The sequence below is a fragment of the Actinoplanes sp. GCM10030250 genome (assembly GCF_042666575.1).
Lineage (GTDB): Bacteria > Actinomycetota > Actinomycetes > Mycobacteriales > Micromonosporaceae > Actinoplanes.
Genome location: NZ_JBHTDO010000015.1, coordinates 55984 through 113654, shown reverse-complemented (window position 1 = coordinate 113654; position 57671 = coordinate 55984). Strand labels below are relative to the sequence as shown.

Here is a 57671-nt window from a genome sequence, read left to right as displayed (position 1 = left end):
GCGCTGGGGCGGTGCCGGGTGGTGCCGGGTGGTGCCGGGTGGTGCCGGGTGGTGCCGGGTGGTGCCGGGCAGGGTCGGGCGGGTCGGGCGGGTCGGGCAGCGCTGGGCAGGGTCGGGCAGGGTCGGGCGGCGTCGTGCCGGTGCTCGTCGATGGGCGAGACCAGGCCGTGGTGCGCCTCGGGGACCACGGCAGGCATGCCCGATCGCCGTCTCGACAACGTGGCCTGACGACGGCTCACACTGCCGGGCCGTCACCCAACCGCGCTTCGGTAGCGGGGCGGCTGGCGGCGGTGGACGTAACCGGGCCGCTATTCGGTCCACCACTGCCAGCCGACGGCCCGCTGCTGGCGGTGGTGGACGTAACCGGGCCGCTATTCGGTCCACCACTGCCAGCCGACGGCCCGCTGCTGGCGGTGGTGGACGTAACCGGGCCGCTATTCGGTCCACCACTGCCAGCCGACGGCCCGCTGCTGGCGGTGGTGGACGTAATGCGGGCGCTGTTCGGTCCATGAGTGCCAGCTGGCGCTGTTCGGTCCACGAGTGCCAGCGGGCGCTGTTCGGTCCATGAGTGCCGACCAGCGCTGTTGTTCCGCCTACCTGCCGCGCTGCACGGAGCTTGAGTTGCAAGGTTTTGGGCGGGGATGGCCCACGCGGGATATCAAGCCTGACGGTCCTGCGTGGGCCATCCCCGCCCAAAACCGTCCCAGCTCGCGCAAATCCACGGCGCTGCGGAGGGCTGCGGCGCTCGCGCAAACCCACGGCGCTGCGGAGGGCTGCGGCGCTTACGCAAATCCACGGCGCTGCGGAGGGCTGCGGCGCTTACGCAAACCCACGGCGCCGCGGAGGGCTACGGCTCGTGGAGGGCCACGGAGCGGGCGGGGCCGGGGCCGCGGGCGGGGCCGGGGCCGCGGCGTCCGGGAGGGCGCGGGTGGGCGGGGCGGGTTAGGAGGCCAGTTGGCGGGTGGTTAGGCGGGCGGCTATGGGGGGTTCGTGGGCTTCGGGGCCGGGGCGGACCTGGGACCAGAGGTCGAGGGCGGCCTTCTTGGCGGGGCCCAGTTTGTCCTTGGCCAGGTATTTGGCGTCGGCGGCGATGCGGGTGCCACGGGGGACCGGGATGGAGGGTTCGTAGCCGAAGCGGGGGAGGCGGTCGCCGAAGGCTGTTTCGCACTGGCGGATCTCGTCGTCGGTGAGGCGGCTGCGCCAGCTCTGGACTCGCTCGGTGGTGGGTGCCTTGTGGGTGAGCGTGTGCCAGGTCTTGTACTCGGGCACGGCGACGGAGGCGAGCTTGTTGGGGGCGGTCATCGCCGGGTCGAAGTCTTCGTCGAGGAAGGCGCAGATGGCGCGCAGGTGCGGTTCCGGGTCGGCGACCAGGTCCTCGTAGCGGACCTGGTGGTAGACGTCGTCGGGGTAGTAGCGGGCGGCGGCCAGGGAGGCGTCGGCGGACCTCGTCCAGTATTCGATGAGGGTGTCGAACTCGTCGGGCTTCCAGGGTGTCTCTTTGAGCGACGCGACGCAGTCCCGGCCGTCGCGCATGATGTTGATGATCTGGGCGTCGGGGAAGAGTTTCAGGATCGTGCTCAGGTGCCGCAGGTAGACCGGGCGTTTGTCGCCCCAGCGGGGCTTGCCGAAGCGCTCGGAGTACATCCGGAAGACGATGCCGAAGGCGGAGCCCAGGGTGGGCGGGCCGGCGACGATCGCGTCGATCACCTGTTGCCGGTCGAGCCCGAGGTCGTCGAACTGTGAACTCTTGACGATGTACTCGGCGAGGGAGCGCCGGTTGCCCGGCTCGTTCAGGTCGCCGAAGTCGGCCCGCTGCTGGTGGGCGGTGAGCAGGAAGCGCGTCTCGGGTGGCAGCGCGATCCGGGGGTGTGCGTGCAGCATGAGCTGGAGCATCGTCGTGCCGGAGCGAGGGCAGCCGACGACGAAGATCGGGCGATCACTGGGCATGGCGATCACCGTAAACAAGATCCACTGGGTTTGTCCGCCCCAGCATCGTCATGTCGCTCCTCTCGCTGGTCTTCAGGGCTTTTCCGAAGACCTTGAAAAGATTTCGCAATAACGCTGTGCAGCCAAGACGTTTCGGCTGTCGAGAGGCTGTGAGTTTTCTGGCAATCTTGACCAACCAGGTGCAAAAGGTCGTCACCGTGATCGAAGAGTTACGGTCAGGCGGCGACCGGCTCCGGGGTGCGGGCCCGTGAGGGGCGGGTGGAGAGCCAGCAGCCGACGATGATGAGGGCGAAGCCGGCGATCGTGGCGGGGCCGATCGACTCGTTCAGCAGGACGACACCGAGCAGGACCGCGACGAGCGGGTTGAAGTAGGTGACCAGACCGGCGCGGTTCGACCCGGCCAGCGCGATCAGCTTGTAGAAGGCCAGCAGGGCGGCGGCGGTGCAGAGCAGGCCGAGAGCCACCAGCGCGAGCCACGAGTCGGTGCTGACCGGGCCGTCCGGCAGTGCGGTCAGGGCAAAAGGCAGGAGTACGACGGTGGTGATCGCGGTCGTACCGAGGGTCAGCGTCTCCGGCGGGATGTCGGCCGCCTTGCGCTGGACCAGCACTGTCGCCACCGCGTAGCTGACCGTGGCGAGCAGGACCATGCCGGCGCCGAGCAGGCCGTACCGGTCTCCGGAGACGTCCAGGCCGACGAGCACCACGACTCCGGCGAAACCGGTCACCAGTCCGGCGATCCGGATCGGGGTGAGCGGCTCGGTACGCACGAGCAGCAGCGCGATCACGGCCGGCTCGACGGCGATCAGGATCCCGGTCAGCGAGGAGGAGATGTGCTGCTCGCCGTACGTGATGAGCAGGAACGGGCCGATGATGTGGACGACAGCGATCAGGGCCACCACCGGCATCCGCCCGCGCAGCGCCCCGAACGTGCCCCGCATCAGCGCGACCGGGATCAGCACGGCGGCCGCGATGGCGGTCCGGCCGGCGACGACGAGGACCGGCGACAGGTCGTCGATCGCGATCTTGATGAGGAAGTAGGGGATGCCCCAGAGCACGGAGACGGCGAGGAAGAGGAGCCAGGCGAGACGATTCACAGGTTCAGCTTTCCGCCGTACGGTGGTAAGCGGTAGTGGTGACCTGCTGATGTGGTGTTAAGGAAAACTGATGATCGACGCTCGCCGGCTCCAGGTGCTGACCGAGGTGGCCCGCCAGGGCAGCTTCAACCGGGCCGCCGCTCAGCTGCGGCTCACCCCGTCCGCGGTGTCCCAGCAGATCAGCGCCCTCGAGCGCACCGTCGGCACCCCGGTGGTGCGGCGCAGCACCCGCGGCGTCGAGCTGACCGACGCCGGGCGGGTCCTGGTCGAGACCGCCGAGGCGATCGCCGCCGAGCTGCTCTGCGCCGAACGGGAGATCGCCGAGCTCGGCACCGCGCGCACCGAGCGGCTCACCGTCACGACGTTCACCAGCGGCGGGCAGCGACTGCTGCCGCCGGCCCTGACCCGGTTCAGCGCGGAGCATCCCGGCGTCGAGCTCACCGTGATCGAGAGCGAGCCGGAGGAGAGCCTGCCGCTGGTCCGCTCCGGCGCGTCCGATCTGGCCCTGGCCTACCACTTCGACGGTCCGCCGCCGGTCCGGCCCGGTGACCGCTCCGGCCTGGTCTGGACGCCGCTGCTGGAGGACCCGATGTGGATCGTGCTGCCGTCCGGGCACCGGCTCGTCGGCAGCACCTCGGTGACCGTCGCCGAGCTGGCGGGGGAGCGCTGGGTGCACGGGTGCCTGTCGATCGGTGAGATGCTCGACCACTACGCGGCGATGGCCGGATATCAGGTGCGCACGGCGTGCCGCGGCACCGATTACCAGTTCGCGCAGTCGCTGGTCCGGGCCGGTATCGGAATCAGCATGATTCCGGAGATCGCGCTGACCGCCGATCACAGCGGGCTGAGTGCCGCGCGGCTCGCACCGCCCGGTCCGTGCCGGTTCGTCGGGGTGGCGACTCCGCGGAGGCGCCGGCCGAATCCGCTCGTCGACGACCTGATGCGGATCCTGCGGGAGACGGTGGGCGCGCTGCCGGCAACGCCGCTGACCACCGGCCGGCAGTGAGCCGAAGTCGGTAGCGCCGGCTATTCGATCGAGCCCGGAGGCGGGGTCTCGGGTTGCGGCTCGGCCACCGATCTCAGCCCGGCGGGCGCGCTGCGGCCTGGCGTGGCAGCCAGGCCGCGGTGTAGCCCGGTGACTCTTCGTGTCTCGTACCAAATAGATCTTGATTCAACCGGCGGAAGCGACCGCGAGCAGGCGCTGGATCTGTTGCTGCCGCGCCGCGGCCATCTGGTCGGCCAGGCTGCGGGCTGGAGGGTACGCGCCACCCGCACTCTCCATCCGCATGGTCTCGACGCTGTTGTGCAGGTTTCCCAGCAGAAGTGCCACAGCCGTACGGTCGAAATCCGCGCCTTTCGCCTGGTCGAGCGCCGCCACGTCCTCCTCGCGGAGCGAGTGGAGATCACCGTGCCCGGCGTGCAGGCCCGCGGAGGGGTCGGCCTGCATCGGGCGCTCCCAGCCGAGCAGCCAGCGTTGCATGGTGCCGCTCTCGGTCTGCCACTGCTCGCGCAGCTCCGCGGCGACGGCCCGGACCTCCGCGCCCGCCGCGCGTTGCTCCGCCCGCTGGGCGACCTGCTCACCCTCGGTGATCTGCGCCAGTCCCATCTGGAGGAACATCACGTCGGTCTCGTTGAAGGCGGGCGGTGGCGCCTGCTTCTCGGCCGGCGCGCCGGAGCACGCGGCGGTGCACACGGCGGTCAGCAGGGCGATGAGGGCCAGGGCGGCCCGGCGAACCGGACCGCCCGCACCTCTGGTGATTACAGGGCCGTCCACAGCGCGGCTACGTAGGGCGGTTCCCAGCCGGCGAGCGCGGTGTGCGCCTGCCGGCACGAGTACGACCGGCCGTTGAACGTCACCCGGTCACCCACCTTGTACGAGACGCCGGCCGCCCACGAGGTGGCGCCGGACGTCGGGGTCGGCGTCGGGTTCGTGGTGGTCGTCGGCCGGGGGGTCGGCGTCGGGCTGGACGTGGGGGTCGGCGTCGGCGTCGGGTTGGTGGTGCCGCCGCTGATGTTCACGTCCACACAGGAGTAGAACGCGTTGACTGTGTCCGAGATGTTCCACCGGGCGAGCACGGTCTGCCGGCCGCTGAAGCCCTTCATGTTGACCGAGTGCGACTTGGTCGCCCCCGGCTGCGCGCCACCGTCGTTGAAGGAGGCCAGCTGGGTGTCGCCGATGAAGTATTCCCACGTCGAGGTGGAGTGGCGGGCGGTCAGCACCCAGTTGAAGGTGACGTTCTGCCCGACCGACGCGGCCGGCCAGTTCTTGCTGGTGTCGTTGAGCACAGTGAAACGGCTGCCGCCTCCGTTGCACTGCTTGGAGCCCTTGGGCATCTCGACGCTCTGGGGCTCGTAGACGATGTCACCGCAGCCGGAGACCGCGCCGCTGGCACAGTTGGCCTGACGGCTGGGCGGGGACGAGATGTAGCCGTGCGCGGACGCCGGGGAGACGGCCACGAAGAGGGATCCGGTGACCGCCGCGACGGTCAGCGTGGGGAGGGTGAATCTACGCCTCATGCACTCGCTCCTTGATGGAGTTGGGGGACGACGTGTTCACCAACGTAAATTAAAGAGCCCTAACAGTAAACAGTGTTAAGGGTTCTTTAGGGTTGCTCCGAAATGCCGCCGTGCTCAGCTGACGAGGCGGCGTTCCCAGGCCCAGGCGGCGATCTCGACCCGGTTGCGGGTGTCGAGCTTGGCGTGGATGCTGCTCAGGTGGGTCTTCACGGTGCCGACCGAGATGAACAGCTTCTCGGCGATCTCGGCGTTGGTCAGGCCGCGGGCGGTCAGCAGGACCACGTCCAGCTCCCGGGGTGAGAGCCCGCCGTCGTCACCGGCCGGTGCCGGCTGAGCCAGGTGCTCCAGCAGCCGTACGGTGATCGACGGGCTGATCAGCGCGTCCCCCGAGGCCGCCGCCCGGACCGCCTCGATGAGCAGGGCCGGCCCGGAGTCCTTGAGCAGGAAACCCACCGCGCCGTTGCGCAGGGCCTGATGCACGTACTCATCGAGGTCGAAGGTCGTCACGACGACCACCTTGACCGGGTCGGTGACGCCCGGACCGGCGAGCAGCCGCAGCGCCTGGAGCCCGTCCATCTTCGGCATCCGGATGTCCATCAGCGCCACGTCCGGCCGCAGCCGCCGGGCCGCGGCCACCGCCTCCACGCCGTCGGCCGCCTCGCCGACCACCTCCATGTCCGGCTGCGCGCCGAGGATCATGCCGAAGCCGGTGCGGACCATCGCCTGGTCGTCCGCGACGAGTACCCGGATCACCTGAAACTCCCTACTCGGAGAGGGGCAGCGCGGCGTCGACGACCCAGCCGCCGTCCACGCCGGGACCGGCCGAGATCTGCCCGCCGACCGCGCGGACCCGTTCGGTGAGGCCCGCCAGACCGTAACCCGGGCGGTCCCGGGGCGCGGGCGGACGGGGTGGCGGGCCGTCGTTGGATACCCGGACCAGCAGCAGTTTCGGGGTGCGCCGCAGCCACACGTGCACCGCCGACGCGGCCGGCGCGTGCTGGCGGGTGTTGGTCAGCGCCTCCATCACCACCCGGTACGCCGACGTGGAGATCTCCACCGGCATCCCGTCCGGATCGCCCTCCAGATGCAGCCGGGCCGGTGGTCCACCGGCCGCGGTGAACTGCTCGACGAGCGCCGGCAGCTCCGGCACCCCGGCGATCGGGGCGAGCGGCGCGTCCGGCCGTGACTCCGGGTCACGCAGCACCCCGACCATCCGCCGCATCGACGCCATCGTCTCGGCGCCGGCCTGCTCGATCTGCTCGAGGGCCAGCAGCACCCGCTTCGGGTCCTGCTCGGCGATGAACCGGGCACCCTGCGCCTGCACCACGATCCCGGTGACGTGGTGGGCGATGAAGTCGTGCAGGTCCCTGGCGAACTCGGTGCGCTGCTCGGTGCGTACCGCGTCGAGGGCGCGCCGCCGGTTGCCCTCCATCGTCCGCAGGGTGAACCCGACGCCGATCGCGGCGGCCGCACCCAGCGCCTGCACCAGGCAGAACGTGATGTAGACGGTCTCGCTGCCGGTCCGCAGCGGCATCAGGCTGACCGCCGCGGCGGTGATCGCGACGGCGGCGACCGCCCAGCGCGGTGTGGCGTTGCGGGTGACCACCACGAGCATGCCCAGCATCCCGGCCGACTCGGCCAGACCCCACAGTCCGCTGTACGGGTGCCGGTAGACCAGCAGCCCGGCGGTGACCGCCAGCGAGACGAGCGAGACCGCGATCGCACCGAGCGGCAGGGCGGTGCTGCCGACGGGGTGGACCGGCAGCCACGCCGCGGCGACCGCCATGGCGAGGGCGACCTGAATGATCAGCACCGGACTGCTGATCATGCCGCCGGTGAGGTCGAGGAGGCCGATCAGCGCCAGGGCGGCCAGGACGCCGATCTGAGCGGTACGCAGCACGACACGATTAACCATCGTGACCCAGCGTAGGCGGCGTTCCGCCCACTTCTATCGGCCGAAAGTAAGAGCCGCCGGACCCGGGGCCCTGCCGCCGGGCCGATGTGGCAGTGGCGCCGATCGATCAGGATTCGCCTGTCCGGTTCACAGCTCCCTTTCAAACTTCCTGCAGAGGTGCTCGCATGCATACACAGTCCTCATCCGCGCCCGACCACACCGCCCTGGCCGCGGTCGCGGCCGTGGACCTGGTCAAGGTGTACGGCAGCGGCCACACCGCGGTCCGCGCGCTCGACGGCGTGACGGTCGGGTTCGACCGCGGCCGCTTCACCGCCATCATGGGCCCGTCCGGCTCCGGCAAGTCCACGCTGATGCACTGCCTGGCCGGCCTGGACACCGCCACGTCGGGTCAGGTGCTGCTCGGCGGCACCGACCTGACCAAGCAGAGCGACCGAGTCCTGACCAAGGCCCGCCGGGAGCGTGTCGGCTTCGTGTTCCAGTCGTTCAACCTGCTACCGCAGCTCACCGCGGCCGCCAACATCACGCTGCCGCTGGATCTGGCCGGCCGCAAGCCGGACGCCGAGCTCTTCGACCGCCTGATCACCACGCTCGGCCTGGCCGGGCGGCTCAACCACCTGCCGAGCGAGCTCTCCGGCGGCCAGCAGCAGCGGGTCGCGCTGGCCCGGGCGCTGGTCTCCCGGCCCGAGGTGATCTTCGCCGACGAGCCGACCGGCAACCTCGACTCCCGCTCCGGCGCGGAGGTGCTCGGCCTGCTGCGGGACTCGGCCCGGAACCTGGGTCAGACGATCGTCATGGTCACCCACGACCCGGGTGCGGCCGCGTACGCCGACCGGGTCGTCATGCTCGCCGACGGCCGCCTGGCGGGGGAGATACACCAGCCGGACATCGCCGCCGTGACCGACGCTCTGCAGAGCCTGGCGGCGGGCCGGTGAACCCCGTCTTCCGTACGCAGATGGCCGGTGTGACCCGGCGCCCGGCTCGACTGCTGCTCACCGGGCTGGCGGTGCTCGTCGCGTCGTTCGTGGTCTACGCGACAGTGCTGGCGCAGCAGATCACCGAGCGCAGCGTCCTCGACGGGCTGAGCGGGACACCGGAGCAGGCCGGTCTGGTGGTCCGCAACGGGGTGATCACCACGAAGCAGCTCGCGGAGATCGGCAAGCTGCCCGGTGTCGCCGAGACCGCGGCCCGTACCGAGGCGGGCGGGCAGATCGGCACCGAGTACCTGGCCGTGAGCTCGGACCCGGGCTCCGGGCCGCTGAGCCTGCTGACGATGCGCGAGGGCCGCTACGCCACCGGCCCGGGGGAGATCGTGGTGACGCCGCGGACGGTCGAGCGCCTGGGCCTGACCGTGAACTCGGCGGTCGAGCTGGATCCCGGTGACGGCAAGCCGGTGTCGCTGAAGGTGGTCGGGGTGGCCGATACCCGCGACGACTGGGGCTTCCTCGCGTACGCGCCGATCACCACGGTGACCGGGCTGTCCGGTGCGGACGTGGTGAACCAGATCGACGTACGCCTGGACGCCGGCGCTGACGTGCCCGCCCTGCGGGAGCGGATGGCCGCGCTGACCCGGGGAACGGGTGCCGAGGGTGAACAGCCGGAGGTGGCGGCGGGCGCCGATGTCCGGCTCGCCGAGGCGCGCGCGGCGGCCGCCGAGGTCGACCAGGTCTTCGCCGTGGTCGGCATGTTCGTGGCGGTGGCCGTGGTGGCCGCCGGCCTGATCGCCGCGTCCACGTTCCGGATCGTCTTCGCGCAGCGGATGCGGCAGCTCGCCCTGCTGCGGGCGGTCGGTGCCGGGCGCGGCCCGCTGGCCCGGGCGCTGGCCGCCGAGGGGATGCTGACCGGCCTGGTCGCCGGCGTCACCGGGATGCTCGCCGCACTGGCCACCGGCCATCTCGTCCCGCTGCTGGCCGGCGCGTTCGGCGCGAAGGTGTCGTCACCCGGGTTCCCGCTCGCCGCGGCCGCCGGAACCGTCGTGCTGGCCGTGCTGATCACGGTCTTCGCGGTCCTCGCCCCGGCGCTGTCCGCGTCGCGGGTCGCGCCGCTGGAGGCGCTGCGGTCCGCCGCGTCCACCGGTGCGAAACGCGGCATCGGCGGCCTGCGCTGGGCCACCGGGCTCCTCCTCGCCGCGCTGGCGGCGGGTGCGGCCACGTTCGTGGCGGTCAACCTGCCGGGCCCGGACCCGGAGAACTACGACCCGATGCCGATGCTGCTGGGTGTCGTCGTCTCCGGCGGGTTCGCGTACATCGCCCTGATCGCCCTGGGCCCGGCCCTGGTCCGGCCGGTGCTCGCGGTGACCGGCTGGCCGCTGCGCCGGCTCGGGCCGGTCGGGAAGCTGGCCGTCGGTGGGGTCGGCGGCAGCACCCGCCGCGCCGCCGCCGTCTCGGTGGTGGTCGCGCTCGGTGTCACGCTGATCGCCGGTGTCCTGGTGGGCGGCGCCTCGATCCGGGTCCTCGCCGACCGGGAGCTGGCCGCGTCGGCACCGGCGGACTTCGAGCTGACCTCGTCGGAGAGCACGCCGCTGCCCGCCGGGTTCGCCGAGAAGGCCGGTGCGAGCAGCGACGTCACCCGGGTCACGCCGTACCGGCGGGCGATGAGCGTGACAGTGGGCGGCCTGGAGGACGTCGCGGCGACCGACCTGGCGATGAATGCGCTGCCGCGGCTCGCCGACCTGGACTTCGCGTCCGGTTCCGCCGACGACCTGGGACCCGGTAAGGCCGTCCTGGCCCGGTTCGCCGCCGACCTGGGCCACCTCGCCGTCGGCGACAGCTTCGAGGCGGTGGCCGGCAAGAGGACGACCCGGCTCACCGTGGTGGGTGTGCTCTCGGACATCGGGCCGCTGCACACCGGCCTGCTGGTGGACCCGGCCGACCTGACCGCGCTGGGTGCCGGCCCGGCACCGACCGGCCTGCTGGCCGACGCGGCCCGGGACGGCGAACAGGGCCGTACCGACGCGCTGCGGGCGCTGCGGGCCGCGATCGGCGGGCAGCCGGGCTTCGGGGTGACGGTCCTCGCCGACCAGCGGGATCAGATGAACACCGCGCTGACCGTGCTGCTCGGCGTCGCCCTCGGGCTGATCGGCCTGACGGTCCTGATCGCCGTGGTCGGTGTCGGCGCCACCACGGCGCTCTCGGTCGTCGAACGGGTCCGCGAGTCCGGCCTGCTCCGCGCGATCGGGATGTCCCGCGGCGGGCTGCGGGCGATGCTCACCACCGAGTCGGCCCTGTACGGCGTGATCGGCGCGGTGCTGGGACTGGTGCTCGGTGTCCCGTACGCCTGGCTCGCTCTCCAGGCCACCGGCGTGAACGCCCCGCTCACCGTGCCGGTCTGGCAGCTGGCCGGGGTCTTCGCCGCCCTCGTCGCGCTGACGGCGCTGGCCGGTGTCCTGCCCGCCCGCCGTGCCGCGAGGGTCAGTCCGGTGACCGCCCTGGGAACCGAGTGAGAGGGGGGCAACACATCGACCGGACGGTCCGGTAGCGTTCACGCCCGCAAGATCTTCGATCACAACGGGGGAGTGGAATGCAGAGGCGCCTGGCGATCGGTATAGGCACGGCGGTGGCGGTCCTGGCGGCCGGCGGCGGGGTCGCGGTGCTGACCTGGCCGTCCGGACCGGCCGGGAACACGGCACAGGACGAGGTCACCGTCCTGCCGCCGGAGCCGAACGCCGAGCCGCCCCGGATCGAGACCGCCCTGCGTACCGTCGACCTCGCCGGATCCGGCGGTGCCGCCGATCTGCCGCAGCGTGACACCGACAGGTTCAGCCTGCTCGGTGTCACCTGGGCGGACCCGCGGGACGTGCCGAAGGGCACCATCGAGGTCCGTACCCGCAGCGTCGCCTCCGGCAAGTGGTCCGCCTGGCAGCCGCTGGAGAAATCGGACATCGGCCCGGACGGCGCCGAGGCCGCGGCCGCCGAGCGGCGCGGTGGCACCGAGCCGATCTGGGTCGGCCCGTCGGACGGCGTGGCGGCCCGGGTGGCCGGCTCCGGCTCCGGTCTGCCCTCCGGACTGCGTCTCGATCTGATCGATCCCGGTCAGGAGGACGGCGAGCCGGTCGAGGAGACCGCGGGCGGCGAGACCGGCGGTACCGGCGGCGGCGAACCGGACCCGAGCGCCTCCGTCCCCGCTGAGGAACCGGCGACGACCGAGCCCACCCCGGCGGAGACCCTCTCGCCCACCGAGGCGACGCCGACCACGACGGCGCCTGGCACCACGGCCCCGACGACCGCACCCACGACGACCGCCCCCGCGACGACAGCGCCGACCACCGCTGCACCCACGACGACGACGGCGCCGACCACCGCGCCGACCACGTCAGTCCCGGCGCCCACCTCGACGGTGCCGGTCAAGGCGCAGTTCCCCACCTACTACACCCGGTACTCGTGGGGTGCCGACGAGCGCATCGTCGGCTCGGTCTCGATCGCCAAGGAGGTCAAGCTCCTCTGGGTGCACCACACCGCCACCACCAACGACTACGACTGCTCGGAGTCGGCGGCGATCGTGCGCAGCATCCAGACGTACCACGTGAAGAGCAACAAGTGGTCGGACATCGGCTACAACTACCTGCTGGACAAGTGCGGGCGGCTCTTCGAGGGCCGTAAGGGCGGCGTGGAGAACCCGGTCGTCGGCGCGCACACGCAGGGCTTCAACACCAATTTCGCGGCCATCTCGGTGATCGGCAACTTCGAGTCGGCGCAGTCGAACACGGCGGTCGAGACGATCATCGCCCAGGTTGCGGCGGCACGGCTGGGTAAGTACGACTACAACCCGACGAGCAGCGTGAAGGTCACGGCCGGCTCCAGCAACGACAAGTTCAAGGAGGGCGCGTCGATCACCCTGCCGCGGGTGGCCGGCCACCGCGACGCGGACGCCACCGCCTGCCCCGGCGCCAACCTCTACTCCCGGCTCGCCGCGATCCGCGCGGTCTCCCAGGAGATGGTCACCGGGATGACGCTGAAGTCGGTGACCGGCGGCGGCTACGCGGCCGGCGCCTGGTACGTGAAGAACCGTGCCCAGCTCACCTGGTCGATGAGCACAGCCTCGGAGAAGGTGACCACGTTCGAGGTGCAGGTCGACGGCAAGACGGTGACCACGCTGCCCGGCACCGCCCGGACCGCCGCCGTGACCCTGGCAGCGGGACGGCACACCGTCGCCGTCCGTGCGGTGCACACCTCCGGCAGCACGGCCCGGGTGGCCGCCACCGTCTGGGGTGACGTGACGGCTCCGACGTTCCGGTCCGCTCTGACCGTCGGGCTGCGCACCGGAACCGTCAACAAGACGGCGGTGCCGGTGACCCTCGGCTTCTCCGCGGCCGACAACGCCAAGCTGGCCGGTTACACGTTCAGCAGGCCGCGTGCGGGCTCGGCGGCGGCGACCGCCAGGAGCTGGGCGACGACCGTACGGCCGGGTGCCTCCACCTACACGGTCACGGCCAAGGACGTCGCCGGCAACGCCCGGGCCGCCTCCGTGGCGCGGTCGGTGGCGGTCTCCGCCGAGACCGCGGCCAAGAAGACCGGTACCTGGACCAAGAAGAGCAGCAGCGCGCACCTGGGCGGCAAGGCGCTCTCCGCTTCGGCCAAGAACCGCAAGCTGACCTGGAAGTTCACCGGGCGCTCGGCCGCGCTGCTGTTCAGCCGGACCAGCAAGTCCGGCAAGGTGGCGATCTACCTCGACGGCAAGAAGGTCAGCACGCTCGACCTGCGGTCGTCCAAGAACGCCTACCGGCAGGCGATGTGGACGCGCAACCTCGCGTACGGCAAGCACACCGTCGCGATCGTGGTGCTCGGCACGTCCGGCCGCCCGGCGGTCATCTCGGACGGCCTCGCCTACGTCAAGTAGCCGGCGTCACCCGGAACGGCGCGGTACTCCGCGCCGTTCCGGCCCGCTGAACTCCTCGGCGGGCGGCAGCGTGAACCAGAAGGTCGCACCACGGCCCTCGCTGCTCTCCGCCTTGATCTCCCCGCCGTGCCGCTCGACCGCCCGGTGCACAGTGGTCAAGCCGATTCCGGTGCCCGGGAAGTCACGGGCGTCGTGCAGCCGCGCGAACGGCCGGAACAGCTGGCCGGCCTGGTCGGCGGGGAAACCGGCGCCGTTGTCGCGGACGTAGAACCGCTCGCCCTCCACGCCGACCTCGATCGCCGGCTGGTCGACCTTGCAGCTGAACTTCACCGCGTTGTTGATCAGGTTCTCCAGGATCACCCGGACCAGGCCCTCGTCCGCGTCGGCGATCATGTTCTCCCGTACGGTGAAAGTGACCTGCCGGTCCGGATCCCGGGCCGAGACCTCGGCGATCACCTGGCGTGCCGTCGCCGACATGTCGAAATGCGCCCTGCGCAGCTCGCCGCGGCTGGCCCGGGCGAGGATCAGGAGCGACTCCACCAGATCGGCCATCCGCATCGCGGCGGCGTGCACCCGGCTGAGCCGGTGCTTGGTCATCTCACCGATCGGCTCGCCGTCCTCCTCGTCGAGCATGTGCTCGCAGAAGCTGCTGATCACCTGGAGCGGGCCGCGCAGGTCGTGCGAGACCGAGCCGGAGAACGCCTCCAGCTCCCGGTTGCGCCACTCCAGCTCCTCCACCAGGGCGGCCCGGGTCTCGGCGAGCCGGCGGGCGGCGCGTTCCTCGGTCGCGTCGAGCTCGCGCCGCATCAGCTCCTCGCGGATCCGGCGCGCCTCGTCGTGCGACTGCTTGCGGCGGATCTGGGCCCGGACGTGCACCTTGAGGCCCTCGGGCACGTCCGCCTGCCGCACGTAGTCGTCGGCGCCGGCCGCCATGCAGTCGAGCATCCGTTCCTCGTCGCCGGTCATCACCACGGGCAGGTCGCCGACCTGCGGCACCTCGCGGAACCGGCGGCACGACTCGCGCGCCCGGTCGAGGTCGCCGTCGGTGCCCAGCACTATGCAGTCGACCGGCTGGGCCGAGAGCAGCTCCAGGGCGTCGTCGATGCCGGAGGCGCGGACCAGGTCGTAGCCGTCCGGCAGCAGGGCCTCGGCCCACATCTCGAGCTCGTCGCGGCTCGGGCTGACGGTGAGCACCTTGCCCGGCCCGTGCAGGCTTCCGGTAACCTCGATCGGCAGGTGCTCGGCGCTCTGCCGCAGCACCGCGGCCAGCTTGGCCAGCACCACGGCGAGGTCCTGCTGTTTGCGGACGAACGCGTCGGCGCCGGCTTCCAGCATCTGCATCTCGGTGGCGTAGTCGTCGGCGGCGGTCATCAGGATGCACGGTGTGTCCCGCAGCGCCGGGTCGAGGCGGACCCGGCGGATCACCGTGGCGCCGTCGATGCCGGGCATCACGCCGTCCACGATCACCGCGCTGGGCCGCTTGTCCGCCGCGGTCCGCAGGCCCTCCTCGCCGCTGGCCGCGGTCAGCACCGCGTACCCCTCCGGTTCGAGCAGGTCCCGCAGCTTCTCCCGGAAGGTCAGGCTGTCGTCGATGACCAGCACTGTCGACCGGTCCGAGGGGGAGTCCGACGGCTCCTTCAGCAGCTGCCGGGTGCGGGAGACCACGTAGCCGGTGTCGTAGGGCTTGCCCACGTACTCGTCGGCACCGATGCGCAGCCCGGCCAGGCGGTCGCTCACCTCGCTCTCGCTGGACAGCAACAGCGTGATGACCTCGCCGTGCCCCGGTGTGCGGCGCAGCTCGGTGAGCAGTTCCAGGCCGTCCGCGTCGGGCAGCAGCACGTCCAGCACTGCCGCGTCGAACACCGAGCCGGCGAACGCCGTCCGGGCCTCCGCCCCGGTCGCGCAGAGGATGGTGGCGAAGCCCCCGTCGGAGAACGCCTCGTGCAGGTCCATCCGCACGGTCAGGCTGTCGTCCACGATCAGCACGGTCGGGGTCATCGCCGGTCACCCGCGAGCTTCATCCCGGCCAGCCGCGCGGCCATCCGGGCGGGCGGCATGACGTGGGCAGCCGCACCCAGCAGCGCCGCCTCCCGGGGCATGCCGTAGACGGTGCAGCTCGTCTCGTCCTGGGCGAAGGTGATCGCGCCCCGGCTGCGCATCTGGAGCAGGCCGGACGCGCCGTCGCGGCCCATCCCGGTGAGCAGGCACCCGGCCGCGGCGGGGCCGTACGCGGTCGCCACCGACTCGAACAGCACGTCCACCGCGGGGCGGCAGGAGTGCCGGGGCGGTCCGTCGCTGAGCCGCAGCAGGTGATCCTGGACGAAGAGGTGCCGGTCCGGTGGAGCCAGCAGGACCTGGCCGGTGGCCCGGCTGACCGGGGTGCCGTCCACGGCGTACCGCACGTTGCGGCCGGTCTGCCCGGCCAGCCAGTCGGAGAAGGCGACAGCGAACTGCTCGCTCGCCGCGATGTGCTGGACGCACAGCACCGGCGTGCGGAAGCTGGCCGGCAGCTCCCGCAGCAGCTCGGTGATGGCGGCCGGCCCGCCGGTCGAGGCACCGACGGCGACCACGCTGAGCACGTCGCTGACCGGTGCCGGCGCGGGCGGGTGCGGCCGTGCCGTGCCGGAACGCCCGTCCAGCCTGGCCCGCGGATGGGTGATCACCCGGATCCGGGCCACCATCCGCAGCGCCGCCCGCAGCCGCTGCGACCAGTCCACGTCCGAGTCGTCGCCGCGCGGCTTCTCCATCACGTCCACCGCTCCCGCCGCGAGAGCGTTGTACGTGCTGAACAGCTCCTGCCGGTCCGCCGACGAGACCACCAGGATCGGGGTCGGATGCTCCGCCATGATCTGCTCGGTGGCGGCCAGCCCGCTGATCCCGGGCAGCATCATGTCCATCGTGATGACGTCGGGCCGCAGCCGGGCGGTCATCTCCACCGCACGCTCGCCGTCCACGGCCTCGCCGATCACCGTCAACTGCGGGTCCGGGGCGAGCGCCTCGCGCAGGTGGCCGCGCATGGTGGGTGAGTCCTCGACGATGAGTACCCGGGTCATGAGCGCACCACCAGCCGCCGGATGTGTCCCAGCAGTTCCTCCTGGTCGAACTCGCCCTTGACCACGTAGGCGGAGGCGCCGGCCGCCCGGCCCCGGTCCCGGTCCGCCGCGCTGCCCCGGGAACTGACCAGGATCGCGGGGACCGCGGCGAGTGCCGGGTCGGCGCGGGTGCGCTCGACGAGCGTGAACCCGTCGATGCCGGGCATGTCGATGTCGCTGAGGATCAGGCCGTACCCGCGGGTGCCGGCCATCTCCAGGGCCTGTTCGCCGGAGGCGGCCAGGTCGACCTCGTACCCCGCCGACTCGAGGATGCTGCGCTCGAGCATCCGGGTGGTCAGCGAGTCGTCGACGACCAGGATCGGCAGCGGGGTGGCCGTCGGCCCGCTGCCCGGGCGCGCGCCGGCCAGGTGGCCCCGCAGCACCTCGGCGACCAGGCCCTCCGGGTCCAGCACCAGCCGGGGGTTGCCGTCGGCGTCCACCGCGACGCTGCCGATCACCGCGCTGGCCGGGGCCAGGTCCGGCAGCGGGCGGGCGACCAGCGCGGACGTCCCGGTGAGGCGGTCCACCCCGATCGCCACCATGCCGTTGTCGCCGTTCACCATGACGGCGGCGCCGGGGCCGGGGGAGTCGGTGACCGTGCCACCGGTGTGCAGGATCTCGGTCAGCGGCAGGAACGGTGCGGCGACACCCTCGTACACCAGCCGGCCGGTGCCGGCCGCGGTGGCCGCCTCCTCCGGGCTCAGCCGCAGGCAGCCGCGGACCGAGTCCAGCGGTACGGTGGCGACGGTGCCGCCCGCCTCGACCGACAGGCCGGTCATGCTGAGCAGCGCGAGCGGGATGGTCAGTTCGACGGTGGCGCCCGCGCCGGGTGAACTGCGCACCGTCACCTGACCGTGCAGCTGCGCGGCGACCTCGCGGACCGCGTCCATGCCGATGCCGCGCCCGGCCACCTCGGTCACCTGCGGTGACGTGCTGATACCGCCGTGCAGCACCAGATCGAGCATCTCCCGCGCGTCGGCCGGCCCGGAGCCGCGCTTGACGAGACCCCGCGCCTCAGCGGTGCTGCGCAGGGCCTCCAGGTCGAAGCCGCGCCCGTCGTCGGCGCACCGGAAGACCGCGAACCGGCCGTGCCGCTCCACCTCGACCGCGATCGTCCCCTCGGCCGGTTTGCGGGCCGCCAGCCGCTCCGCCTCCGGCTCGATGCCGTGCACCACCGCGTTGCGCACCACGTGCAGGAACGCGCCGCTGACCGGGCCGAGCAGGTGGGCGCCCATCCGGACGTCACCGCCGTACGACTCGAACCGCACCCGCTTGCCCTCGGCGTCGGCGGCGTCGCGCACCCCGCGCCGCAGTGCGGTGAAGATGTTCCCGGCCGGTACCAGCCGCAGCCCCTCCGCCTTGGCCCGGACGTCGTCGAGCTCCCGCTCGATCTGGTCCACCGCGTCGGTGAAGTGGCGCCCGGCCGATCCCAGCTCGCCGGCCAGCCGTTCGGCGGTGGCCCGGGTCGCCAGGGCGGGCGCGGCCCGGCCCACCCGCAGCTGGTCGGCGAGGTTCTCGGCCCGGCGGCGCAGAGCTTCGATGGTCTCGCAGCCGGAGCGCAGCGGCGCCATCCGGGCGTTCGCCACGCCGATCGCGTCCAGCAGGTCGTCCAGGTCGGCGCTGGCCGCCCGGGGCGCCACCCCGGCCTCCGGCGGCAGGCCCGGCGGCGGCTCGCCCGGCGCTTCGGCGGGGGCCTCGGGTGGTGCGGGCCCGGGAGCCGCTTCGAGAGCGGGCGGCTGCTCCAGGACGGTGACCTGCGCCTCGATCTCGTCGTTGAGCCGCAGCAGTTCGCGCATCTGCTCGGCGGCCAGGCCCGACGTGTCCGTGCGGTGCGGTACCAGGATCTCCTCGAACGCGTGGGCCCGGTCGGCGATGTCCTTCTGCTTCACCACCCGGGCAGCGCCCTTGAGGGTGTGCGCGATGCGCAGCAGCCGCGCCACCGGCTCCGGCCCGGGCCGCTGGTCCAGGTCGAGCACCCCGGAACTGATCTGGTCCACCAGCTCCCGCGCCTCCAGCCGGAAATAGCGGAGGGGATCGCGGCCCTCTGCCATCAGCGCCGTCCGGTGCCGACCAGCTCCAGCAGGTCGCCGGAGAGCGTGGAGAGGTGCGCCGCGGTCTGCTTGGTCTGCACCGCGCTCGCCTCGGTCTCGCGCGACACCCGCGCGGTGTCCGAGGCCGCCACGTTCACCTGCTCGACCGCGGTGGTCTGCTGCTTGGTGGAGAGCTCGATCTCGCGGGTGGCGTCGTTGGTGGTGGCGACCAGCTGGACGATCGCCCGGAACGAGTTGGTGGCGTCGTCGAACTGCCGGGCACCGGCGTCCACCGCCTTCGCCCCGATCTCGGTGGCCATCACCGTGGTGTTCACCGCACCCCGGACGTCGTCGATCAGCGCCCGGATCTCCTTGGCCGACGCCGCCGTACGGTCGGCCAGCTTGCGGATCTCCTCCGCCACCACGGCGAACCGCCGTCCCCACTCCCCGGCACCGCTCGCCTCGATGGTGGCGTTGATGGCCAGGATGTTCGTCTGCTCGGCCAGCTCCGACACCAGGTCGACGACCAGGCCGATCTGCTGGGACTTCTCTCCGAGGGCGAGCATGTGCTGCACGATCTGGTCGACCTGGGAGCGGATCGCCGTCATCGAGGCGCGGGTCTGGTCGATCGTCGAGTCGCCGTTGCGGGCCGCCGACTCGGTCTCCTCGGCGATCTGCGACACCCGCTGCGCCGAGTCCGCGATCTGCCGGGAGGTGATCAGCAGCTCGCTGATCGTCGTGGTGATCTCGCTCATCGCGCTCGCCTGGTCCCGGCCGCCGTTCACCTGCTGCGCGGCGGCGGCCTCGAGCTGGGCCGAGGAGCTCTGGATGTGCCCGACCGCGGCGCCCACCTCGCGGCGCAGGTCCCGGCTCAGCCGCCAGGCCACCGCGATCGCGCTGACCGCGGTGAGCGCACCCAGGCTGATGATCGCCGTGATGGCCAGCACGGTTCGCTCCGACGAGTTCTTGCGTCCCCCCTCGACGTCGGCCTGCACCCGGGCGACCAGCGTGGCCAGGTTCGCCTCGAGCTGCTCCCGCAACGGCCTCGCCAGCTCATCGTTGAGCCGGATCGCGGCCTCGATGGAGTTCACCTGCGAGCGCCGGGTCATCACCGTGGTCACCGCTTCGGCGTGCTTCACCTCGATCGCCTCCACCTGGGTGAGCAGCTCGGCCGCCGGGCCGGTCAGGCTGGCCCGGAGCAGGCCGAGCTCGTCGCGGAACCGGTTGCGGTCCTCCTCCGTCTTGTCCGCGAAGTCCTTGGTCCCGTACAGCAGGTAGGCGCGGAAGTCGGCGAGCCGGGTCTCCAGGATCCTGCCGACCCGTTCGGCCCTCGTCAGGTCCTCGGCGGCCGCGGTGATCGCCTGGTCCTTCGCGTTCACCACGACGGCCAGGCCGATCACCGAGGTGGCGATCGAGAGCAGCGTCAGGGCGACGGTCAGGGTCACACCGATCGCCAGTTTGCTGCCGTAGGTTCGTCCGGCCATCATGCAGGCTCCTCACGTCCGAGCGGGTGCCCCGCCAGCTGATGGACCAGTGCGCGGGTGGCGGGGACGTCGATGATCGGCCGGTTGCCGTCCGGCAGCCGCACCATGCCGCGCAGGTACCCCCCGGACCCGGCACCGTCGACCAGGTCGGTCACCGGCACCCGCAGGTGATGGTCGAGCTCGTGGAAGGCGAGCGCCAGCGCCGGAGTCCCGCTGGTCAGCACCAGCCAGCGGGGCCGCTGCGCGATAGGGTGGCCGAGCAGGGCGGCCAGGTCGTAGACGGGCACCACGACGCCGGCGAAACCGGCGACGCCGAGCAGGGCCTTCAGGGTGGTGGGCAGGGCGGTCACCGGCCGGTCCGGGTGGACACCGGAGGCCTGGTCGAGGCGGAGTGCGTACGGCCTGCCGCCGGCACCCACGGCCAGCAGTTCGACGGTCTCGCCGTCCAGGAGCCGGGCCGGTTCGGCGAACGAGGCGTCGAAGTCGGTGCGCAGCCGGGCGACCCGCTCGGCCACCGTCCGCCCGGTCACCGCCGAACCCCGCAGCACACGTCGAGCTCGGTACGGCACAACGTGGTCAGGGCCAGTCTGCCGAACCCACCGCCGAACAGCGTGATCCGCTCCTCGTCCTCACGGGTCAGCAGGTCGAGGGCGGGTTCCAGGTGGGCCGCCGCACCCCGGTCGTCGCCGCGGCGGCGGGCGATCAGGCCCATCCGCAGGCGGGGCATCGCGAAGTCCGGGTCCAGGTACGCGGCCAGCCGGTACTGCCCGGCCGCCTGCTCCGCGCAGTCCAGCTCGTGGCAGACACCGAGCAGGTGGTGCGCGTCCGGGTGCGGCCCGCCGGAGTCGATCAGCCGGTGCGCGGCGTCGCGGGCCTCGGCGAGGCGGCCGACCTGTGCCAGCAGCACGCCGCGCAGCAGCAGCTCCCGGCTGCCCGAGACACCGCCCATGACCAGCAGGTTCAGGGCGTCGGCGAAGCGGTCGTCGCGCATCAGCCCGATCGCCCGCTGATGGATCTCGCCGCCGCCGGGTTCGGCCGGGGCCACGTGCCGGATCGCCGTCGTGCGCCGGGGTGACGGCCGGGGCGGCGGCGCGGGCCGGGAATCCCGCCGCCGGTAGTAGACCGTCCCGGAGTCGTACTGCGGCTCCAGCCCCTCAGGCTTGCTGCCCAGCGAGTCGGTGTGCCCGAGGAACAGGTAGCCGCCGGGGCACAGGGCCCGGGTCATCCGGCCGATCAGACCGGCAGCGGTGTCCGGTGTCAGATACATCAGCAGGTTCCGGCAGAAGATCACGTCGTACCGGCCGGTCTGCCACAGCTGCGGGTCGTCGAGGGCGACGTTGTTCTCGGCGAACCGGACGTTGTCCGCGACCTCGCCGGCCACCCGGAAGAGGTCGCCCTCGGGCCGGAACCAGCGGCGCACCGTGGTGGCGGGCGTCTCCCGCAGCGACCACCGCGAGTAGGTGGCGGCGGCGGCCCGCTCCAGCATCCGGTGGTTCGCGTCGACGCCGACCACGGACACGATCCAGTCGGTGGCCGGCCGCGCCTGGTACGCCTCGATCGCCAGCGAGTACGCCTCCTCACCCGACGAGCAGCCCACCGACAGCAACCGCAGCACCCGCTGCCCGCCCCGCGCGGTGACCCGCTCCGGCAGCACCCGGTCGCGGAGCACCCGGAACTGCTCCGCGTGCCGGAAGAAGTACGTCTCGGTGATGCTCAGCGCCTCGGCCAGCGCCGCCGTCTCCGCCGTCCAGCGCCGGCCGTCCAGCCGGTCGAGATAGCCGCGCACGCTGAGCCCGTGCGCCTGCGCCCGCTCGGTGAGCACCGCCGTCGTCTGCACGCCGTCGCCCTCGGCGAACGTCCAGCCCAGCCGCCGCTGCAGCGACTCGCGGAACCGGGTCAGGTCCGCGCCGCTGATCACGCCGCCACCTCGGTGGCGGCACCGGCAGCCGCCCACACCTCGTCGGGCACCGTCCCGATGCTGTGCAACAGCAGCAGCGGGTCGGTACCGAACGTGCCGACCGCGGCGATCAGGGCCTTCGACACCCCGGTGAACAGCGCGGCCGGCCCGTCCGGCGGCTCCACGTGGATCTGCTGAACGCCCAGCACCGGCCCGGTGCCGCAGGCCACCAGGCCGCGCCCGGCCCGCACCGCGACGTACCTGTCGATCTCACCGTCCCGCCCGGTCAGCAGCCGGGTCACGTCGATCACCGGAGCCGGCGCGCCGCGCAGGATGGTCAGACCGCGGACGTAGGGCGGCGTTCCCGCCAGGAGCCGCGTCTCCAGCGGCCGCATCGTCTCCACGACCTCGTCGAGGGGCAGCGCGCAGAACAGCGGCCCGGCCCGGAAGACCAGCGCGAGGACTCCGGCCTCACCCGCCGGAGCCACCAGCTCGCCGTGCTGCCCACTCACGCGCTCAGGCTAGCCAGGATCGGTCCGTCTTATATGAGCTTCGCTCAACTCCGTGAGCAGGGCTTTCACCCCACAGACCGGGATCGGGTACGGCCGAAGCGCACCGCCGTCACCGGCACCTGCGGGAGCTGTCGGCCTGTCCCGGCGCGCGGCCGCCCTCCGCGCGCCGGGACCGGCCTGCCTAGGTGCGGTCGTCGTGACCGTTGCTGAAGCGGATCGGCTCCGGGGTGTCCGGGTGGCGGCTGGGCCGATGCTGCCCGGGCGGGCGCCCGGCCACCGGCATGTCCGCCGTGTCCATGAAGCCCGGCACCACTTCTCCGGCGTGCCGGTGCGCTTCTTCGGCGGCGTGCCCGCGTGCTTTTTCGGCGGCCGGGCCGTGGGTGACGGCGACCGGGTTGACCGGGGTGCCGTCGCGGGCGACCTCCGGCCACCCGGCCGGAACCGGCCCGGCGGGTTCGGCGGGTTCCGCGGCAGGCACCGGACCGTCGCTCGTGGGCCAGAGTCGCGGCCGGCGCCGGGCGGCCAGGTCCTCCGCCCAGCCGAAGAGCAGCACGGCGACCCCGGTCAGGAGGAAGGCGGCGGCGAGCGAGACCGGCCCCTCCAAGCGGCCCACGTCGTCGAGGGCGACGTAGGTGAGCACCGGCCACAGCGCCACGATGGCCAGGTTGTGCCAGAGGTAGATGGTGACGGCGCGGGCGTTGACGAGCGTGACGAAGCGGTCCAGCGGCCGGATCCGGGACAGCCAGGTCATGTCCGGCTGCCAGCGCAGCACCAAAAGCACGAAGGCCAGCGACCAGAGCGACTGCGACTCGGAGACGTCGTTCAGGTCCCAGGCGTCCTCACCCTGGTGGCCGCTCTGCCAGTACAGGGCCGCGGCGCCGAGCACGGCGACGATGCCGAGGACCGCACCGGAGCTGAGCCGGGCGAGCCGTCCGTCACGGTGGGTGAAGCCGACGATCCAGCAGGCACCGTACGTGACGAGGTCCCACATCACCGCGTCCGCGTCCTCCGGCAGTCCGAGCCCGGTCTTGTCCAGAAAGGCGATGGCCGCGATCGGTGCGAGCGCCAGCAGCCAGCCGGCGCCGCCCATCTTCTTGTAGACGAACCACATCAGGGGCGAGAGCAGGATGAACCACACGTACGCCCGGATGTACCAGAGCGGCTCCCACACGTCGATGCCCAGCTCGCTGCCGGGCGGGTCGCCGAGCGGCAGCACCCAGAACACGAGCTTCCAGGGCGTGAAGGGGTGTGCGCCGTCCTCCTCCTGTGCCCAGCCGAGCCCGATCATCGCCGGTACGGCGAGGACGCCGAGCAGCCACAGCGGCGGGAGCAGCCGGCGCAGCCGGGACGTGACCACGCTGCCCGCCGGCCGTCTGGTCAGCGACGCGGCGGTCAGCGACCCGGCTAGCGCGAACATCACGCCCATGGCCGGGAACACGATGGACAGCCAGGCCCAGCCGAAGTGGTGATAAACGATCACCCGGACGATGGCTGCGGCACGAAGGAGGTCCAGGTATCGATTACGCACCGCGAAACCGTAGCGATGACGCGGGAGCCACCGCGCCCGCCGCCCGGCCGTCAAGGAGAAGCTGAGCGGGTTACCCCGGTAGAGGGAAGAACCGCGGAACGCGGTGCGATTGTGCGACGTCCGTGTTCCGGGACCATCCGTGTCCGCGCAGCTCAGCCCGTACCCCCGAGACTTTCTCGCGGTAAGGCCGGGTGACGCGCGCCCGGCGGCGCAGTGACCGGGCCGGGCCCACGCCGTTGGTCAACTGGCGAGAGCGCCGCGGATGGGCCGCGGCGCGCGATTCGACGGGATCAACCGGGTATGCGGAAACCTCTGGTAGCGCTCTGTGTGGCTGCCGCGGCACTGGGCGCGGGCGGTATCGCCGCGAACGCGCTGGCACAGGAGTCGCCGGATGGTTCGGACGTTGCGGATTTCAGCATCTTCGAGGAGCCGAACCTGCCGGGACTGGACGGGGACAACCTGCTGGGGCCGTTCCCCGACATGGACGTGCCGGACAGCGAGCCGATGGCCGAGCCGCCGCCGCGGCGCCCGCGGGCCGGCAGCGCGGCGGAGCCGCCATTGGCGCAGTCAGCGGATCCGATCGATCCCGTCCTGATCGATCCATCCCCCTCTCCTTCCTCGTCTCCCTCGAGGGTGACCAGGCGGACGCTGCCGGCGCCTGTCCGCGCTGACGAGCCGGAGCCCGCCACCGAACGGCCTCGCCCGCGGGCCGACGCCGAGCTGCGGCAGCGGCAGGCACCCGGCTTCGCGCGCCCGGCGGCCGACCCGCTCGCCGCCGCCCGCACCGCGGTCTCTGCCTCGTCGGTCTCCGCCAGCCCGTCCGCGCCGGTGCAGCAGCAGGTCCTGGCCCTGGTCAACCGCAACCGCCGCAGTCACGGCTGCGGCCCGCTGTCGGCGGACCGGCGGCTGATCGAGGCGGCCAACCGGCACGCGGCCGACATGGCGCAGCGCGGCTACTTCGACCACGAGGACCCGCGCGGCGATCGGGCCGGCAGCCGGGTCTCCCGCGCCGGGTACGACTGGAAGCGCTACGGCGAGAACATCGCCCGCGGCCAGAACACCCCCTACGAGGTGGTGACCGACTGGATGAACAGCCCGGAGCACCGGGAGAACATCCTCGACTGCCGGATGGACGAGGTGGGCCTGGGTCTCGCCTTCTCCCGCGGCGACACCCCCTACTGGGTGCAGGACTTCGCGACACCGCGCTGATCCCTCACCTTGCGTTGATCAACAGCTGACTCCCCGGAGCGGGATCCGCCTCGAACACCGAACCGGGATGCCGATGGCATCCCGGTTTCATGTCACCCTCCTTCCCGGCATGTCACGGGTGGGGTGGCTGTGCTTCGATGTGCGGACACCACTCCTGGGGAGGATGGAAATTGGCAGGAAGACGGGTTACCGCCCGCCTCGCCGGCGCCGTCATGGCGGTGCTCGTGGGTGGCGGTCTCGGTGCGATCGCGCTGACACCGGCCGGTGCCGGTGCCGCTGTGCGCAGCGCCCCGGTGACCGCGGCCTTGGCCACCACGGTGGTCTCCAAGGCGGCTGCCGCGTCGTGCGCGACCGGCAAGTACCAGAAGCAGGTCGAGGGTTACCTCAAGAAGCTGGGTGGATACGGAACGGTCACGGTCGACGGCAAGCAGTCCGCCGCCGACTGCACCGCGATCGTCAAGTTCCAGAAGCGGTTCGGCATCCAGCCGGCCAAGGGCCTGGCCGGCCCGACGACCTATGACGTCGCCAAGCGGCTGGCGTCGACGAAGACGGCGGCCTGCAAGGCGAAGAAGAAGGGCATCACCTTCTGCGTCAACCTCACGCAGCAGACGACGTGGGTGATGAAGAACGGCAAGGTGCACGTCAAGCCGACGGTCACGCGGACCGGCTACAAGGGTTACCGGACCCCGGCGGGCACCTTCACGATCAACAAGCGGACGAAGAAGGAGTGGTCCGACCCGTACGAGGTGTGGCTGCCGTACTGGCAGCGATTCATCGGCGGGCGTGGGTTCCACCAGACCACCACCTACCTCCACGACAAGTGGCGGGGTTCGCACGGTTGCGTCAACCTGCTCAAGCAGGACGCTCAGAAGTACTGGAGCATCGGCAAGATCGGAATGACGGTGAAGGTGATCGGGCGCCGGCCCGGCACCTGATCGGCAGCCATCGGCAGGCCGTCCTCGCTCCTGAGGGCGGCCTGTTGTTCGTTCATGAACGACATAGAGTGGCCTCTGTGTCCCGTAACCGCTCACGGACCGTGATCATCGCCGCCGGTCTCCTGGTGCTGTTCCCCATGACCGCGGCCTCCTGCGACGACGAGGCCCCCGGTGTCCGCCTGGGCACCGCCACCCTCGGCACCGTCGACGAGATCGTCGAGGCGCCCGGGACAGTCGTGGCGCGTACCGCCGCGACCCTGACCGCTCCCGCCGCCGGCACCCTGACCGACCTCCTGGTGGAGCCCGGCGAGAAGGTCGCCGAGGGCGACGTGCTCGCCGTCATCCACTCACCCGAGCTGGAGCGCCGCCGCGACGCGGCGAAGAAGGCCCTCGACCAGGCGCCCTCCGGCGGTGGCGTGCCCACCGGCACCTCCGGGTTCACCGCCGTGCGCGAACGCACCGACAAGCAGGCCGGCAAGGCCTTCGAACAGGCCGCCGAGGCCGCCGACCAGATCGCCGACCCGGAGCTGAAGAAGGCGCTGAAACGCCAGGTGGATGCCGCCAGGGAGCAGTATGCGGCGGCGTCCGAGGCGGCCGGCGCCGCGGTGCGGTCGGTGCAGCGCGGCGTCGCGTCGCTGAGCCGGGCGGTTGGCGCGCTCTCCGCGGCGCAGCGGCTGCAGACAGAGCAGGCGTACGAGCTCGCCGACGCCGCCGTCGACGCACTGACCCTCCGCGCACCCGTGGCCGGAGTGGTGCAACTGGGCGGTACGGCCCCCGCCGCCCCGTCCTCGCTCAGCGGCCTCCTCGAGTCCGGCGGCCAGCTGCCGCAGAGTGCCGGCGCCGCCGGCGCCGCCGGTGTCGACACCACCATCCCCGAGGGCGGGTTCGTGGCCGCCGGCGCCCCGGTGCTGACCGTTGTCGACACCAGCCGGCTCGGCCTGTCCGCCGAGGTGGACGAGACCGACGTGCTCCTGGTCGAAACCGGGGTCAAGGCGCGGGTCGAGCTGGACGCCGCACCCGGAGCCACCTACGCGGCCACGGTGCGCTCCACCGACCTGCTTCCCACCACGTCGGCCCGGGGCGGCGTCTCCTACCGGGTGCGGCTCGACCTCGCCGCCGGCTCGTACGCCGGAACCGAGGAGGCGGCACCCGCACCGCGCCCCGGCATGAGCGCGGTGATCCGGCTGAGCGTGCGGCAGGCCACCTCGGCCGTCACCGTGCCTGCCTCCGCCGTGCTCAGCAAGGACGGCCAGGACACCGTCTGGATCGTCGACGACGGCCGGTACCGGGCTGCCGGGGTGCGGCTCGGTGTGCAGGGCGAGGACACCGTGCAGGTGCTCTCCGGGGTGGACGCCGGCCAGCAGATCGTGGTCGGCGGCGCCGACCGGGTCGAAGCCGGTGCCGAGGTCCGGTGAGCCTGCCGGCCATCGTCGCCACCGACGTCTCGCGCACCTATCAGCTCGACGGGCTGTCGGTGCCCGCGCTGCGCGGCGTCTCGCTGACCGTCGAGGCGGGTGACTACGTGGCGGTGGTCGGCACGTCCGGCTCCGGCAAGTCGACCCTGATGCACCTGCTCGGCGGCCTGGACCGGCCGAGCGGCGGCTCGCTGCTGATCGGCGGCCGCGACGTCGCGACGCTGACCCCGAACGAGCTGGCCGAACTGCGCAACACGACGATCGGCTTCGTCTTCCAGTCGTTCCACCTGCTCGCCCGCACCACCGCGCAGGACAACGTCGGGCTGCCGCTGGTCTACCGCGGGCTCGGCCGCCGGGAACGGCGCGAACGGGCCGCCGCGATGCTGGAGCGGGTCGGCCTCGCCCACCGGTTGGGGCACCGCCCCAACCAGCTCTCCGGCGGGGAGCAGCAGCGGGTCGCCATCGCGCGGGCGCTGGTCACCGGGCCGTCGGTGCTGCTCGCCGACGAGCCGACCGGCAACCTGGACTCGGCGACCGGGCAGGCGGTGCTCGCGCTGCTGGAGTCGCTCAACGCCGACGGGGTGGCGGTCGTGCTCGTCACCCACGACCGGGAGGTCGCCGCGCGGGCCCGGCGGCAGATCGTGATGAGGGACGGCCTGATCGTGTCCGCCCCGCCGGGTGGCGGCGCATGAGGGTGGTGGAAGCGTGGCGGGTCGCCCTCGACGCCCTGCGGGCCAACCGGCTGCGCAGCATGCTCACCATGCTCGGCGTGGTGATCGGGGTGGCAGCGGTGGTCGCCCTCGTCGCGATCGGCACCGGCACCAAGGAACAGATCGAACGCCAGGTGGAGGGGCTCGGCTCCAACCTGCTGATCGTCGTACCGGGGCGGCTGACCGCGGGGGCGGCGCCGACCTCGTCGCCGCTCACCCTCGACGACGTCGACGCGGTCACCCGGGTGGTCGGCGACCGGACGCGGGTCGCTGTCACGATCAGTTCGGGGGAGACCGTACGGGCTGGGTCGCGCTCGGGTTTCGCCAGCATGCAGGGCGTTCTGGAGACCACGCCGACGGTCTTCGTGCGGCGGCTGGATCGAGGGACCTACCTGACGCGTACGGACGTGAGCACCGGCCGCCGCGTGGCCGTCCTGGGAGCGGGCCTGGCCGGGCAGCTGTTCGGCGAGCGGGACCCGATCGGGCGGCAGATCACCATCGGCGGTGTCCGGTTCCGGGTGATCGGCACGTTCGAGCCGCTCGGGCAGAGCCTCGGCGTGGACCGGGACGGTGAGGTGCACGTACCGGTCACGGCGGCCCAGCGGCTCCTCGGCACCGAGCGCATCGACGGTCTGGCGATCCGGGCCCCCGACCGGGAGGAGATCGACGAACTCGGCGCCGACGTGGTCGCCACGCTCGCCGAGCGGCACCCGGACACCGACTTCAGCGCGGTCACCCAGGAGCAGATCCTCGGCGTGCTCGGTGACATCCTCGGCGTACTGACCGGGGTGCTCGCCGCCATCGCCGGGATCAGCCTGCTCGTCGGCGGTGTCGGCGTCTCCAACATCATGCTCGTCTCGGTACGCGAGCGCACCAAGGAGATCGGCCTGCGCAAGGCGGTCGGCGCGCGTCCCCGCGACATCGGCGTGCAGTTCCTGCTCGAGGCGGTGCTGCTGACCACCACCGGTGGCGTGCTCGGCATGCTGCTCGGCGGTTCGGCGGCGCTGCTCGTGGACCGGCTCAGCCCGGTGCCGGCCGCGCTCACCTGGTGGTCGATGGCACTCGCGTTCGGAGTCTCCGCGGCGGTCGGGATCATCTTCGGCGTGGTACCCGCGCAACGGGCCGGCCGCCTCGACCCGGTGGTCGCCCTCCGCGCCGAATGAGCTGTCCCCTGGGGGCCACCACCTCGTCCCCGGCTCAGATGCGGCACCGGCGTACCGAAGGGGTCTTTCAGACCCCGGAGGAGAAGACTTTGCCGCTTCAGATACGCGACCCGCACGGGGCCTCCCGTGCCGTCGCCTACCTGATGCTGGCCGCCGGTGTGTACAACTTCGTCACCGGCGTCCTGATGAAGCTCGGCGCCCCGATCTTCGAGCTGATCGCCCTCGGCGTCGCGTCCGCCGCCTTCTCGCTCACGGGGGTGGCCTGCCTGCGCCGCCCCGGGAAGCTGCCGCGGGCGTTCTGGCTGTCCGTGCCCTTCCTGTCGTCAGGTGTGGTCACCGGCCTCAACCTGGCCACCCAGGACACCAGCACCGGCGCACAGCTCTTCTACCTGTGGCCGCTGCTCTACGCCGCCTCCTATCTGAGCCGCGTGATGATCGGCGCGACCGTCGCGACGATCTCCGCCGGGCACGCCCTCGTCGCGTTCACCTTCATGGACGTCGGCGCCGCCCTCAACGACTGGATCGCGATCACGGTGGCCATGGCGATGACCGCGCTCGTCGTCGCCGGCCTCGTCGAACGCAACGACCGGCTCCGCGACGTCCTCGAGGTCCAGGCCGGCTCCGACTCGCTCACCGGCCTGGCCAACCGCCGCACCTTCGACGAGTGGCTCGGCACCACCGCCACCGCGGCCGCGCACGGAGGCGCACCGCTGGCCCTGGTCATGATCGACGTAGACCATTTCAAGAACATCAACGACACCTGGGGTCACGCCACCGGCGACCGCGCGCTGCGCACGGTCGCCGACGCACTGCGCGCCGCCGCTCCCGGCGAAGATCATCTGGTGGCCAGGCTGGGCGGCGACGAGTTCGCTGTGCTGTTGCGCGCGGGCCCGCAAGAGGCCATCGGGTACGCGGAACAGGCGCGAGCCGTGGTGATGGCCACGGACGGGCTCCCCGGCGGCCCGCCACAGCTCAGCATCGGCGTCGCCGTCCTGCCCGGCCACGCCACCACCGGCGAGGAGCTCCAGCGGGTCGCGGACGCCGCCCTCTACCAGGCCAAGGCCGGCGGCCGCGGTCGCAGCGTGCTCGCCGGTGCCACACCCGCCGGCACAGCGTCGTACCCCTGAGCCAGCTCGTTTCCTCGGCCCGTGGTCTACCTCGGCCCGTGGTCTACCTCAGTCCGTGCTCTACCTTCGCCCGTGCTTCTACTCAGCCCGTGCTTCTACTCAGCGCGGGTTCACGATCGGCTGTTCGGCGGTCGGCTCGTCGGTTGCCCGCTCACTGAGCAGCCCAAGGATTTCCGCGGACCGCCTCGGATACGGCCCCCAGCCGTCCCGCAGCACGTGAATGTAGACCGACTCGAGACACACCCCGATCCGCTCCACCAGATCGGTGTCCTCCGGCGAACCCAGCCGGATCGCCCGCGCGAAATGATCCAGCGCCTCCATCAGCCGCCCCTGGTCGAAGCAGCTCCGCCCGGCGTTCTCGTGCACCACGCTGCGCACCGCCGCCGGCACGTCCGCGTCCACCGCCCGCTGGAACAGTCGATCCGCTTCGAGGAAATCCCCCCGCAGCCGCAACACGTGAGCCAGCTCCGCCTGCGCGATCACCATCGACTGCAGGTCCTGCGCCGACTCGGCGTGCGCCAGAGCCAGCCGGCTCGCCGCCGCGGCCATGCCGAGCTCGCCGAGCAGGCGGTAGACCTCCGCCCGTACGCTCAGCAGCCCCGCCCGCACGATGTTGTCACCCTCGTCGGCAAGCGGCCCGTCGAGCCTCTCACCCAGCTCCCGCAGCGCATCCCGGTCGTCCACGACCTCCCGCAGCGTCCCACCGTCCAGCCGCCACCGAATAGCCGACAGATCCGCCGCCGTCAGCGGTAGATGCGGCGCCAGCTCCGGCCCCTGCGGCGCGGCCTCAGCCTCGACCTGCGGCTGTCCGGCGCTGCTCTGCTGTTCTGTGCCGTTGGGGCTGTCCGGCCCCCTCTGCTCAGTCTGACCGGCATCGCCCGTTCCCGGATCAGCCCCGTCCCGCGTCGCATCTCCGGCGTCCGCCTCAGCCTCAGCCTCGCCCTCAGCCGCCTTGCTCTCAACCGCTTCGTCCTCAGCCGCCTTGGAGGCCGCGAACCAGCCCTTACCCGCAGCCTTGTCCGAGTACTGCCGAGGCTCAGTGTCCGGCCCGGAAACCGCCAGCCGAGCGATCGGCCGAAGGTTGTGCCAAGTCCCATCCGCATCCATGTACGGCGCGTCCCCACCACCGGCCTCACCCGGCCGCACAGCCGGAACGCTGACCTGGTCCCGCCTCGAAGACACCCCCTCCGCCGAACCACTCGGCCTCGGCGACTCCCACGGACTACGCGAAGCCTCCATCGACCCGGCCTGCGCATGTGCCTGCGCACCCTGCTCCGGCGCGGCCTGTGCCTGCCCACCCTCTTGCGGCACGGCCTGCGCCTGCGCACCCTGTGTCGGTTGCGCTTCCGCGGCCGCTGCCGGCGCGGCATGTGCGCCGCCTTCCCCATGACGCGGCCCCTGAGGTACGGCAGCGTGCCGCCCATCCTGAGCCCCGCCCGGCGCCCCGCTGACCGGCTTTCCACTCACCGGCACACCGCCCGCCGGCGCACCACTCACCGGCGCACCACTCACCGGCGCACCGCCGACGGGAGCGCCACCAGCCGGAACCGCCACGGTCGGTGCACCCCCGACCGGCACATTGCCGGCCGGAGCCGCCGGAGCCGCCGGAGCCGCCGGAGCCTGCGGAGCCTGCGGAACTGCTGGGGCCTGCGGAGCCGCCCAAGCCTGCGCCGCCGGAGCCTGCGGAACCGGCTGAGCCTGCGGAACCGGCTGAGCCTGCGGAACCGCCGGGGCCTGCGGAGGCGGCCAAGCCTGCGATGCCGGAGCCTGCGGGACTGACGGAGGTTGCGGAGCTGCCGGGACCTGCGGAGGAGGCGGCCAAGCCTGCGCCTCGGATGCCTTCTGCGCCTCGTCCTGCCGCGGAGCAGGCGGCCACGCGTTCTCCGGATGCGCCCCCACGGCACCCGAAGCGGGCCGAACCTGCGGACCGGTCGTCCACGAAGCGGCGGGCTGTTCCGCACCAGCACCCGGACGCGCCGGCGGCGGCCAAGCCGTAGCCGCCGACGGAGCCGCGGGAGCCTCCTGCGGGGCGGGCGCCCAGTTCGCTGCCGGCCGCGCGGGCGACACCGGCCGCATACCGGCGGGCGGCTGCGCGTTGTCGTCCGGCACCATCGCCCACGGCCCGTCCCCCTCGGACAGGAAGACATGCGCGGTACGCGGTGTCCGCCGCGAACGCTGCTGCGGCACCTCGGGCCCCGGCCGCCCGGCCTCACCCGGATACGGAATCCCACTACGCGAGTTCTCACCCGGCGGGTTGAACGCACCCCGCGAAGCCTCAGCAGGCGGCGGCGCAGGCACCGTAGGCCGTCCCACAGGCCCCTGCGGCACAGCTCCACCCTGCTGCGGCCCACCGGCATATCCAGCCGCCTGCTGCGGCGGACCGGCACGACCGGGCGCCTGCTGCGGCGGACCGGCGTATCCAGCGGCCTGCTGCGGCGGACTGGCATAACCGGGGGCCTGCTGCGGCGGGCCAGCATGACCGGGGGCCTGCTGCGGCGGGCCGGCGTATCCAGGAGCCTGTTGGGGCGGTCCGGCATAACCAGTAGCCGGCGACTGCGGCCGAATCTCCCGGGACACGTTGCCTGGCTCAGCCGTCCGACTGTCCTGCGCGGCGCGGGCGGCCTCAGCCGGGACCTGCGGCGCACCCGGACCGATCACGCGCGCCGGCGGCACCGGCTCCGGCGCGGCGACAACACGCGGCGTAACCGGCGGCGCAGACTTGATCACGCGGGGTTGCGGTGCCGGGGCACTCCGGCTGACAACCTTCGGGGGTACGGGCGGATCCGCCCGCCGCACCACCCGCGGCCCTCCGTCCGGCCCCGGACCGGCGTCCTGCCCCGGTGCCTGCTCCGTACTCGAAGCCGCACCCTCACGCCGCCCGTCACTGTTCCCGGCGGGTCCGTCCGGGCTCGGCGCCTGCTCCGCCGCCCGGCTGTCCACACCCTTGGGATCGAGACCGTTCGGATCGAGACCGTTCGGATCGAGACCGTTGGTATCGGGACTGTTGTGATCGAAACCGTTCGATTCGACTGGAACCGGCCGTCCGCCGGGGCTGACCGGTGCGATTCCGGCGACGCGTTCGTTCGCCGCCGGTTCGGGCCGGCGGTGGCCACGGTCGTCCGCGGCCGGCGGCTGCACCGTACCGGCGTGCTCCTCGACGCTCGCCCGGCCCTCCACACGCTGGTCCCGCGCAACCGGCTGCCGCTCCTCGCCGGGCCGGTCGACGCCGGGGCGTTCGAGTTCGGGGCGCTCGTCGCGCACCGGGAAGCCGCCACCGCGACCGTCGGCGCGGTAGGGGTCGACGGGGACCTGGGCGCGCCCGGCAACCGAGCGGTCGTCGCGCCACTCGGGGCCGGGACGGCGGATGTCCGGCTCGTCGCGGCGCGGGCGCCGTCCACCCGGCGGGCGGATCGGGCCGAAGTCCTCCTCGTCCCAGGCGGAGGCGCGGCCACGGCTGTCGCGGTCGTCGTCGGGGCGTACGCCGTACCGATCGCTCTGATCTCCCGCGTAGGCAGGACCGCGCCGCGCGTCATGTCCCCGGCGCCGGTCCTGGCCGGCGTCCCAGCGCGCACCGCGCTCCGGCTCCTCCCAGTATTCGTCCGAGCGAAGCTCGATGGTGCGGCCACTGGGCGGCACGCGCCGATCGTTGTCGTCCCACTCCTGGTCGCGTCGCGGCTCGCCGCGCTGTGGCTCGTCTCGCCGTGCGTCGACGGACCGTGGGTCCACCGGCCGTGAGTCAACCGGCGGTGCGCCGGCGGATCGCGGGTCGGCGGACCGGGGGTCGGCAGAGCGTGGGTCTACCGAGCGGGGGTCAGCAGAGCGGGGGTCTACCGAGCGGGGGTCGAGGGAGCGGGGGTCGAGGGAGCGGGGGCCGGTGGACCTGGGGTCGGCGGGCCGACGGGCGGGACCGTCGCGGCGGCCGGAACGCGGGTCCTCGCCCTCCCAGCGTGCGGCGGGCCTTTCCCGGCCACGTTCGTCGCCTCGGCGGTCGTCCTGGATGTCGTCACGGCGTGCGACGTCGTCCCGGTAGCGCTGCGAGTCGTACCGGTCGCCGCTCCGTCCTGTGCCGGCCCGGTCGTGACGGCCGCCGCGCCGGGTGCTGGAGCCACCGCGGCGCAGCTCGGGGCGCGCCGCCGGGTCGATGATCGGGAAGTCGGGCTTGTCGAAGTCGACGCCGAGTTCGGGCCGGTTGAAGTCGATGTCGCCGAACTCGTCGCCGGCCAGATTCTCGACGGAGGTGTCGATCGGTACGAAGTCCGGGTCGTCCAGCCAGCTCGGCCGCTGCGAGTCGAACGCCTGCCGGCGCGCGGCCGGCTCGTCGAGGCCCTCGTCACCACGGCGGCGGGTGGGAATGACCGGATCCGGGGCGGTACGCCGTTCGAAGTGCTTCTCCTGGACCACAGCGTGCTGTGGCATGAACGAGTACTCGGTGTACTCGTCGTCCCAGTATTCGTCGTCTTCGAAGCTCATGAGACGGCCCTGAACCGGCTGGGGGTAAACCCGCTGCCCCGTCGCCGCATCCGTGCCACCGTCCTCACCCCTGTTCCACCCCCGTGCACCGGCGCCCGCCCCTCGCGCCCCGGATCGATCCCTGCCACCTGGTGGATGTGGAAGGGTAATCACGGATTTGCGCGGTGCGCCACCGTCCTGCGGAGCACTGCCAACGAACCCCCGGTGGGCTGCGGCGCCGACCGTCCCGGCGCCGCAGCCCGCCGGAGGTGGTCGATCACCCCGGTATACGTCGGCAGGGTGCCCCCGGTTCAATGCCGTACGCAGTCACTATGCCGGGGATCCGACAGTAACCGGGCAGGCGCGGCGAGGGCTCGCCCGATCAACGAAAGTCGTTGTTCCCCGGTCACGGGGCCGATGACGACTTAAGAACGTTTTAAGGTTCTCTTGAGGCCAGCTAGAGACTTGCGGGTGACCCTGAAAAGGTGACGCCCGGGCGTGTCGAACGCCACTGCGCCGGGACACGGATCATGGTGCCCTCATCTGTCACGGTTGTGCAGTGCCCGGGTGAACGACGGGCGCCCCGTCGCGGAGGCAACAGTCCTGGCGGGCCCGGTAACCGGTTCCACAGACTCCCCGGCACGCGGCCGCCGCCCCCCAGTAGAGCGGTCGCACGCGCCCGAGACGATCCGCGGGGGACGACGCCCCCGAGATCCTTCGCGGATGGCTGTTTGTGGCGCGGAGCCGGGACGAGAGGCGGCGGCGGGACTTGATCCCGCCGCCGTTTCGCATTCCCGCCCCACCGAGCGGGCCCCCATTGCTGTCTCCCGCCCGTTGTGGCAGCACCCACAGCCAGCCGGTCGGGCCAGCTGGCGTCCAGCGGTGTCTCCCGCCCGTTTTGGTAACGCTCAGCGCCAGCTGGTTGGGCCGGCTGGCGTCCAGGGGTGCCTTGCGGCCGTTTTGACGACGCTCAGCGCCAGCTGGTTGGGCCGGCTGGCGTCCAGCGGTGTCTCGTGTCCGTTTTGGTAACGCTCAGCGCCAGCTGGTTGGGCCGGCTGGCTCCCAGGGGTGCCTTGCGGCCGTTGTGACGACGCTCAGAACCAGCTGGGGTGGGGGGACTGGTTAGAGGCGGCCGTCGAGGGTGAAGTGGCCTATGCGGCGGGGGAGGACGAGGCCCTCGGTGGCCAGGGCTGTCAGTAGGGCGGAGAGCTGGGTGCGGGTCAAGGAAGCGGCCTCGTCGGGGTGCGGGTGCGGGATGCCGAGAGCCGCGGCGGCTTCGATGGCACGGGAGCCGATGGCGGCCTCCACCGCCCAGACGCGGTGAGCGCAGAGGGCGGAGTGGGCGGAAACGGTCAGCTCGCCGTGGAGGCGTAACAGGCGGCGCAGGTCGGCGGCGAGGCGTTCGATCGGTGGGCCGAGGGGCTGCGGGGCGGGGTGGCGGCGGTTGCGTACGGCCGTCCAGCAGCGGGGGAGGAAGCCGGAGAGGAGCACCGGCGGTACGGCGAGGATGAGGAAGGTGCGGAGAGTCACGGCGCGCTCCTCGTCGGTGAGGGCGTGGCTTTCGACTTCGACCCTCCGCCCGCGGCGTCCGAGTCGTCAACACAGTTTGTGCGACTCGCGAATGCGGGCGTCCTGCGAAGCCACGATCAGATGACACCGCGGGTGGGCGCGCCGGAATCTAGAGAGGCGCCGCGGCGTGAGAGGGCCGCGTGGGAGAGGCGGGCGAGAGACAGGGGGTGAGGGCGACGGCGCGCTCACGCCCGGCGGGCGCGCAGCGGCCCGAACGGCTCACCTGGGCCGCGGTGTAGCCCGGTGACTCCGCGTCGATCGTACGATCAAAAGGTTTTGCCGTGCCGATTTCGTGCCTTCAAGCGGACCGTCGGCAATTCCGGTGCCGGCAGTGGATCGGCGGCGCAGCCGGTGACTGTCCCGAAGCGTGCGCCGCCCAGCGAGGCCATCCAGTCCTCGCGCGCCGCGACGATGTCCTCGTGGGTGCGACCGACGAAGTTCCACCACATGACGAGCGGTTCGTCGAAGGGTTCGCCGCCGACGAGGAAGAGTCGGGCCGGGCCGCCGGTGTCGATGGTGAGGGTGGTCCGGCCGTCGCCGAGATAGAGGAGGGAGCCGGGCTCGAGGGGGCCACCGGCAAACAGGGGGTCGGCGGCAAGCAGGGGGTCGCCGGTGACGGTTGCCGTGCCGGACATGACGACGAGGCCGTGCTCGAAGGCGGGGTCGAGGTCGAGGACATGGCGGGAGGCGGCGGTGAACAGAATTTCGGCGCCGGCCAGTGGGGTGTGGACGGTCGCCGGGGAGCGCAGTTCGCCGAGCTGACCGATCACGACAGTGACCTTGGTGGTGTCCGTCGACACGGTGGGCAGACTCGCGTGGTGTTCGAAGCGGGCCGGGCCGTGCCGGGCGCCGTCCGGGAGGGCCAGCCAGAGTTGCAGGCCGTGCATGCCGTCCGGGTGGTCGGGCGGGGTGAACTCGGAGTGGGCGATGCCGTTGCCGGACGTCATGAGGTTGAGCTGCCCGGGGGAGATGAGCTGGTGGCTGCCGAGGCTGTCGCGGTGCTCGATGATCCCGTCGGCGAGCCAGGTGACGGTCTGCAGGCCGGTGTGCGGGTGCGGCGGGATCCGCATGCCGGGGCGCCCGCTGACGTCGTCGGGGCCGAAGTGGTCGACGAAGCACCAGGCGCCGATCATGCGGCGTTCCCGGTGCGGGAGCAGCCTGCGGACGGTGGTCCAGCGGCCGAGGGGCACGTCGTGGCCGGGCAGCAGGAGCAGGCTCATGACGCCTGCAGGGACGCGGAGCCCAGGATCCGGGTGATGGTGATCTCGATGGCGACCCGGGACGGGTTGGGGCGCGGGGTGCGGTAGCGCCCGGCGTAGCGCCGCACCGCCTCGGCGACGGGTTCGGGCTCGTCGCGGACCACGGCCAGGCCCTCGATCGTGCTCCAGCGCCCGCCGTCGACCTGGCAGACGGCGACCCGCTGCTGGCCGCGGCGGATGTGCCGGACGTGCGCCGAGGTCACCGAGGAGATCACCCGGGCCAGGCCGGCGGTGGTGTCCAGGGTGGCGCCGACGGCCACCACGTGCGGTGAGCCGTCGGCGCGCAGTGTGGTGAGCGTGCACAGGTGGCGTTCGGTCCAGAACTCGGCGAGGGCCGCCGAGTCGGCCGGGATCGGGCCGCTCATGCCGGCTGCGCCGGGAGCTCGCCGCGGCGGACCGCTCGGACCAGGGCCTCATGGTCGCTCTCGACCTGGTCGGCGTACGCCCGCGCGAAGCGGCAGAGCGAATCGTCGAGCTTGTCCCCGCTGCCCGCGTATCCGGCGATCACGGACGCCCCGCTGGTCCGGGCGTGCGACTTGGCGAGCAGATAGCCGCAGATCCCCGCGTAGTCGGCGAGTGCGCCGGCGTTGATGTCCTCCACCAGGATGGCGCCCTTCATGTCGCGGAACTGGCGTACGTAGTACTGCTGTTCGCCGAGCGTGGTCCACCCGAGCAGCGGGTCGCTGACCGTCTGGAGTGCCTGCTGATATTCGACCACCCGCTGCCCCTGATGCCGGTGCCAGGCGTGCGCCCCGTGCTGGTGCCGCGCGATCACCGACCGGCGGGCCTGCTTGAGCTGGAGGAACAGGACGTCGTCGGGACTGCTGCCCTCGCAGAGAGCGACGTACGCCCGGAGCCCGACCGAACCCACCCCGACCACCTTGTGAGCGATGTCGACGATCCGGTACCCGCCGAGAATCCGTGCCCAGTGCGGCTTCAGCGTGTTCAGGTACCCGTCGAGCGCACCGGCGAGCTGGTCACGTTCCTCATGCGGCAGCCGGGTGATCAGCGGCGGCTCCTCGACCAGCCGGGCGGTCCCGTCGTGCCGCTCGGTGAAGCGGGGCAGCGCCCGGTCGCTGGTCCGGCGGCGAGCCCGGCGGGCGGCCCGGTCGATCTCGTCGCGGAAGCTGGCCCGGCTGGCCGACTGCATCGCCTCGACGTCGAGCTGGTCGAAGGAGCGGCCCAGCAGCGGCTGCTCGGCGAGGTGGGCGATCTGCACCCGGTACTCCTCGACGCAGTGCTTCACCGCGTCCGCGCAGGCGCTCTCCCGGAAGCCGTTCTGCCGGCCGGCGACGTGGACGCTGACCACCAGGCGGCGCAGGTCCCACTCCCACGGGCCGGTGTGCGCCTCGTCGAAGTCGTTGAGGTCGAAGACCAGTTCCCGTTCCGGCGAGGCGTAGAAGCCGAAGTTGCCGAGGTGGGCGTCACCGCAGATGACCGGGGTGATCCCGGTGCACGGCAGGCCGGCGAAATCGTCGGCCATGATGTTGGCCGAGCCGCGCAGAAACGCGTACGGCGATGCGATCATGCGGCCGACCCGCACCGGGATCAGGTGCTCGAGCCGGCCGGTGTGCGAGTCGGCGATCTGGCTGACCGGGTCGGCGCGGCGATCGGGGGCACGCCAGTGCGCCATGTCGGAACGGGGGGACCGCTCCCGCAACGATCGACCGATCTCGTAACGTTGTGCCCGTGGGGCGGCGGCGCGGCGCAGCGAGGTGAAGCCCTCGTCGTCTACGCTGCCGGACACGAGGCGGCCGTCGGCCGTGGGTGACGCTTCCATCGAGCCTTCCATCGAGCCTGAGAGTACGTGTTCGGCGGTGACGCCCGAACGGGGCTTCTGGAATGCCAGGTGTTATCGATAACATCTTGGAAACACCAGCAGATGGATCGGACCGAGGTGCGCAAGTGGACAAGATTACCCGTAGCCCGGCGATGACGGATGTCGCCCGCCTGGCCGGTGTTTCGCACCAGACGGTCTCCCGCGTCCTCAACGATCACCCGAACGTCAAGGAGCAGACCCGGATGCGGGTCCGCGCCGCCATCGCCGAGCTCAACTACCGGCCCAACCGCGCGGCCCGGGCCCTGGTCACCGGCCGCTCGCAGCTGATCGGTGTGGTCGCCCGCAACAGCACGCTCTACGGACCGGCCTCCATGCTCACCGAGTTCGAGCAGGCCGCCGCGGACGCCGGGTTCGCGGTGAGCGTCGGCAGCGTCCGCGAGCTGGACCGCTCGTCGATCGCCTCGGTGGTGGACCGGCACCTCGATCAGCGGGTGGCCGGTCTCGTCGTCATCGCCAACACCGCCTCCGCGGCGGAGGCGCTGGCGGAGATTCCGGGGGATCTGCCGGTGGTCTTCATCGACGGCGACCCGGCGAGCGGCCGCCCGGTGGTGACCGTGGACCAGGTGGCCGGCGCGCGGGCCGCGACCCGGCACCTGCTGGACGCCGGCCACCGTACGGTCTGGCACGTCTCCGGCCCGACCGACTGGTTCGACTCGGCCGGCCGGATCCAGGGCTGGCGGCAGACCCTGGAGGAGGCGGGTGCTGAGGTTCCGCCGCTGCTGTCCGCCGACTGGTCGGCCGCGGAGGGCTACCGGGCGGGGCAGATGCTGGCGCGGATGCCGGAGGTCACGGCGATCTTTACCGCGAACGACCATCTCGCGCTCGGAATTTTGCGCGCTTTGTCGGAACGAGGCCGCCGAGTACCGCATGATGTGAGTGTCGTCGGATTCGACGATGTGCCCGAGGCGGCGTATTTCATCCCGCCCCTGACCACCGTCCGGCAGGCCTTCGGAGACGTGGCCAGGGCGGCGTTGTCGCTGCTCCTGGGCCAGATGCGGGACGACTCGGGCGCCGCCGACCACATCCTGGTGCCGCCGCGGCTGATCGAACGGCAGAGCGTGGGGCGCCCAGCCTGAGGGGTGCCTGCATGTGAATATCCGTGGGGTTTACTGTTCACTTGTGAGCGATCAGGTGAACCGGCAGGACTGACGACGTGACCCGGCGATGTTGCACGGCTGTTACCGGGTTGTTGCCGACCGCCGTTGACAGGGCAATTGTTAGCGATAACACTTGTATTCACGCCGCCGGAACAGCCCCCGATGTTGTCGATCCACCCCGCGTTCCTCTCCGTGATGGGCCCTGCGCGCGATTCAGCGCCGCGTTTCCTGCACCGCCTGAATCTTTCGAACAAAGGACGACCCATGACACCGCAGATCTGGTTCCTCACCGGAAGCCAGCATCTCTACGGCCCGGAGACCCTGGAACGGGTCGCCGCGCAGTCCGCCGAGATCCAGCGGACCCTGGCCGGCGGCAAGCTGAGCGCCGAGATCGTCGGCAAGCCGGTCCTGACCGACTCGGGTGCGATCAAGCGCCTGATGCAGGACGCGAACGCCGACGACAACTGCATCGGCGTCATCGCCTGGATGCACACGTTCTCGCCGGCCAAGATGTGGATCGGCGGGCTTGACGCGCTGCGCAAGCCGCTGCTGCACCTGCACACCCAGCACAACGTCTCGCTGCCGTGGTCGTCCATCGACATGGACTTCATGAACCTCAACCAGGCGGCGCACGGCGACCGGGAGTTCGGGTTCATCCAGGCTCGTCTCGGTGTGCCGCGCAAGGTGGTCGCCGGGCACGTTTCCGACCCCCTGGTCGTGGCCCGCGTGGACGCCTGGGCCCGGGCAGCCACCGGCCTGCAGCACATGCGGGGGCTTCGGCTGGCCCGCTTCGGTGACAACATGCGGGACGTGGCGGTCACCGAGGGTGACAAGGTCGAGGCCGAGTTGCGGTTCGGCGTTTCGGTCAACACGTACGGGGTGAACGATCTCGTGTCTGTAGTCGACAGCGTCGACGAGATCGAGATCGACAAGCTTCTCGCCGAATATGCCGATATCTTCGAAATATCGGACAAGCTGCGTGAAAGCGCCGACGCATTTCGCTACGCGGCTCGCATCGAAGCGGGCATGCGGCGCTTCCTCACCGAGGGTGGCTTCGGCGCCTTCACCACGAACTTCGAAGACCTCGGCGGGCTGCGCCAGCTCCCCGGCCTCGCCGTCCAGCGGCTGATGGCCGACGGTTACGGCTTCGGTGGCGAGGGTGACTGGAAGACCTCGGTGCTTGTCGCGACCGTCAAGGCGATGGGCGCCGGAACCGGACGCGGCACCTCATTCATGGAGGATTACACCTACCACTTCGGTCCGGGTGAGCCTAAGATCCTCGGCGCGCACATGCTCGAGGTCTGCCCCTCGATCGCGTCGGCCCGCCCGCGGGCCGAGATCCACCCGCTGGGCATCGGCGGTCGTGAGGACCCGGTCCGCCTGGTCTTCGACGCCACCCCCGGTCCCGCCGTGGTCCTGGGGATGGCCGACATGGGCGACCGGTTCCGCCTGGTGGCCAACGAGATCGAGGTGATCCCGCCGGACGAGCCGCTGCCCAGGCTCCCGGTGGCTCGCGCGGTCTGGAAGCCGGCACCCTCGCTCTCCACCTCGGCGGAGTGCTGGATCATCGCCGGCGGACCGCACCACACCGTGCTGACCCAGGCGGTCGGAGCGGAAACTTTGCGCGATTTCGCCGAAATGGCGCAAACCGAGCTTCTAATGATCGATAGCCGCACCACCCCGGCCGACTTCGCCGACCGGGTGCGCTGGAACCAGGCGTATCACCGCCTGGCCCGGCCCCTGTAACACCGCTCTCGAAGAGGAGAAAACTAGTGAAATACCCCCGTCTTGCGGCGGCAATCACCGCCGCATCGATGGTCGCGACGATGGCGGCCTGCGGCTCGTCGGAGAAGACGTCCGACCAGGAGGCCGCCAGCGGCGACAACGCCGGCGCCCTGATCGGCATCACCATGCCGACCCGGTCCTCGGAGCGGTGGATCCACGACGGCGACAACCTCAAGTCGCAGCTCGAGGGCCTCGGCTACAAGGTCGACCTGCAGTACGCCGAGAACGACATCCCCACGCAGACCCAGCAGCTGGACAACCAGATCACCAAGGGCGCCAAGCTGCTGATCATCGCGTCGATCGACGGCACCGCGATCACCACCCAGCTGGAGAACGCCGCCGCGAACAAGATCCCGGTCATCGCGTACGACCGGCTGATCCGTAACAGCCCGAACGTGGACTACTACGCCACGTTCGACAACTTCAAGGTCGGCGTGCAGCAGGCCACCTCGCTGCTGACCGGTCTGAAGGTCCTCAACGCCGACGGCAGCGAGGGCAGCGTGAAGGGCCCGCTGAACGTCGAGCTGTTCGCCGGTTCCCCGGACGACAACAACGCGACGTTCTTCTTCAACGGCGCGATGAGTGTCCTGCAGCCGCACATCGACAAGGGCACCCTCGTCGTCAAGAGCGGCCAGAAGGACTTCAAGACGGTTGCCACCCTGCGCTGGGACCCGGCCACCGCGCAGAAGCGCATGGAGAACATCCTGACCTCGACCTACAAGGGCAACGTCAAGGTCAACGGCGTGCTCTCCCCGTACGACGGTCTCTCGATCGGTATCCTCTCCGCTCTCAAGTCGAGCGGTTACGGCACCGGCGCGAACCCGTACCCGACCGTCACCGGCCAGGACGCCGAGCTCGCCTCGGTGAAGTCGATCATCGCGGGTGAGCAGTACTCCACCATCTACAAGGACACCCGCCAGCTGGCGAAGACCACCGGTGAGATGGCGGACGCCGTGCTCAAGGGCGGCACCCCGACCACCAACAACACCAAGGACTACGACAACGGCAACAAGGTCGTTCCGTCCATGCTGCTGGAGTCCCTCATCGTCGACAAGAGCAACTACCAGAAGGAGCTCGTCGACAGCGGTTACTACACGGCCGACCAGCTGAAGTGATCCGGGCTCCGCGCCCCGCCCGACCCCAGCGGGCGGGGCGCGGCCTTCCCGGCCCCTTGAATCGACGCCCATAGGTTCCATGACCGACCGCAGCGAGCGGCTCCACCCGCAGCGAGCGCATGGACGGAGGAGGCACTGCCCATGACCGAAACGATCCTGCGGATGAGCGGCATCACCAAGACGTTCCCGGGCGTCAAGGCGCTGCAGGACGTCAACCTGGACGTTCGCCGAGGGGAGATCCACTCGATCTGCGGCGAGAACGGGGCCGGTAAGTCGACCCTGATGAAGGTGCTGTCCGGCGTCTACCCGCACGGTGATTACGAGGGTGAGATCGAGTTCGAGGGTGAGCCGTGCCGGTTCTCCGGTATTCGCGACAGCGAGCACCGCGGCATCGTCATCATCCATCAGGAACTGGCGCTCGCGCACAATCTTTCCATCGCCGAGAACATCTTTCTCGGCAATGAGCAGTCCAAGCGTGGCCTGATCGACTGGAACAAGACCAACGCGGCGGCCGATCAGCTGCTGCGCCGGGTCGGGCTGACCGAGAGTTCGGTGACCCCGGTCATCGAGCTGGGTGTCGGCAAGCAGCAGCTGGTGGAGATCGCCAAGGCGCTGTCGAAGAAGGTCAAGCTGCTGATCCTCGACGAGCCCACCGCCGCCCTGAACGACGAGGACTCCGAGCACCTGCTCGGCCTGCTGCGCGGGCTGCGTGACGAGGGCATCACCTGTGTGATCATCTCGCACAAGCTGAACGAGGTCATGAGCATCTCGGACCGGGTGACGATCCTGCGTGACGGCCGGACCATCTGGACCGACGAGACGACCGGCCTGTCCGAGGACAAAATCATCTCGGGCATGGTGGGCCGCGACCTCGAACACCGCTACCCGGAGCACGAGCCGACCATCGGCGAGGAAGTGTTGCGGATCGAGGACTGGACCGTGCACAGCCCGTCGCAGCCCGACCGTGCCCTGGTCCGCAAGGTCAACATGACGTTGCGGCGCGGCGAGATCGTCGGCCTGGCGGGCTTGATGGGTGCCGGCCGGACCGAGCTGGCGATGAGCGTTTTCGGCCGCTCGTACGGGGTGAACATCTCCGGCCGGCTGATCAAGGACGGGAAGCAGATCCAGGCCCGCAACGTGCGGGAGGCGATCGATCACGGCATCGCGTACGCCACCGAGGACCGCAAGCGGTACGGCCTCAACCTGATCGAGGACATCAAACGCAACGTCTCCGCCGCCGCTTTGGGGAAGCTCGCCAAGGGTGGCTGGGTCGACGGCAACGAAGAGCACAAGATCGCCGACGAGTTCCGGGCCAGCATGAACATCAAGGCGCCGAACGTCGAGGCGATCACCGGGAAACTCTCCGGCGGCAACCAGCAGAAAGTGGTGCTGTCGAAGTGGATCTTCACGAACCCGGACGTGCTGATCCTCGACGAGCCGACCCGGGGCATCGACGTCGGTGCGAAGTACGAGATCTACACGATCATCAACCGGCTCGCCGACGAGGGCAAGGCGATCTTGGTCATCTCCTCCGAGCTGCCCGAACTGCTCGGTATCTGTGACCGCATCTACACCCTGTCGGCCGGCCGGATCACCGGTGAGGTGCCCCGCGCCGACGCCACACAGGAGGGTCTGATGACCCTCATGACGAAGGAAGAACAGGAGGTAGCGCCGTGACGGTCGCACCCACCAACGCCGATCTGAGCGTGGGCGGCACGGGGCCGTCCGCGCCGAAACCCGGCAAGGCCGGATTCAGCCTCGGTTTCAACCTGAAACAGAGCGGCATCTACATCGCGTTCGCGCTGATCATCCTGCTGTTCACCATCCTGACCGGCGGTGACCTGCTCCAGCCGCAGAACATCAGCAACATCATCGTCCAGAACTCGTACATCCTGGTTCTGGCGATCGGCATGATCCTGATCATCATCGCCGGGCACATCGACCTGTCCGTCGGCTCGGTCGTTGCCGCGTGTGGAGCGTTCTCCGCGGTCATGATGGTCAACTGGGACCTGCCCTGGCCGGTAGCGATCATCGGCACCCTGCTGTTCGGCGCGGCCATCGGCGCCTGGCAGGGCTACTGGGTGGCCTACTTCGGCATCCCCGCCTTCATCGTCACGCTGGCCGGCATGCTGCTGTTCCGCGCGATCACCCTGATGATCCTCGGCAACCAGGGCATCGGCCCGTTCCCCGACGAGATCCGCACCCTCGCCAACGGCTTCACCACCGGTTTCCTGGGCAATGTCGGACTCGGTGCGCTCGGCGGCGCCGACCTGTTCAGCATCATCGTCGGCCTGGCCGTCGTGCTCGGCATGGCCTTCGTGCAGTGGCGGGCCCGCACCTCCCGCCGCCAGTACCACCAGGCCGTCGACCCGATCTGGCTGTTCGCACTGAAGGTCGCCGTCCCCGCCGTCCTGGTCATGTTCGTGATCATCCAGCTGGCCCGCTTCCGCAACCTGCCCTGGGTTCTTGTGCTCCTCGCGATTCTGGTCGTCGGCTACACCGTGGTCACCAACCGGGCCGTCTTCGGCCGCCAGATCTACGCCGTCGGCGGCAACCTCCAGGCCGCCACCCTCTCCGGCGTCAAGGTCAAGTCGGTCGTCTTCTGGCTCTTCGTCAACATGGGCGTCCTCGCCGCGCTGGCCGGCATCATCTTCGCCGGCCGCCTCAACCAGGCGAACCCCACCGCCGGCAACAGCTTCGAACTCGACGCCATCGCCGCAGCCTTCATCGGCGGCGCCGCTGTCCAGGGCGGCGTCGGCAAAGTCGTCGGCGCCATCACCGGCGGCCTCATCATGGGCGTCATCAACAACGGCATGAGCCTCATCGGCGCCGAATCCGAAAAGGTCATGCTGGTCAAGGGCGCGGTGCTCCTAGCCGCCGTCGCCTTCGACGTCTGGTCAAAACGCCGCACGGCCGCGGCGCGCTGACACTTCATCTCACTAACGCGTCGTCCCTGTCCAGGGCCTTGGGGGGACGGCACCGAACGGGGCCGGCGTGCGTTTCCACGCGCCGGCCCCGTTCATTCTTCTTTCCGTACGATCGACGCGCCCCTCCCCAACGGACATGTCCACCCCCAGCTCGGGCCGCCACGCCCACAACCCGGCCCACGCCGAGCACCGGCCGCCCGCCGACCGAACAGCCCGCGTGCCGAGCCAGTCCAATCGCACACGTTGAGCTTCCGTGCGCCCCACCCACGTCGAAACGCACATAAACGCACACGCACCCCCGTGTGCGCCCCTACCCCCGCTCCCACCCGCAGCCGCCCACCCAACTGGCACCCAGCGGGCACATTTCGGGCACCGGGCACCCCTCAGTGCCAGCTGTCCCAAGCGGCTGGCGCTGAGGGGGCACATTTCGGGCACCGGGCACCGCTCGGTGCCAGCTGTTCCGAGCGGCTGGTGCTGAGCGGGCACATTTCGGGCACCGGGCACCGCTCGGTGCCAGCTGTTCCGAGCGGCTGGTGCTGAGGGGGCACATTTCGGGCACCGGGCACCGCTCAGTGCCAGCTGTCCCGAGCGGCTGGTGCTGAGGGGGCACATTTCGGGCACCGGGCACCGCTCGGTGCCAGCTGTTCCGAGCGGCTGGTGCTGAGGGGGCACATGTCGGGCACCGGGCACCCCTCAGTGCCAGCTGGGGAAGCCGGCTGGGCGTGGGAGGGATCGGTGCGGTGGGGCGGGAGAGGTGGGGGTGAGCGGAACCACCGATCTCAGCCCGGCGGGCGCCGCGCCGGGCGCGACCACCCGCCTGGATCGCGTGGCAGCGGCGTGACTTTGCGTGGATCGTACGAAATCTTGAAAAGAAGTAAGGGCGAGCAGCTCAGCGAGCCGCAACCAACCCGAAGGAGGAGGGTTTGACGCCGGGGAAAACCTCGGAGAGTGACCCCAAGCCGCATCTCTTCTGCAACACCTCGCCGATCACCGAGCGGTAGTCGGTGGTAACCGCGAGATCCCCCGCGACCAGGTCCGCGGGCGCCAGCCCCGGCCACTGCGAATAGACCTTCCCGCCCCGCACACCCCCGCCGAGCAGCAGCATCGCGTTCCCGTGGCCGTGATCCGCGCCGTGTGAGCCGTTCTCCGCCACCCGCCGCCCGAACTCGCTGATCGTCAGCACGGTGACGTTCTTCATCGTCTCGTCGCCGAGGTCCGCGACGAACGCCGCCACCGACTGGGCGAATTCGGTCAGGTTGTCGTGCATGCGCTGGCCCTTGACCGCGTTGCCGAGGCCCTCGTGCATGTCCCAGTCGCCGCAGTCGACGGCCGCCGTGACCAGACCGGCTTTCGCCTTGATCAGGCGGGCGACGTCGCGCAGGGCGGTGGCGAGCTCGGTGGCCGGATACTCGGCGGTCGACGGCGCGATCTTGGCGACCGCGGCGAGGGCGCGGTCGGCGGCCTGGGCGGGGGCGGCGAGGTGGGCGGGCGCGTCGGCGTACATGGCGCGCAGCGCGGCGGCCATCGGGCGCTTGCCGTCGCCGGCGAGTTTGACGTCGTCGACGGTGTTCATCGAGATGTCGGCGGCGGGACCGGCGAAGATGCGGGCCGGCATGGCCTTGCCGAGGGAGACGCCGGCGAGCGGACCGGTGGCGCCGGTCAGGCCGAGCGTCCGGTCGAGCCAGCCGCTGCGGATCGACGTGCCGGGTGCGGCGTTCTCCATGGCTTCCATGGCGGCGAAGTGGGAGCGGGTCGGGTTGGCCTGGCCGACGGCGTGTACGGCGGCGAGCTTGCCGGCCTTCCACTGCGGCAGCAGCGGCGCGAGCGCGGGGTGCAGGCCGAACGTGCCGTCGCCGGCGATCACCGTGCTCGTGGGCAGGGCGATCGTCGGCCGGGCCTTGACGTAGCCGGGGTCGCCGATCGGTGCGATGGCGGACATCCCGTCGAATCCGCCGCGCAGCGAGATCACGACGAGGGTGTCGCCCCGGTAGTCGGTGCCGGCGGCGTAGGCGAGTTTGGTGCTGAGCGTTGCGCTCGCCAGGCCGGCGCAGGCACCGGCGCCGGCGGCGAGGAGAGCCCGGCGGTTCACGAAGATCACCTCAGCTGGAAACTGGGAGAGTCGAGGACCAGTGCGATCAGGTACGGCGCGGCGCCGGCGAGCGACTTGTCCTTCGCGGTCAGAGGACTGGTCGGCAGCTTCTCCGCGACGCTGAGGACGGCGGCGGTGTGCTTGGCCGGCAGCTTGGCCCCGGTGAGCCGTACGGCAAGCGCGTCCACGAGCGCCCCGTAGGTCCCCGGCAGCACCGGTACCAGCGACTTCAGCAGGTCCGCGGGCCGGGTGAGCTGCTTGGGATACCAGCCGGCGGCCAGGTTGAGGTGCAGGTTGCAGCGCATCACGAACGCCGACGGTGACGCCCAGACCGCTGCCACGTCCGGGAAGCCGTTCGGCGGGCTCCAGCGGAACGGGGCGTTGCCGGCGTCGACCAGGTTGTTGTAGAGCGCGTCGAGCGCCTTCACACCGGAGGTCTCCGGGCCGAGGCCGAGCGCACGCACTGCGGCGATCATGTCCTCGAACGGGGTGCGGGTCTTCTGCCCGATCGAGGCGGCGAACTCGGGCGAGGTGAACAGCGCCCGCAGCACCGGGACGATCGCGGTGTCGTTGTCGAGGTAGACCTTCGCCAGCTTGGTGACCAGCGACGCGGGGGCCTCGTCGGCGACGAAGCGGACGCACAGCTTGCGGGCCAGGCGCTCGGCGGTCGCCTTCTGCCGGGCCAGGTGGTCGAGGAAGGCGAGCGCGGCGGACTCACCGTCGGTGGCGGTGTTGGCGTGCTTGAAGCCGAGGATGGTGACGGCGCCGGTGGCGTGCCGGGAGGCGTCGTAGGTGTACGAGCCGGACTTGCCGACCGTCATGCCGGTGAGCAGCCTGGCAGCCGCGAGCACGTCGGCCTCGCTGTAGACCAGGCCGACGGTGTGCAGCTCCATCAGCTCGCGGGCGTAGTTCTCGTTCGGGTGCGCCTTCGTCGACGAGCGCTGGTCGAGGTAGGTCAGCATGGCCGGGTGCCGGGCGCTGGCCTTGAGCATGTCGGCGAACTTGCCGAAGGTGTGCTTGCGGATCACCTGGACGTCGTAGTCGGCGCGGGTGTCCCAGACGCCGCTGGACGGCGCGGCGATGTGCAGGTGGTTGGCGAAGAACGCGACGGCCGACTCGAACAGCTGCCGGTTGCTCCACGCCGCGCGGGCGATCGCGGCCCGGCCCAGCTGGCCGAACGCCTCGTAGGAGTGCTTGGACAGCTTCGCCCGCACGGTCGCCCCGTCGGCGCCGGCCAGCGGCAGGCGGGCCAGGACCTTGTCGCAGGCCGCATCGCTGATCTTGGCCGGGGCGAACTGCCGGTCCAGCCAGCCGTTCAGGCCCAGCTTGCGGGCCTCGGCGAGGCTTTCCGGCGTGGGGCCGAAGGTGGCGCGGCGGAGCAGGTGGGGAATGAGATCGCTGCCCAGCAGGGGGGAGACGGCCTGGGCGGGCGCGGAGACGGACAATCCCGTGGCGGTGAGGGCGGTGGCGGCGACGGAACCGGCGATCACAGTGCGGCGGGTGGTCATGCCCCATGGTTCGGCCCGATGCCGGAACCCCCGCACCGCTGCAACCGTGACTAACGATCCCGCAATCGGCTCGCACCCGTGACCCCGGCAGGCCCTCGGACGTAGGCTCATGACCGTGGATCAGGCAGAGACCGTACGCACCCCCTCGTCCTGGGTCGTGGTAGGACTCGACAACGGCGGCACCTGCAACAACGCCACCGTCCTCGACGCGACAGGGCAGTTCCTCGTCAGCAACCTCGTGGAGAATCCGAGCCGGGTGACGGACGGGCCGGAGTCGGCCGTCGAGTCGCTCGCGGCCGCGTTCTCCGACATTCTGGAGCTGACCAGGACACCGCTGTCCCTGGTCCGCGCGGTCGGCCTGGACACACCCGGCCCGGCCAGCGCCCACGGCGTCATCTCGTCGAAGGGCGCGACGAACTTCAATCAGGTGTCCTGGCACGGCTTCGACATCCGCGGTGCCCTGGAGAGCAAGCTCGGGCTGCCCGTCGTCTACAACAACGACGCCAACGCGGCCGCCCTCTACGCGCATCACCGGCATTTCGGCACCGCGGCGCTGGAGAAGTCGTCGGTCTCGGCGATCGTCGGCACCGGCCTCGGCGGCGGTGTGGTGGAGAGGGGCAAGGTGATCCGCGGCGCCGCCGGGATGGCCGGCGAGCTGGGCCACGTGCAGATCCCGCTGCTGGGTGTCCTGGAGGAGGGCCAGCCGGTCCCGGTCTGCAACTGTGGCTTCGAGGGTGACGTGGAGGCGATCGCCTCGCTCACCGGCATCAAGAACAACCTTCTGCCCTACTGGCTGACCCGCTTCCCGGACCACCCTCTCGCGTCGGAGCCGGTCGCGCGGGCGGCGAAACTGCTGCGTGGCTACGGTGAGAAGGACGATTCCCTGGCGATCGCCGTCTTCACCCAGCAGGCGAAGGCGATCGGCAAGCTGTTCACGATCGCCGCCAACTTCACCGACCCGGACGCCTACTTCCTGGGCGGGGGAGTGGTCGAGGCCGAGCCGCACTTCCGGCAGTGGTTCCTCAACACCGTGCGCGAGAACACCCAGCTGCGCGACGAGCAGGCCCGGGCCGCGACCTTCGCCCTGGTGCCCGATCTGGACATGGCAGGGGCGAGGGGTGCGGCGGTGGCGGCACTCGACGCGGTCGCTGCCGGGGCACGCTGAGCGACGTTTTATCGTACGGAGAAAGCTGTCCTTCCCGTGGCAGCCGCACCAGCGGCTGCCACGGTGGCGTTCAGTCCTCGTTCAGCGCACTCGCGACATCGGGGCTCATCGGCAGATAGTCGCTCAGCCCGAGCGTGTCGAAGAGGCGCCGCAGGAAACCCGACGGTGCCGCCAGGCGCACCCAGCCGCCGCGCTCGGTGGCCCGGCCGTGCGCGGTGACCAGCACGCCGACGCCCATCGAGTCACAGAAGTCGAGGCCGGAGACGTCCACCACGATGCGCGGCGAGGGACGCTCGACGAGGCGGCCGAGGTTGGCCTTGAGCGCGGGCGCGGTGTCGATGTCGAGGGATCCGCGCAGGACCAGAACGGCCGTGTTGGGTGGGTGATGGGCGACCGATACCTGCATAGGCGTGTGTCTTTCAGGGGGAGGGGGCGGGCTTGCGAACAACCCTATGCGAGCCCGCCAACCCCCGCAGAAGACGCGACCTCAGTTCGCGTTGCGCCACTTGCGCCCGTGCCGCCCGATCAGGCGGTCGGCGTCGGCCGGGCCCCAGGACGCGGCCTCGTACGCCGGGATCGGTGAGTTGTCCCGGTCCCAGTGCTCGATGATCGGGTCGACGATCCGCCAGCACTGCTCGACCTCGTCACTGCGGATGAACAGCGACGCGTCACCGATCAGCGCGTCCAGCAGGAGACGCTCGTACGCCTCCGGTGACTCCTCGACGAACGTCCCGTCGTACGAGAAGTCCATGCTCGCCGTGCGCACCCGGAAGGAGTGACCGGGCACCTTGGCACCGAAGCGCAGCGAGATGCCCTCGTTCGGCTGGATCCGCAGGATCAGCGCGTCGGCCTCCAGGCCGGTCAGCTGATCGGTCGGGATCGGCAGGTGCGGCGGCCGCTGGAACTGCAGCGCCACCTCGGTGAGCCGGTGCGGAAGCCGCTTGCCGGTCCGCACGTAGAACGGCACCCCGGCCCAGCGCCAGTTGTCGACGTTCAGGCGCATCGCCGCATACGTCTCGGTACGCGACAGCGGGTCGACACCGACCTCCTCGCGGTAGCCGGCCATCAGCTCCTCACGGGTGCCGCCCCGGGTGTACTGACCGCGGACGGCCGCCTCGGCGATGTCCCGGTCGGTGGGCAGCCGGATCGCCTGGAGCAGCTTCACCTTCTCGTTGCGCAGGCCCTCGGCGCCGAACGACGCGGGCGGCTCCATCAGGGCCAGCGCGAGCACCTGGAGAACGTGGTTCTGCACGATGTCGCGCATCGCGCCGGCGTTCTCGTAGAAGCCGCCGCGGGTGCCGACGCCGAGCGTCTCGGCGACGGTGATCTGCACGTGGTCGACCCAGGAGCGGTCCCAGATCGGCTGGAAGATCGAGTTGGCGAAGCGCAGCGCCAGCACGTTCTGGACGGTGTCCTTGCCCAGGTAGTGGTCGATCCGGAAGACCTGCGGCTCGTCGAACGCGCTGTGCACGACGGCGTCCAGCTCGCGGGCCGTGGCGAGGTTCCGCCCGTACGGCTTCTCGATGACCAGCCGGGAGAAGGAGCCCTCGCGCGGGTGGTTGAGCCCGGCACCGGCCAGCCCGTTGATCACCGGCTCGAAGGCGCCGGCCGGGGTGGAGAGGTAGAAGAGCCGGTTGCCGGACGTGCCGCGCTGCGCGTCCAACTCGTCGAGGGTCTCGGCGAGGCGCTTGTAGGTCTCCGGGTCGTCGTAACCGCCGGCGACATAGCGCACGCCGCCCTGGAGCTGGCGCTTCTCGGCGAGGCTGCGGTTGCCGAGCGCGCTGTCGGCGAACTGCTCGTCGGTCATGGGCGTGCGTGCGACACCGACGAGGGCGAACTGATCCGGCAGCCGGTTGTGCCGGGCCAGGCTCTCGACCGCCGGTAGCAGCTTGCGCCGGGTCAGGTCACCGGAGGCGCCGAAGATCACCAGCGTGGCTGGTGGCGCGCTGCGCTCCTGGATGAGCTGAGGTGCGTGGTCCATCTTCTGCGTGTCCTCCGACCGGTTCGATGCCGTCCGTTTGAACCTTACGCAGCGGAACCACCGGAGGGTTCACCACGTGGTGGCGAACACGGCCGGGCTATCGTGAAAAAAGTGGCAAAATGGTCCCAAAGGTCTGGCAACCGAGGGAGACCCTGTGAAGTACCGGCTCGTGACCCGCAGCGACTTCGACGGCCTCGTGTGCGCCGTGCTGCTGCGTCACCTGGACATGATCGACGACATCATGTTCGTGCACCCCAAAGACGTGCAGGACGGTGTCGTCGAGGTGACCGACCGGGACATCCTCACCAACCTTCCGTACGACGCCCGTGCTTATCAGGTCTACGACCACCACCACTCGGAGACCCTGCGTAACGAGGGCGGCAGGGACAACCACGTCATCGACGCCGACGCGCCGTCCGCGGCCCGGGTGATCTTCGAGCACTTCGGCGGCAAGGCGCGCTTCCCGCAGGTCTCCGACGAACTGATGCGCGCGGTGGACCAGGCCGACTCGGCGGACTACACGCTCACCGACATCCTCAGCCCCACCGGCTGGACGCTGCTCAACTTCCTGATGGACAGCCGGACCGGGCTCGGCCGGTTCCGCAACTTCCGGATCTCCAACTACCAGCTGATGATGCAGCTCATCGACGCCTGCATCGAGCTTCAGGACGTGCACGACATCCTGGCGCTGCCCGACGTGATCGAGCGTTCCGAGCTCTACCACGAGTGCTCGGCCAGGTTCGTGGAGCAGCTGCACCGGGTCTGCCGGCTCGACGGTGACGTGGTGATCGTGGACCTGCGCGAGGAAGAGGTCATCGAGGCGGGCAACCGGTTCATGGTCTACGCGCTGTTCCCGGAGGCCCGCGTCTCGATGCACATCATCTGGGGCCGGCAGAAGCTCAACACGGTGTTCGCCTGCGGCAAGTCGATCCTCGACCGCAGCTCACCCGTCGACATCGGCGAGGTGATGCTGCGCTACGGCGGCGGCGGGCACCTCGCGGCGGGCACCTGCCAGGTACCGCACGACGAGACGGAGCGGGTGGAACACGAGATCATCGACGCGCTGCGCACCGAGCGGGTCGTCCCGGTCTGAGCCCGCGCCGTCCCGCTGTCCGGATTCTTGTGCCGGCCCGTGTTGTCCTGGTCCGGGTATGCGTACGGGCGGGGAGTCGCCTCCCCGCCCGCACGACGCGCGGATCACGGGCCTTGCCCGGGGCCCCACCCGCCGGTCGTGGCCGAGCGCCCCACGCGCTTGCCCACGACGTCCTCACGCCCACCCGCGTGAGGTTTTCCCTGCAGGACCCGGCCTGCGTGGGAGTCTTCGTCAGCCCTTGAAGGCCCACTTGCTGGTGCCGCTGCCCGCCGCGACGGGCTCCTTCTCGCTCTCGTCCTCGTCCGCGCCCTCCGGTTCGGCCGGCGTGTCGCCCGGCTCCTCCTCGGCGCGGTGCCGGTTGCGCAGCATCACCCAGCCGGCCCCGAGCAGGGCCAGCACGGCGACCACCCAGCCGGAGATCGACATCAGCGAGGGGCCGGCGTCGGCGTCGTCCAGGATCTTGTCGAACGCGGCTTGCTCGCCCGGGGTGAGATCACCCGTGGTGCCGGTGCCGGTGCCGTTGTGGTGGGTGCCGGTCGCGGAGCCGTCCGACGGGGTCAGCGACAGCGTTGCCGTCTGCGCCGGTGCCTTCGAGCCGTCCGCGTACTTCATCTCCACGGTGAACTTCATCGTGCTCAGCTGCGGCAGCGGGCCGGCCGCGAGGCCCAGGTCCGCGGCCTGGCCGGGAGCGAGGGTCTTGCCCACCGCGAGCCAGGTGATGGAGCTGGGCACCGTGGTGATCGGCGACGCGCCGTGGATGGGCTGGATCGGCGTGCTCAGTTCCTGCCACTCGATCTTCGGCGCCCAGGTGTCGACGGACAGCGGATAGAGCTCCGCGATCGGGGTGTCTGCCGGCGTGCGCACGGTCACCTCGGTCACCGGCACGGTGCCCTCGTTGGACACGTGGAAGTACAGATTCTCGCCACTGCCCTGCGCCGCGGTCGCCGGGCTCACCGTCACGTCCGCCGCCGCCGGAGCGGCCGCGGAGAGTACGACGCCGGTGGTCACAGCGGCCAGTACGCCCGCGCGGCGGGCCATCCCCAGATGCCTCACGACATGTAGTTCGGATCACGCGTCCCGATGGTTCAACGAGTTCGCAGAACTTTTCGAGATCCCGCATGATGAGCGGATGCGCGATGTGCCGATCGACGGGGACATGATCCGGCTGGGTCAGTTCCTCAAACTCGCCGACCTCATCGAGACCGGGGGAGAGGCCAAGATCGTCATCGCCTCCGGCGACGTCACGGTGAACGGCGAGGTGGACATGCGCCGCGGCCGCCAGCTGCACGCGGGAGACGTGGTCGAGGTGCTGGGGCGCATCGCCAGGGTGGTTCCGTAACACCTGCGGCGGGAAAGTCGCGAGGAGTCGGAACCCGGTGGCGGGCCGGTTCGTCGTACCGTTCATGACCCGAACCCGCGGCCTCCTGATCGCCGCCGCAGCCATCCCCATCCTCCTGGGCGCCTGCGCCCGGCCGGGCACGTCGGCCGGGGCCGGTGACTCCGGCCCGGTCGTCGAGAGCGCCTCCGTTCCCGCCTCGGACGACAGCACCGCGGTGATCCGCGTCGAGTACCGGGGCGGTTTCGTCCCGCCGGAGTTCCTGCTCGGCCGCCTGCCGATGATCTCGGTCTACGCCGACGGCCGCGTGATCACCGACGGCCCGGTGCCGCTGATCGCGCCCGGACCGGCCCTGCCCAACCTCCAGGTGCAGCAGATCGATCAGGCCGTGCTCAAGGAGCTGACCGCCGAGGCCCTCGCGGCCGGCGTGAAGAACGGCACCGACTTCGGCTCGCCCGGCGTGGCCGACATCCCCAGCACCCGGGTCACCGTCGTCACCGCCGAGGGCACGCAGGTCGCCGAGGCGGTCGCGCTGCGCGAGGCACAGGCCGACGACCCGGCGCTGAGCGCGGAGCAGAAGGCGGCCCGCAAGAAGCTGGTGAACTTCGTCGACCGGCTCACCGCGCTGTCGACCGCCGAGGGCATGCCGGCCCCCGCGGCGTACCAGCCGGCGCAACTGGCCGCGCTCGCCTCGCCGTGGACCGACCCGGGTGACAACCTGTCCGGCAAACCCACCGCGTGGCCCGGCCCCGAGCTGCCCGGCAGCTACCTGGACAAGGCCCTCGAGATCCGCTGTGTCGCGGTCACCGGTAAGGAGAAGGACGCGGTGCTGGCCGCCGCCGAGAAGGCCAATCAGCAGACGCCGTGGGTCTCCGCCGGCAAGCAGTGGCGCGTGATGTTCCGCCCACTGCTGCCCGACGAGTCCGGCTGCGCCGCGCTGCGGAGCGCCGGATGACCCCGTTCGACGACCCGTTCGACCTCGGGCCCGACGCCGGCGGTTCCAGCGGCAGCGCGGGCCCGGGGCCGGTCGAGCCGGTTCCGGCCCGCACCCTGTGCCGGATGCGGGGCGTCGGCGCCCGCGCCCGCACCCGATACCGCGGCGGCCCGCCGCGCTGACCGGCCGGTGCCGCGGGGACGTCCGCGGCGCCGGCCACCCATCTGATACCTCATCGGAGGGTCGGGAGTGGACGAGTGGCCGTGCTGCCCCGGCCACCCAGCGTATTGACCATGATCGCGGAGCGCCGATAGCGTCTCTCACCTGGGGAAACTTCGGGGGATGACGCCATGGTCGCTGCGCCGTGATCAGTCAGGACGATTTCATCTGGTTCACCACGCAGGCCGCCCGTGTCTACCAGGTCGAAGAGGACGAGATCACCGCGGCCGCGGATCGCCTCGGTGTCCCTGACCAGCGGCGGCACGCGCGCGAGATCTGTGAGCTCCACATCGCCCTGATCAACGTGGCGGCTGCTCATCAGTGGTGCCGGGCCGGCTGCGAGACCTGCCTGGCGATCCGCGAGGCGATCACGGTGGCGATGGCCGTCCTCCGTACCGAGGTCGACTCCCAGTTCCGCCTGATGTTCGACGGACCGGCCCGCGGTGTGGCGATGCCCGAGGCGCAGTCCTGGACCGAGACGCGTGCCGGAGCCGTCTATCGGGGCGGTCAGGCTTCGGCTTGAGAACGGCCGGGAATGCGAAAGCCCGCCCCGGGAGCGGGGCGGGCCGGGAAATCGCAGGTCAGTGGACTTCGAGCAGGTCCACGACGAAGATCAGGGTCTCGTTCGGCTTGATGGCGCCGGCGGCACCGCGCGCGCCGTAACCCAGGTGCGGCGGGATGACGAGACGACGGCGGCCGCCCACCTTCATGCCGGCCACGCCCTGGTCCCAGCCGGCGATGACCTGCTGGCCACCGACCCGGAAGCCGAACGGCTCGCCCCGGTTGTAGGAGGCGTCGAACTCCTTGCCCGTGGACTGGGCGACACCCACGTAGTGGACGCTCACGAAGTCGCCGGACTTCGCCTCCTGACCCTCCCCGTCAGCGATGTCCTCGATCA

At 71.2% G+C, this 57671-nt stretch carries 46 protein-coding genes (1 of these 46 running past the window's edge); 21 read left to right on the top strand and 25 right to left on the bottom strand.

What is annotated here, in order from left to right; genetic code table 11:
• Nucleotides 1-942: 942 nt before the first annotated feature.
• Both ACFQV6_RS20580 and ACFQV6_RS20575 read right to left on the bottom strand, forming a co-directional pair.
• On the bottom strand, nucleotides 943-1947 hold the full coding sequence (locus ACFQV6_RS20580; RefSeq protein ID WP_378029146.1) for a sulfotransferase family protein: 1005 nt from the start codon (nucleotides 1945-1947) through the stop codon (nucleotides 943-945).
• Nucleotides 1948-2162: 215 nt separating this feature from the next.
• The gene (locus tag ACFQV6_RS20575; RefSeq protein WP_378029145.1) at nucleotides 2163-3041 is read right to left on the bottom strand and encodes a DMT family transporter; all 879 of its coding nucleotides are present in this window, start codon (nucleotides 3039-3041) and stop codon (nucleotides 2163-2165) included.
• Nucleotides 3042-3111: 70 nt separating this feature from the next.
• On the opposite strand from ACFQV6_RS20575, the gene ACFQV6_RS20570 reads away from it, so the two are divergent.
• Nucleotides 3112-4047: a LysR family transcriptional regulator gene (locus ACFQV6_RS20570; RefSeq protein WP_378029144.1), complete on the top strand. Its 936-nt coding sequence runs from the start codon at nucleotides 3112-3114 to the stop codon at nucleotides 4045-4047.
• Between the two features lie 165 nt (nucleotides 4048-4212).
• On the opposite strand, the gene ACFQV6_RS20565 is transcribed toward ACFQV6_RS20570, so the two are convergent.
• The 4 genes from ACFQV6_RS20565 to ACFQV6_RS20550 all read right to left on the bottom strand — a co-directional run bounded on the left by ACFQV6_RS20565 (nucleotide 4213) and on the right by ACFQV6_RS20550 (nucleotide 7473).
• Nucleotides 4213-4815 (bottom strand): DUF305 domain-containing protein, encoded by a 603-nt coding sequence (locus ACFQV6_RS20565; RefSeq protein WP_378029143.1) that lies wholly within the window; start codon nucleotides 4813-4815, stop codon nucleotides 4213-4215.
• Entirely contained in the window at nucleotides 4800-5558 is a 759-nt protein-coding gene (locus ACFQV6_RS20560) for a lytic polysaccharide monooxygenase (protein WP_378029142.1), read from the bottom strand. The genes ACFQV6_RS20565 and ACFQV6_RS20560 overlap by 16 nt, the downstream gene beginning before the upstream one ends.
• A 114-nt stretch (nucleotides 5559-5672) precedes the next feature.
• On the bottom strand, nucleotides 5673-6311 hold the full coding sequence (locus ACFQV6_RS20555) for a response regulator (protein ID WP_378029141.1): 639 nt from the start codon (nucleotides 6309-6311) through the stop codon (nucleotides 5673-5675).
• 10 nt (nucleotides 6312-6321) lie between these two features.
• Nucleotides 6322-7473, bottom strand: a complete 1152-nt coding sequence (locus tag ACFQV6_RS20550; RefSeq protein ID WP_378029140.1) for a sensor histidine kinase — start codon at nucleotides 7471-7473, stop codon at nucleotides 6322-6324.
• Nucleotides 7474-7637: 164 nt separating this feature from the next.
• Here ACFQV6_RS20550 and ACFQV6_RS20545 point away from each other — a divergent pair, with 164 nt between their 5' ends.
• The 3 genes from ACFQV6_RS20545 to ACFQV6_RS20535 all read left to right on the top strand — a co-directional run bounded on the left by ACFQV6_RS20545 (nucleotide 7638) and on the right by ACFQV6_RS20535 (nucleotide 13305).
• A complete protein-coding gene (locus tag ACFQV6_RS20545; protein ID WP_378029139.1) occupies nucleotides 7638-8405 on the top strand; it encodes an ABC transporter ATP-binding protein in 768 nt (255 codons plus the stop codon).
• A complete protein-coding gene (locus ACFQV6_RS20540; protein WP_378029138.1) occupies nucleotides 8402-10912 on the top strand; it encodes an FtsX-like permease family protein in 2511 nt (836 codons plus the stop codon). The genes ACFQV6_RS20545 and ACFQV6_RS20540 overlap by 4 nt, the downstream gene beginning before the upstream one ends.
• Nucleotides 10913-10989: 77 nt before the next feature.
• The gene (locus tag ACFQV6_RS20535; protein ID WP_378029137.1) at nucleotides 10990-13305 is read left to right on the top strand and encodes an N-acetylmuramoyl-L-alanine amidase; all 2316 of its coding nucleotides are present in this window, start codon (nucleotides 10990-10992) and stop codon (nucleotides 13303-13305) included.
• A 6-nt stretch (nucleotides 13306-13311) separates the two neighbouring features.
• On the opposite strand, the gene ACFQV6_RS20530 is transcribed toward ACFQV6_RS20535, so the two are convergent.
• The 8 genes from ACFQV6_RS20530 to ACFQV6_RS20495 form a co-directional block, all read right to left on the bottom strand.
• Entirely contained in the window at nucleotides 13312-15303 is a 1992-nt protein-coding gene (locus ACFQV6_RS20530; protein ID WP_378029136.1) for a response regulator, read from the bottom strand.
• A complete protein-coding gene (cheB, locus tag ACFQV6_RS20525; protein WP_378029135.1) occupies nucleotides 15300-16358 on the bottom strand; it encodes a chemotaxis-specific protein-glutamate methyltransferase CheB in 1059 nt (352 codons plus the stop codon). Before cheB ends, ACFQV6_RS20530 begins: the two co-directional genes overlap by 4 nt.
• Nucleotides 16355-18448, bottom strand: coding sequence for a response regulator (locus ACFQV6_RS20520; RefSeq protein ID WP_378029134.1), 2094 nt, complete (start codon nucleotides 18446-18448; stop codon nucleotides 16355-16357). The genes cheB and ACFQV6_RS20520 overlap by 4 nt, the downstream gene beginning before the upstream one ends.
• A complete protein-coding gene (locus ACFQV6_RS20515; protein WP_378029133.1) occupies nucleotides 18448-19914 on the bottom strand; it encodes a methyl-accepting chemotaxis protein in 1467 nt (488 codons plus the stop codon). The genes ACFQV6_RS20520 and ACFQV6_RS20515 overlap by 1 nt, the downstream gene beginning before the upstream one ends.
• A complete protein-coding gene (locus tag ACFQV6_RS20510; protein WP_378029132.1) occupies nucleotides 19911-20441 on the bottom strand; it encodes a chemotaxis protein CheW in 531 nt (176 codons plus the stop codon). The genes ACFQV6_RS20515 and ACFQV6_RS20510 overlap by 4 nt, the downstream gene beginning before the upstream one ends.
• Nucleotides 20438-21829 carry a CheR family methyltransferase gene (locus tag ACFQV6_RS20505; RefSeq protein WP_378029131.1) on the bottom strand — a complete coding sequence of 464 codons (1392 nt, stop codon included), beginning with the start codon at nucleotides 21827-21829 and terminating at the stop codon, nucleotides 20438-20440. Before ACFQV6_RS20505 ends, ACFQV6_RS20510 begins: the two co-directional genes overlap by 4 nt.
• Entirely contained in the window at nucleotides 21826-22320 is a 495-nt protein-coding gene (locus ACFQV6_RS20500; protein WP_378029130.1) for a chemotaxis protein CheW, read from the bottom strand. Before ACFQV6_RS20500 ends, ACFQV6_RS20505 begins: the two co-directional genes overlap by 4 nt.
• A gap of 181 nt (nucleotides 22321-22501) precedes the next feature.
• Entirely contained in the window at nucleotides 22502-23848 is a 1347-nt protein-coding gene (locus tag ACFQV6_RS20495) for an acyltransferase family protein (RefSeq protein ID WP_378029129.1), read from the bottom strand.
• Between the two features lie 300 nt (nucleotides 23849-24148).
• On the opposite strand from ACFQV6_RS20495, the gene ACFQV6_RS20490 reads away from it, so the two are divergent.
• The 6 genes from ACFQV6_RS20490 (at nucleotide 24149) to ACFQV6_RS20465 (ending at nucleotide 30407) form a co-directional block, all read left to right on the top strand.
• Complete coding sequence (locus tag ACFQV6_RS20490) at nucleotides 24149-25057, top strand: CAP domain-containing protein (RefSeq protein ID WP_378029128.1); 909 nt, start codon at nucleotides 24149-24151, stop codon at nucleotides 25055-25057.
• Nucleotides 25058-25269: 212 nt separating this feature from the next.
• Nucleotides 25270-25992, top strand: a complete 723-nt coding sequence (locus tag ACFQV6_RS20485; protein WP_378029211.1) for a L,D-transpeptidase family protein — start codon at nucleotides 25270-25272, stop codon at nucleotides 25990-25992.
• A 77-nt stretch (nucleotides 25993-26069) separates the two neighbouring features.
• Complete coding sequence (locus ACFQV6_RS20480; RefSeq protein WP_378029127.1) at nucleotides 26070-27407, top strand: efflux RND transporter periplasmic adaptor subunit; 1338 nt, start codon at nucleotides 26070-26072, stop codon at nucleotides 27405-27407.
• Entirely contained in the window at nucleotides 27404-28099 is a 696-nt protein-coding gene (locus ACFQV6_RS20475; protein ID WP_378029126.1) for an ABC transporter ATP-binding protein, read from the top strand. The genes ACFQV6_RS20480 and ACFQV6_RS20475 overlap by 4 nt, the downstream gene beginning before the upstream one ends.
• Nucleotides 28096-29280: an ABC transporter permease gene (locus ACFQV6_RS20470; RefSeq protein ID WP_378029125.1), complete on the top strand. Its 1185-nt coding sequence runs from the start codon at nucleotides 28096-28098 to the stop codon at nucleotides 29278-29280. The genes ACFQV6_RS20475 and ACFQV6_RS20470 overlap by 4 nt, the downstream gene beginning before the upstream one ends.
• A gap of 89 nt (nucleotides 29281-29369) precedes the next feature.
• Nucleotides 29370-30407, top strand: coding sequence for a diguanylate cyclase (locus ACFQV6_RS20465; RefSeq protein ID WP_378029124.1), 1038 nt, complete (start codon nucleotides 29370-29372; stop codon nucleotides 30405-30407).
• 99 nt (nucleotides 30408-30506) lie between these two features.
• Here ACFQV6_RS20465 and ACFQV6_RS20460 read toward each other — a convergent pair whose 3' ends face one another.
• The 5 genes from ACFQV6_RS20460 to ACFQV6_RS20440 all read right to left on the bottom strand — a co-directional run bounded on the left by ACFQV6_RS20460 (nucleotide 30507) and on the right by ACFQV6_RS20440 (nucleotide 39464).
• Nucleotides 30507-34877: a hypothetical protein gene (locus ACFQV6_RS20460; RefSeq protein WP_378029123.1), complete on the bottom strand. Its 4371-nt coding sequence runs from the start codon at nucleotides 34875-34877 to the stop codon at nucleotides 30507-30509.
• A gap of 1101 nt (nucleotides 34878-35978) precedes the next feature.
• Nucleotides 35979-36386, bottom strand: coding sequence for a hypothetical protein (locus tag ACFQV6_RS20455; RefSeq protein WP_378029122.1), 408 nt, complete (start codon nucleotides 36384-36386; stop codon nucleotides 35979-35981).
• 305 nt (nucleotides 36387-36691) lie between these two features.
• Nucleotides 36692-37645 carry a pirin family protein gene (locus ACFQV6_RS20450; protein ID WP_378029121.1) on the bottom strand — a complete coding sequence of 318 codons (954 nt, stop codon included), beginning with the start codon at nucleotides 37643-37645 and terminating at the stop codon, nucleotides 36692-36694.
• Nucleotides 37642-38049, bottom strand: a complete 408-nt coding sequence (locus tag ACFQV6_RS20445) for a pyridoxamine 5'-phosphate oxidase family protein (RefSeq protein ID WP_378029120.1) — start codon at nucleotides 38047-38049, stop codon at nucleotides 37642-37644. The genes ACFQV6_RS20450 and ACFQV6_RS20445 overlap by 4 nt, the downstream gene beginning before the upstream one ends.
• Nucleotides 38046-39464: a DUF2252 domain-containing protein gene (locus ACFQV6_RS20440; RefSeq protein WP_378029119.1), complete on the bottom strand. Its 1419-nt coding sequence runs from the start codon at nucleotides 39462-39464 to the stop codon at nucleotides 38046-38048. Before ACFQV6_RS20440 ends, ACFQV6_RS20445 begins: the two co-directional genes overlap by 4 nt.
• A 152-nt stretch (nucleotides 39465-39616) precedes the next feature.
• Between ACFQV6_RS20440 and ACFQV6_RS20435 the strand changes: the two genes are divergently transcribed.
• From ACFQV6_RS20435 to mmsB, 5 genes are all read left to right on the top strand, one after another.
• Entirely contained in the window at nucleotides 39617-40600 is a 984-nt protein-coding gene (locus ACFQV6_RS20435; RefSeq protein WP_378029210.1) for a LacI family DNA-binding transcriptional regulator, read from the top strand.
• A gap of 285 nt (nucleotides 40601-40885) precedes the next feature.
• Nucleotides 40886-42367, top strand: coding sequence for an L-arabinose isomerase (gene araA / locus ACFQV6_RS20430; protein ID WP_378029118.1), 1482 nt, complete (start codon nucleotides 40886-40888; stop codon nucleotides 42365-42367).
• Nucleotides 42368-42393: 26 nt separating this feature from the next.
• Entirely contained in the window at nucleotides 42394-43521 is a 1128-nt protein-coding gene (gene chvE / locus ACFQV6_RS20425; protein WP_378029117.1) for a multiple monosaccharide ABC transporter substrate-binding protein, read from the top strand.
• Nucleotides 43522-43662: 141 nt separating this feature from the next.
• Nucleotides 43663-45198: a multiple monosaccharide ABC transporter ATP-binding protein gene (mmsA, locus tag ACFQV6_RS20420; RefSeq protein ID WP_378029116.1), complete on the top strand. Its 1536-nt coding sequence runs from the start codon at nucleotides 43663-43665 to the stop codon at nucleotides 45196-45198.
• Entirely contained in the window at nucleotides 45195-46448 is a 1254-nt protein-coding gene (gene mmsB, locus ACFQV6_RS20415) for a multiple monosaccharide ABC transporter permease (RefSeq protein ID WP_378029115.1), read from the top strand. The genes mmsA and mmsB overlap by 4 nt, the downstream gene beginning before the upstream one ends.
• A gap of 889 nt (nucleotides 46449-47337) precedes the next feature.
• On the opposite strand, the gene ACFQV6_RS20410 is transcribed toward mmsB, so the two are convergent.
• Nucleotides 47338-48537 (bottom strand): DUF1501 domain-containing protein, encoded by a 1200-nt coding sequence (locus ACFQV6_RS20410; RefSeq protein WP_378029114.1) that lies wholly within the window; start codon nucleotides 48535-48537, stop codon nucleotides 47338-47340.
• Between the two features lie 5 nt (nucleotides 48538-48542).
• Nucleotides 48543-50045 (bottom strand): DUF1800 domain-containing protein, encoded by a 1503-nt coding sequence (locus ACFQV6_RS20405; RefSeq protein ID WP_378029113.1) that lies wholly within the window; start codon nucleotides 50043-50045, stop codon nucleotides 48543-48545.
• 115 nt (nucleotides 50046-50160) lie between these two features.
• Between ACFQV6_RS20405 and ACFQV6_RS20400 the strand changes: the two genes are divergently transcribed.
• Complete coding sequence (locus ACFQV6_RS20400; RefSeq protein ID WP_378029112.1) at nucleotides 50161-51210, top strand: ROK family protein; 1050 nt, start codon at nucleotides 50161-50163, stop codon at nucleotides 51208-51210.
• 70 nt (nucleotides 51211-51280) lie between these two features.
• Here ACFQV6_RS20400 and ACFQV6_RS20395 read toward each other — a convergent pair whose 3' ends face one another.
• Both ACFQV6_RS20395 and zwf read right to left on the bottom strand, forming a co-directional pair.
• Nucleotides 51281-51616: an STAS domain-containing protein gene (locus tag ACFQV6_RS20395; RefSeq protein WP_378029111.1), complete on the bottom strand. Its 336-nt coding sequence runs from the start codon at nucleotides 51614-51616 to the stop codon at nucleotides 51281-51283.
• Between the two features lie 81 nt (nucleotides 51617-51697).
• Nucleotides 51698-53191, bottom strand: a complete 1494-nt coding sequence (gene zwf / locus ACFQV6_RS20390; protein WP_378029110.1) for a glucose-6-phosphate dehydrogenase — start codon at nucleotides 53189-53191, stop codon at nucleotides 51698-51700.
• A gap of 154 nt (nucleotides 53192-53345) precedes the next feature.
• On the opposite strand from zwf, the gene ACFQV6_RS20385 reads away from it, so the two are divergent.
• Nucleotides 53346-54284 (top strand): exopolyphosphatase, encoded by a 939-nt coding sequence (locus ACFQV6_RS20385; protein ID WP_378029109.1) that lies wholly within the window; start codon nucleotides 53346-53348, stop codon nucleotides 54282-54284.
• 231 nt (nucleotides 54285-54515) lie between these two features.
• On the opposite strand, the gene ACFQV6_RS20380 is transcribed toward ACFQV6_RS20385, so the two are convergent.
• Nucleotides 54516-55322 (bottom strand): DUF1775 domain-containing protein, encoded by an 807-nt coding sequence (locus ACFQV6_RS20380; RefSeq protein ID WP_378029108.1) that lies wholly within the window; start codon nucleotides 55320-55322, stop codon nucleotides 54516-54518.
• Nucleotides 55323-55413: 91 nt separating this feature from the next.
• Here ACFQV6_RS20380 and ACFQV6_RS20375 point away from each other — a divergent pair, with 91 nt between their 5' ends.
• The 4 genes from ACFQV6_RS20375 to ACFQV6_RS20360 all read left to right on the top strand — a co-directional run bounded on the left by ACFQV6_RS20375 (nucleotide 55414) and on the right by ACFQV6_RS20360 (nucleotide 57296).
• The gene (locus ACFQV6_RS20375) at nucleotides 55414-55623 is read left to right on the top strand and encodes an RNA-binding S4 domain-containing protein (RefSeq protein WP_378029107.1); all 210 of its coding nucleotides are present in this window, start codon (nucleotides 55414-55416) and stop codon (nucleotides 55621-55623) included.
• Between the two features lie 64 nt (nucleotides 55624-55687).
• Nucleotides 55688-56575: a hypothetical protein gene (locus tag ACFQV6_RS20370; RefSeq protein ID WP_378029106.1), complete on the top strand. Its 888-nt coding sequence runs from the start codon at nucleotides 55688-55690 to the stop codon at nucleotides 56573-56575.
• Nucleotides 56572-56736: a hypothetical protein gene (locus ACFQV6_RS20365; protein WP_378029105.1), complete on the top strand. Its 165-nt coding sequence runs from the start codon at nucleotides 56572-56574 to the stop codon at nucleotides 56734-56736. Before ACFQV6_RS20370 ends, ACFQV6_RS20365 begins: the two co-directional genes overlap by 4 nt.
• A 182-nt stretch (nucleotides 56737-56918) precedes the next feature.
• Nucleotides 56919-57296, top strand: coding sequence for a hypothetical protein (locus ACFQV6_RS20360; RefSeq protein ID WP_378029104.1), 378 nt, complete (start codon nucleotides 56919-56921; stop codon nucleotides 57294-57296).
• Nucleotides 57297-57354: 58 nt separating this feature from the next.
• Here ACFQV6_RS20360 and ACFQV6_RS20355 read toward each other — a convergent pair whose 3' ends face one another.
• Nucleotides 57355-57671, bottom strand: partial view of an FKBP-type peptidyl-prolyl cis-trans isomerase gene (locus ACFQV6_RS20355; RefSeq protein ID WP_378029103.1) — the 3' portion only. The gene runs 52 nt beyond the window's last position; the window shows 317 of its 369 coding nt (coding positions 53-369); the start codon falls outside the window, past its right edge; it ends in the stop codon at nucleotides 57355-57357.

What these genes read in the sequence shown, in the direction of transcription:
- ACFQV6_RS20580 (WP_378029146.1), bottom strand. Translation starts at nt 1,947, where the DNA reads ATGCCCAGTGATCGCCCGATCTTCGTCGTCGGCTGCCCTCGCTCCGGC.
- ACFQV6_RS20370 (WP_378029106.1), top strand. Translation starts at nt 55,688, where the DNA reads ATGACCCGAACCCGCGGCCTCCTGATCGCCGCCGCAGCCATCCCCATC.
- ACFQV6_RS20380 (WP_378029108.1), bottom strand. Translation starts at nt 55,322, where the DNA reads ATGGCCCGCCGCGCGGGCGTACTGGCCGCTGTGACCACCGGCGTCGTA.
- ACFQV6_RS20395 (WP_378029111.1), bottom strand. Translation starts at nt 51,616, where the DNA reads ATGCAGGTATCGGTCGCCCATCACCCACCCAACACGGCCGTTCTGGTC.
- ACFQV6_RS20530 (WP_378029136.1), bottom strand. Translation starts at nt 15,303, where the DNA reads ATGACCCCGACCGTGCTGATCGTGGACGACAGCCTGACCGTGCGGATG.
- ACFQV6_RS20365 (WP_378029105.1), top strand. Translation starts at nt 56,572, where the DNA reads ATGACCCCGTTCGACGACCCGTTCGACCTCGGGCCCGACGCCGGCGGT.
- ACFQV6_RS20485 (WP_378029211.1), top strand. Translation starts at nt 25,270, where the DNA reads ATGGCGGTGCTCGTGGGTGGCGGTCTCGGTGCGATCGCGCTGACACCG.
- araA (WP_378029118.1), top strand. Translation starts at nt 40,886, where the DNA reads ATGACACCGCAGATCTGGTTCCTCACCGGAAGCCAGCATCTCTACGGC.
- ACFQV6_RS20375 (WP_378029107.1), top strand. Translation starts at nt 55,414, where the DNA reads ATGCGCGATGTGCCGATCGACGGGGACATGATCCGGCTGGGTCAGTTC.
- cheB (WP_378029135.1), bottom strand. Translation starts at nt 16,358, where the DNA reads ATGACCCGGGTACTCATCGTCGAGGACTCACCCACCATGCGCGGCCAC.
- ACFQV6_RS20535 (WP_378029137.1), top strand. Translation starts at nt 10,990, where the DNA reads ATGCAGAGGCGCCTGGCGATCGGTATAGGCACGGCGGTGGCGGTCCTG.
- ACFQV6_RS20490 (WP_378029128.1), top strand. Translation starts at nt 24,149, where the DNA reads ATGCGGAAACCTCTGGTAGCGCTCTGTGTGGCTGCCGCGGCACTGGGC.
- ACFQV6_RS20560 (WP_378029142.1), bottom strand. Translation starts at nt 5,558, where the DNA reads ATGAGGCGTAGATTCACCCTCCCCACGCTGACCGTCGCGGCGGTCACC.
- mmsA (WP_378029116.1), top strand. Translation starts at nt 43,663, where the DNA reads ATGACCGAAACGATCCTGCGGATGAGCGGCATCACCAAGACGTTCCCG.
- ACFQV6_RS20405 (WP_378029113.1), bottom strand. Translation starts at nt 50,045, where the DNA reads ATGACCACCCGCCGCACTGTGATCGCCGGTTCCGTCGCCGCCACCGCC.
- ACFQV6_RS20445 (WP_378029120.1), bottom strand. Translation starts at nt 38,049, where the DNA reads ATGAGCGGCCCGATCCCGGCCGACTCGGCGGCCCTCGCCGAGTTCTGG.
- ACFQV6_RS20520 (WP_378029134.1), bottom strand. Translation starts at nt 18,448, where the DNA reads ATGGCAGAGGGCCGCGATCCCCTCCGCTATTTCCGGCTGGAGGCGCGG.
- ACFQV6_RS20470 (WP_378029125.1), top strand. Translation starts at nt 28,096, where the DNA reads ATGAGGGTGGTGGAAGCGTGGCGGGTCGCCCTCGACGCCCTGCGGGCC.
- ACFQV6_RS20515 (WP_378029133.1), bottom strand. Translation starts at nt 19,914, where the DNA reads ATGATGGCCGGACGAACCTACGGCAGCAAACTGGCGATCGGTGTGACC.
- ACFQV6_RS20440 (WP_378029119.1), bottom strand. Translation starts at nt 39,464, where the DNA reads ATGGAAGCGTCACCCACGGCCGACGGCCGCCTCGTGTCCGGCAGCGTA.
- ACFQV6_RS20435 (WP_378029210.1), top strand. Translation starts at nt 39,617, where the DNA reads ATGACGGATGTCGCCCGCCTGGCCGGTGTTTCGCACCAGACGGTCTCC.
- ACFQV6_RS20460 (WP_378029123.1), bottom strand. Translation starts at nt 34,877, where the DNA reads ATGAGCTTCGAAGACGACGAATACTGGGACGACGAGTACACCGAGTAC.
- ACFQV6_RS20570 (WP_378029144.1), top strand. Translation starts at nt 3,112, where the DNA reads ATGATCGACGCTCGCCGGCTCCAGGTGCTGACCGAGGTGGCCCGCCAG.
- ACFQV6_RS20550 (WP_378029140.1), bottom strand. Translation starts at nt 7,473, where the DNA reads ATGGTTAATCGTGTCGTGCTGCGTACCGCTCAGATCGGCGTCCTGGCC.
- ACFQV6_RS20545 (WP_378029139.1), top strand. Translation starts at nt 7,638, where the DNA reads ATGCATACACAGTCCTCATCCGCGCCCGACCACACCGCCCTGGCCGCG.
- ACFQV6_RS20450 (WP_378029121.1), bottom strand. Translation starts at nt 37,645, where the DNA reads ATGAGCCTGCTCCTGCTGCCCGGCCACGACGTGCCCCTCGGCCGCTGG.
- zwf (WP_378029110.1), bottom strand. Translation starts at nt 53,191, where the DNA reads ATGGACCACGCACCTCAGCTCATCCAGGAGCGCAGCGCGCCACCAGCC.